Consider the following 55905-nt stretch of genomic DNA (forward strand, 5'->3'; position numbering starts at 1 on the left):
GAGCGTGGCGCCGCCGACAGCGATGCCGAAGGTGGCTTCCGCCAGATCGGCCTGAGCGACTACCTGACCCAGGTCGACGCCCGTCGTTCGCCGGTGGATTCGCGTCCGCAGGTGGCGGTGGTGGTGGCCGAGGGCGAGATCGCCGGCGGCGACCTGCCGGCCGGCCGCATCGGCGGCGTGTCGACCTCGGCGCTGCTGCGCGAGGCGCGCGACGACGACGACGTGAAGGCGGTGGTGCTGCGCGTGGATTCGCCGGGTGGCGAGGTGTTCGCCTCCGAGCAGATCCGCCGCGAAGTGGAAGCGCTCAAGGCCGCCGGCAAGCCGGTGGTGGTGTCCATGGGCGACATGGCGGCCTCCGGTGGTTACTGGATCAGCATGAACGCCGACCGCATCTACGCCGACGAATCGACCATCACCGGCTCGATCGGCATCTTCGGCATGATCCCCAACTTCGCGCGCAGCCTGGACAAGATCGGCGTGCACACCGACGGCGTGGGCACCACCCGTTTCGCCGGTGCGTTCGACGTGACCCGTCCGATGGACCCGGCCGTGGGGCAGGTGATCCAGTCGGTGATCAACAAGGGCTACGCCGATTTCACCGGCAAGGTCGCCCAGGCGCGCAACAAGCCGGTCGAGGCCGTTGACGAAGTGGCGCGTGGCCGCGTGTGGAGCGGTGCGCAGGCCAAGGAGCGCGGCCTGGTCGATGCCTTCGGTGGCCTGAAGGCCGCCGTCGCCGATGCCGCCAACCGCGCCAAGCTCGGTGAAGGCGACGCGTACCGCGTGCGTTACATCGAGAAGGGCGCCACGCCGTTCGCGCAGTTCATGACCGGTTTCGCCGGCAGCCGCGCCGGTGCGTGGATGCTGGCCGATTCCGGCATCGCGCGGATGATGCTGGCCCGGCAGATGCCGGAACTGGACACCCAGCTGCGTTTCGTCGAGGACGCGGTCAAGGATCGCAACGGTGCCCCGGTGAAGTCGCTGGCCTATTGCTTCTGCGGCCTGTAAGCCCCAGCGCCGCGATGGATCGAACAACGCCGCCCGAGGGGCGGCGTTGTTCGTTTGAGGGGTCGGGTTTGCGGCGGCTTGCAGGGCGGCCCCGCGTTGCCCCCGTCCTTTCGCGCAGCGAAGGGGAGCGGCGCTTCACTGCGCGCCCCACACGCCTTACTGCGGCGAGGCATCCCCGGTGGCGGCATCCAATGCCGCATCCTGCGCCTTGGTCGCCTGCTCGGTCGCGGCCTGCGCCGCCTTGGCCTCTTCCAGCGGCTTGGCCATGGCATCGCGCATCGCCGTGGCCTGGGGATCCGGGCGGCGCTCGGTCTCCGGTGGCTGCGGCTTGCCGCAACCGGCCAGCGTCAGCAGGGACAGCAGCATCAGGCAGGAAAGAAATTTCATCGGCATGCTCCGCGGGGCTGTGGCCGCTATCCTAGCCGCATCCCCCCGCAGCGTCCTTCCGTGGCGCCGCAAGCAAGCAAGAGGAAGCGCAATGAACCCGCAGCGTTGGCGACTGGATGGACAGACCGCACTGGTGACCGGTGCCAGTGCCGGCATCGGCCTGGCGATCGCCCGTGAGCTGCTGGGTTTCGGTGCCGACGTGCTGATCGTCGGCCGTGATGCCGATGCGCTGGAAACCGCGCGTGATGAACTGGCCGATGCCTTCCCCGAACGCGGGATCCACGGGTTGTCGGCCGACGTGTCCGACGACGAGGACCGCCATGCCATCCTCGACTGGGTCGAAGACCATTGCGACGGCCTGAACCTGCTGGTCAACAACGCCGGCGGCAACATCACCCGGCCGGCCAACGACTACACCGAGGACGAATGGCGCGGCATCTTCGAGAACAACCTGTTCTCCGCCTTCGAGCTCTCGCGCACGGCCTACCCGTTGCTGACCCGGCATGCGTCCTCGGCCATCGTCAACGTCGGCAGCGTGTCGGGCATCACCCACGTGCGCAGCGGCGTGGTCTACGGCATGACCAAGGCGGCGATGCAGCAGATGACCCGCAACCTGGCCTGCGAGTGGGCCGAGGACGGCATCCGGGTGAACTCGGTGGCGCCGTGGTACATCCGCACGCGTCGTACTTCCGGCCCGCTGTCCGACCCGGACTACTACGACGAGGTGATCGCGCGCACCCCGATGCGGCGCATCGGTGAGCCGGAGGAAGTCGCCGCGGCGGTGGGCTTCCTGTGCCTGCCGGCCTCGAGCTACATCACCGGCGAGTGCATCGCCGTGGATGGCGGCTTCCTGCGTTACGGGTTCTGAGCGGCGCAATCACTGGCATCGAACCGCGCCTGCAGGCGCTCGTATTCGCGGCGGCGTGCCTCGGCCTGCGCCAGGCCGGTGAAGTTCGAGGCGGTCCTGGCCTCGTGCACACGCTGGCGCCACATCGCGCAATGCCGCGCGGGATCGACCGGTGTGCAACTGTCGCGCAGGACTTCGCAGGCTTCACCGGCGCCGGTGCGCGGGTTGCCGTCCAGGCCGGTGACCTGCATCGCCACGCAGCGCGCCGGGGGTTCCGGCGTTTCGCTCAGGTACGCCTCGCCGCCACGTGGCTTGCATTCAAACAGCGGCGGCAACGGCTCGGCCGGCACCGCAGCCGGCGCTGGAGCGGCAGGCTCTTCGGGGGCGGCGTACAAGCGCTCGACGGGGGCCGGGCCGGCCTGCACGGCCTGGGAGGCCGCAGGCATCGGTGCCGCGGCGGGCACGGGCATCGGTGGCGGCGTGCCCACCGCCTGCATCACCCGCGTGCTCTGCTGCGTGCCCTTGGGACAGGGCATGTTCTGCACCGTGAGTGCACCGCTGGCATCGGTGCAGCGGTAGAACACCACGTCTCCGGCGGCGGCCGGCAGTGCCAGGCACAGCAGCATGGCCAGGCCCCAGCGCATCACCAGCCCCCGCAGTCCTGGTTGAGGCGTGCCTCGATGCCGCGCTGCTCGCGCACCAGCCGCTGGCGCTCGCTCTGCAGCGCGCTGTTGTAGCGGCGGACCAGGTCCCAGCGGCTGTCACGCAGGCGTGCGCAGACTTCCTGTTGCGGCAGTGCATGGCAGCTGTCGCGCACCAGCACCGAGCCGCCGGGGATGATCACGCCCGGGCGGGCCGGGATGCCTCCCGGATGCGGGTGACCACCGGGCGGGCGCGGACCGTGCCCATGCGGCAGGTAGCCGTAGGTCCAGGTCGGCACCCAGCGCGGGTTTCCCTCCGCGCTGTCGCTGGTATAGCGCTCGCCTTCGGCGGTGACGCATTCGTACATCGGTTGTGGCGGCTGCACGGTCACCACCCGCACTTCGCGCTCGACCACCGGGGCGGGTGGGGGAGCGGGGCTGGCCGGGCGTGGTGGGGGATCCTTGGGCCGGACCATGTCCAGCACCTGCTGCCGGTGCGCCTGCGTGCACGGTGCATCCTGCAGCGAGACCGCGCCATTGGCGCCCACGCAGCGGTAGATGCGCACGCCATCGCTTGGTGGCGGATCGACCGCCCATGCCGGCGAGGGCAGCAGGAGCAGGGGAACCAGCAGGAGCAGGCAGGCGCGCATGCCGACATGGTGCCACGCACATGCCCCCGGCAGGAGCGCCCTTGGGAGCGAAGCCGGTGCCGTGTCCATCGCGGGATTGCCGGCCGCCCGGTGATGCGTGAAGAAGGAGGTCGCCGTTGTCGGCTTCGCGCCCGAGGGCGCTCCTGCGTGCCTCAATCGCGCAGGACGTCGCCGGTGGCGGCCACGCGGATGCGGGTCGGTTGGGCCAAGCCGCCGGTGGCACCGTCGAGCAGGCCGTCCAGGTGCTGGAGCAGGGCCGGGTCCAGCTGCTCGCGGCTGCGTGCCGGCGGTTCGCCGGCCAGGTTGGCGCTGGTCGATACCAGCGGCCCGCCCCAGGCAGTGCACAGCGCCTGCACCAGCGGGTGCGCGCTGACCCGCACCGCGATGCCGGTGTGGGCGCCGGTGATCCAGCGCGGCGCGCGCGGGCCGGCCGGGACGATCCAGGTATTGGCACCGGGCCAACTGTCCAGTACCGCCTGGCGGCGTTCGGCGGCCAAGGCATCCAGCTGCACCCAGCCTTCCAGCTGCGCCGGGTCGGCGGCGACCAGGATCATGCCCTTCTCGACCGGACGCTGTTTGAGTGACAGCAGCTTCAACACCGCCTGCGCGTTGCCGGGGTCGCAGCCCAGCCCCCACACCGCTTCGGTCGGGTAGGTGATCACGCCACCGGCCTGCAGGACCGGGACGACGTTGTGCAGATCAAGTTCAATCATGGCGATGGCATCCAACCCGGCGCGGGCTGCGTGGGCTTCAAATGCAGCAGGCCGCCCGAAGGCGGCCTGACACGGGAGCGGACGATTATCCTCCTGCCGGCGCGGCAGGGGGTAGTCGCCCTCAGAACGGCGGCGCGTCGTCGGCGGCAGCCTTCTTCACGGTCTTCTTGGCGACGGCTTTCTTGACCGCCTTCTTGGTGGCGGTCTTCTTGGTCGCAGCCTTCTTTGCCGGCGCCTTGCCGGCAGCGGCCTTCTTCGGCGCGGCTTCTTTCTTGACGGTGGTCTTCTTTGCCGCCGCCTTCTTGGTCGCGGCCTTCTTGGCACCAAAGCCCTTGCGCACCGGCTTGCCGGTCTCGGCCATCAGCTGCTGCACTTCGGCCAGGGTCAACGAGGCCGGCTCGCGGTCCTTCGGGATCTTGCCGTTGAGCTTGCCGTCGCTGATGTACGGGCCGAAGCGACCGTTCAGTACCTGGATGTCCGAGCCCTCGAACTCCTTGATGATGCGGTTGCGCGCGATCTCTTCCTTCTCCTCGATCAGGAAGACGGCACGGGCCAGGTCGATCTTGTACGGGTCGTCTTCCTTCTTCAGCGAGGCATAGGTGCTGCCGCGCTTGGCGAACGGGCCGAAGCGGCCGATGCCCACGCTCACTTCCTCGCCGTTGGCGTCGGCGCCGAGCTTGCGCGGCATGTCGAACAGCTTCAACGCCTCTTCCAGCGAGATCGAATAGATGCTCTGGCCCGGCTGCAGCGAGGCGAACTTGGGCTTTTCCTCGTCATCGACGGTACCGATCTGCACCATCGGGCCGAAGCGGCCGATACGCGCGCTGACATCCTTGCCGCTGACCGGGTCCACGCCGAGCACGCGGGCGCTGCCGGCGTCGGTGCGGTCCAGTGACTCGCTCTTGTCGCTGACCAGCTCCTTGAACGGGCCCCAGAAGCGTTCCATCAGCGGCACCCACTCCTCCTCGCCACGCGACACCGCATCCAGCTCGTCCTCGAGCTTGGCGGTGAAGTCGTAATCGACGTAGCGGGTGAAGTGGCTGGACAGGAACTTGCTGACCGCGCGGCCGACGTCGGTCGGCTTGAAGCTGCGGCCTTCCATTTCGGTGTACTTGCGGAACAGCAGGGTCTGGATGATCGAGGCGTAGGTCGACGGACGGCCGATGCCGTATTCCTCGAGCGCCTTGACCAGCGCCGCTTCGGTGTAGCGCGGCGGCGGTTGGGTGAAGTGCTGTTCGGCCAGGATGCGGTCCAGCGGCACACGGTCGCCGGGCTTCATCGCCGGCAGCTTGCGGCCTTCGTCCTCGTCCTCGGCGTTCTTGCTGTCCTTGCCTTCCTCGTACACGGCCAGGAAGCCGGGCACCACCACGGTGGTGCCACTGGCGCGGAACACATGCTCGCTGCCGGCGGCCAGGTCGACGCTGACGGTATTGAGCGTGGCCGGGATCATCTGGCAGGCGACGGCGCGCTTCCAGATCAGTTCGTAGAGCTTGCGTTCGTCGTCGGTCAGGTACTTGCCGACCTGCGCCGGGGTGCGAAGCGCCGAGGTCGGGCGCACCGCTTCGTGCGCTTCCTGGGCGTTCTTGCTCTTGGTGGTGTAGACGTTGGGCTTGTCCGGCAGCGAACTGGTGCCGTAGTCGCGGGCGATCACGTCACGGATCTCGGCCAGCGCGTCCTGCGACAGGTTCACCGAGTCGGTACGCATGTACGAGATCAGGCCGACCGTGCCCTCGTCGCCGATGGCCACGCCTTCGTACAGCTTCTGCGCAACCTGCATGGTCTTGCGGGTGGTGAAGCCGAGCTTGCGCGAGGCTTCCTGCTGCAGGGTGGAGGTGGTGAACGGCGCGGCCGGGCGGCGCTTGCGCTCCTTGCTGGCCACGTCGGTGACATGCAGCGCCCCTTGGGCGGCCTGCTGGATGCGCAGGCGCGCGGCTTCGGCGGTGTCGCCGTCGGTGACGGTGAACTGCTCGAACTTCTGCCCGTCCAGCTTGATCAGGCGGGCGTTGAAGTGCTGCGAGGGATGCGCGCACTCGGCCTCGATGCTCCAGTACTCGCGGGCGATGAAGGCTTCGATCTCCTCCTCGCGCTCGACGATCATGCGCAGCGCCGGGCTCTGCACGCGGCCGGCGGACAGCCCGCGCTGCACCTTGCGCCACAGCACCGGCGACAGGTTGAAGCCGACCAGGTAGTCCAGCGCGCGGCGTGCCTGCTGCGCATCGACCAGGTCCGCGGCGATGGCGCGCGGCTGGGTCATGGCTTCCTTGATGGCGCGCGGGGTGATCTCGGTGAACACCACGCGCTGCATCGGCTTGCCGTCGGACAGGCCACGTTCCTTGAGGATCTCGGCAATATGCCAGCTGATCGCCTCACCTTCGCGGTCCGGGTCGGTTGCCAGGAAGATGTCGTCGGCGCCCTTGGCGGCCTTGGCGATCGCCTCGACGTGCTTCTCGTTCTTCTCGATCAGGTCGTAGCGCATGGCGAACCCGTTGTCCGGGTCGACCGCGCCCTCCTTGGGGACCAGGTCACGCACATGCCCATACGAGGCCAGGACGGTGAAGTCCTTGCCGAGGTATTTGTTGATCGTCTTGGCCTTGGCCGGCGATTCGACGATGAGCAGGTGCTTGGGCATGTCAGTACTTTCTTGGGGGGAGAACGCCCCGGTTGGGGGCGCTAGGGTGGCGTAAACCGGCACGATAGTGAAGCCGGTGTGGCCGATCTGCATAAATCGACGCCCGGGTTGGCGCCCGGGCGTTCAGCTTTGTCTTTATAGTGGAATCACGCCGGGGCCGCTCTTGTCAAGCGGCCCCGGGGTCGGTCAGCTGAAGTTGGAGGCGGCGATGCCGATCACCGCGATGATCGCCACCACGCCCACCAGCAACAGCAGGCCGAAGATCGACAGGATCACGATGGTCACCGTGCCCAGGCCGCGCTGCTGCCATTCCGGATGGTCGGTGAAGGCCCATTTGTCGACCACCAGGGTGTCGCAGATCATGTCATGCAGGCCCTGCTTGCGCTCGGTGAAGGCGGCCATCACGTAGCCGATGCACAGGGTCAGGGCACTGAGGATGGTGGCGAAGTAGCGGCCGATGGCGCGGGCCAGGGTCATCCGGTCGCCATTGAGGCGCACCACCTTGATGCCCACCGCCATCTTGCCCAGCGTGGCCATGCCGGCCGAGGCATGGAAGCCGGCGTAGTAGGCGGCCGAGATCGCCATCGAAATGAGGTTGGTCAGCAACTGCACCATGATCATGCCGACGCCGGCGGCGTTGCTGTCGCCCAGCCCGGCCATGCCGATGCCCAGCACCATGCCGATCACCATCGCGATCACGCCGCCGACCATGCCCACGATCACGCTGTCGATGCAGTACGCGGCCACGCGCTTCCAGAAGCCGGCATAGACCACTTCGCCGCCCTGCACCGGTGCCGCGCCGCCGCTGACGGTGCTGCTGGGGGCCGAATAGGGCGAGTAGCCATCGGTGCTGGCCGTGGCGGCGGCGGGCAACGGCGCGGTGCCGTTCTCGATGGCGCTGTAGTCCGCGCGCAGGTCGATGCCGGGGCTGGCCTGGGCCAGCAGCTGCAGCTCGTCGGCCAGGGCCGACAGCGGTTGCCACTGCGCCATGCCCTCGCGCCAGGCCAGGGTCTCAAGGTTCAGCTCGCCCTGGTTGAACTTGCTGCGGATCACATCGGCGTCGATCGGCCCGTGCCGCTCGCGCTGGGCATCAGCGTAGTACCACTCACTCATCTCATTCCCCAAAGTTTCAGGCCGCGCCGCTCAGCTGCGGCAATCGGTCGGCAGGTAGTTGTCCGCCACGTCCGAACGACATTTCCAGGTGGCGGTCTGCGTATCGTAGTCGAGCCAGATCGCTTTGCTGTCAAGTTGCGGCGTGCCGGGGGCCTGCAGGCGGGCTTCCAGCCCGCAATGGCCGCCGTCGAAGCGGCCGATGCGGACCTCGGCGATCGTGCCGTCCTCGTAGCTTTCCGGGCTGCCAAAGCCGGCATCGCCGTTGACCGGGCAGCGTTCGTGCTCGCTGGCGAAGGCCGACACTTCCCCCTTCAGGGCGACCAGTTGCGCCTGCACCATGGAGGTCTCGCTGCGCAAGGTGTACTCGCGGTACTGGGGATAGGCGATGGCGGCCAGGATGGCAAGCACGGCCAGCAGGATCACGCCGACCACGGCAACGATGATGCCGACGATGGCGCAGCCGGACAGGCCCTGCCGGACCGCGGCCGGTGGCGGGTTGGGAACCGCGACGTGGACGTGCTGTACCGCCGGCGGGGGTGGTGCGGGAAGGTCGGGCAGGGCCGGCGGTACCGGCACAGCCGGTCCGGACACGTCCGGCAGCCCCAGTTCGGCGGCGAATGCCTGCAGGGGTTGCCAGTGCTCGGCACCTTCGCGCCAGACCAGGGTATCGGCGGCGATGCGCCCGGAGCGGAACAGCTCGACGATGTTTTCCGCTGGCAGTGGTCCGCGCCGTTCGCGGTTGCCCTCGGCGTAGAACCACTGGCTCACGCGGGTCTCCTCATGCGTCCCTGCATGCCGTTGGGCTCAGTGCAGGGGTTCGGGTTCGTCGACGAACATCTGGGTTTCCATCCAGGCATAGGCCGCTTCGGCGCCCGGCTGGTTGAACAGCACCATCAGCACGACCCACTTGAGGTCGTCCAGGTCCAGCTCGTCCTGGTCCAGCGCCATCGCGCGGTCCAGCACCAGCTCGCGCTGGTCGGCGTCCAGGATGCCGTGCTGCTCGAGGAACAGCAGGAAGCCGCGGCCTTCCACGTCCAGCTTGTCCAGTTCCGGGCCGTGGAAAACGCGCACCGGCCCCTTCACCCGGGCCTGGGCCACGGCCGGGCGCTGTTCTGCCAAGGCATCGAGCCAGTCGAAGGCCTTGTTGATCTCGGTGGGGCTGAAACCGGCCTGGATCAGGCCGTTCTGCAGCGAATCGCGGTCTCTGATGAGATCGGCATCCTCGCTGAAATAGTGTTCAAACAGATACAGCAGGACGTCCAGGATGCTCTCTTTCATTGCCCTCGGCCTGCGCCAGTCGGCGCTGTGGAGGTGAAGGAACCCTCAGGTGCGGGTGTAGCGACCGTGTTCGGACGACACTCTCCCTTCCAGTTCCATGACCAGCAGCATGGAGGACAGGCTGGCGGCCGTCAATCCAGTGCGTTCGATCAGTAAATCCATACCGGTTGGGTCGAACCCCAGGGCATTCCACAAGCGCTGGTAGTCGGGATCCGGCAGGGCGGGTGCCGGACGTGGCGTCTCCGGCGCAGCTGAGGTGGGGGTCGACAGCCGGTTTTGCAAGGCTTGGGCCAGTTCGCCGGCCATATTGGCCACGCCTTCAAGAATGTCGTCGGCGTGTGTCACCAATGTGGCACCGTCACGGATCAGGCGGTGGCAGCCGCGCGCCATCGGGTTGTGGATGGAACCGGGCACGGCGAAGGTCTCGCGCCCGGCCTCGGCGGCCAGGCGGGCGGTGATCAGCGCGCCGGAACGCTCGGCCGCTTCGATCACCACCGTGCCCAGGGCCAGGGCCGCCAGCAGCCGGTTGCGGGCGGGGAACTGGCCGCTGCGCGGGGCGGTGCCGGGCGGGTACTCGCTGAGCACGGCCCCCTGGCGAGCCACCTGCGCCTGCAGTTCCCGGTGGTGGCGCGGGTAGGCCAGGTCCGGGCCGGTGCCGATCACGGCATAGGTTGGCCCCGGCAGGGCCAGTGCGGCGCGGTGTGCGGCCGCATCGATGCCGGCGGCCAGCCCGCTGGCGATGGTCAGGCCATGGCCGAGCAGGGCGGTGGCGAAGTCGCGGGCATTGTCCCGGCCGCCAGCGCTGGGGATGCGGCTGCCGACCACGGCGATGGCCGGTTGCCAGAGCACGCTCGGATCGCCATCGACGAAGACCGCCAGCGGCGGATGGGGGCTGTCACGCAGCAGCGGCGGGTAGTCGGGACAGGTCCAGCCGATCAGGTGGTGGCCGGGGGACGCCAGCCATGCCCGCGCGCGGTCGTGCCGGGCGGGATCGGGGTGGCGGAGGGCATGGCATTGCTCGGGCGTGCAGCCGGCCTCGCGCCAGGTCGATGCATCGGCGGACAACACCGCGGCGGCATCGCCGCAGCGGGCGAGCAGCGTGCGCAAGGGGGCACTCGGGCCGCCGGCCAGCAGCAGCGCGAGCAGTGCATCGATGTCGACCGGCGTGGCCGGCGCGGGGCGGGGAGAGGTCATCTCCCCAGCCTGCCGCCAAAACAGCGACGGCGCCCTCGGGCGCCGTCGTTGCATCACATCAGGATTGGGCGCAGCGCTTACTGCGCGTCCGGATGCTTGAGCTCGTAACCCACCTTCGCCGGCTTGGTGCCTTCCATGATCAGCGCGTAGCTGACCTTGTCGAAGGTGCGGAACACCATGGCGTGGGCGGCGTACTCGTCCGGCAGCGACACGCGGTTGCCGCCGGCCTTGAGTGCGTCATCCTTGCGCGAGGTCGGCATGCCGGTCACGCGATCATTGACGTGGCTGCCGCTGCGCCAGATCGAGAACACGGTGCCGTTGTCGATGCCGTCACGGGCGCCGCCGGAAATGGCGATGACGTCACGCGGGCCACCGGAGGTGAAGGTGTCGGTGACGGCCAGCACGCGCAGGTGGCCCGGAGCCGGCTGGGTGGCCGGCGCGTGCGGGATGAACTGCAGGTCGTACGGGTTGGCCTGCACCGGGACCAGGCGGTCACCGGCGCGGACTTCGCGACCGCTGTCTTCCAGGCGCAGGATCGAGGCCTGGGTGGCATCTGCGCCGACCTGGGTCAGCGTGCCCACGTTGACCTTGGCCAGCTCATAGCCCAGGAACTCATCCCGGTCACTGGTGGGAATGAACTCCTTCCAGAGGTTGCCCATGCCGGCGGTGGTGTCGCCCCGCAGGTTGAGGTCGCTGCTGGGCTTGGGCTGCCCGTACTGCACGGTCGGGCGGACCACCATGTAGCGCTGTCCGGACTGGGCGCCCTGCAGGCCCAGCACATAGGCCTGCTGGCCGGTGGTGGCGCGCAGGCGGTTGTCTTCCAGGCCGACCACGTACGGCAGCTCCTTGAAGCTGTCGACGACGTTCAGGTTCTTCAGGAACGGTTCCACGTCCGCCAGCGGCACGGCGTTGATCGGCGCTTCCTGGCGCGGCCCCGGCTGTGCGGTGACGCGGTCCAGGTAGGCCAGGCTCAACACGTCGCCCGGGTAGATCAGGTGGGGATTCTTGACCTGGGGATTGGCCTGCCAGATTTCCGGCCAAAGCCACGGCTTCTTCAGGAAACGCGCGGAGATGTCCCACAGCGTGTCGCCCTTCTTCACCACATAGGTGTCGGGATGGGAACCATTCAGTTCCACGCCCACGGCATAGGTTGTAACGGTCAGCAACGCGACGGCGGCGACCGTACGGATGTGTTTCAGCATGATTGAGATGCCTGATTCCCCAACAGGTTGGCGCACTATATTGCAGAAACGGGAGCAGCGGGCAAGCGCAAGCGGTAGAATTGGGACATCTTGCCGGATTGCGCGGCATTCCTTTTTCGGTGACCCCCCATGGCCCTCCTGCCCATTCTCGAATTTCCTGATCCGCGGCTGCGGACCAAGGCGGCTCTGATCGAGGCCGCCGAGGTGACCACGCCGGTCTTCCAGCAGCTGCTCGACGACATGTTCCAGACCATGTACGAAGCCCCCGGCATCGGGCTGGCGGCCAGCCAGGTGGACGTGCACAAGCGCTTCATGGTCATCGACGTGAGCGAGGAGCGGAACGCGCCGATGGTGTTCATCAACCCGCAGATCGTCAGCGCCAGCGACGGTGGCCGGGTCTACCAGGAAGGCTGCCTGTCGGTGCCGGGCATCTACGCCGACGTGACCCGCGCCGACGAGATCGTCGTGCGCTTCCTCGACCGCGAGGGCAAGCCGCAGGAGCTGGCCGCCGATGGCCTGCTGGCCACCTGCATCCAGCACGAGATGGACCACCTGGACGGCAAGCTGTTCATCGACTACCTCTCGCCGCTCAAGCGCGAGATGGTGCGCAAGAAGCTGGCCAAGCAGCGCAAGCACGTTGCCTGAGTTGAACGGCGGTCCGGCATGCCCGGGTCGCCCCCAGCGGGTGCCGTGACCGGCCCCCGCATCGCACGGCGCCGCCCTTCGGCGCCGTCGTCCTTTCCGGGAGTTGCCACGCCATGAGAATCGTTTTTGCCGGTACGCCGGAGTTCGCCGTCGCCTCGCTGGGGGCCGCCGCGCGCCACCATGAAGTGGTCGCGGTCTACACCCAGCCCGATCGCCCGGCCGGGCGTGGCCGCGGGTTGATGCCGTCGCCGGTCAAGCTCGACGCCATTGCCCGCGGCATCCCGGTGTTCCAGCCGGAAACGCTGAAGACCCCCGAGGCCCAGGCGCAGCTGCGCGCGCTGCAGCCGGACCTGATGATCGTGGTGGCCTACGGGCTGATCCTGCCCAAGGCCGTGCTGGCCATCCCGACCCATGGCTGCTGGAACGTGCACGCCTCGCTGCTGCCGCGCTGGCGCGGTGCCGCGCCGATCCAGCGTGCGATCGAGGCCGGGGATGCCGAAACCGGGGTCTGCCTGATGCAGATGGAGGCCGGCCTGGATACCGGCCCGGTGCTGCTGCACCAGGCCACCGCGATCAGCGACAGCGATACCGGCGGCCAGTTGCATGACCGCCTGGCGCAGTTGGGTGCGCAGGTACTGTCCGATGGGCTGGGCCTGCTGCGCGCCGGCATCAAGCCGATCCCGCGCCCGCAGCCGGACGCCGGCGTCACCTACGCGCACAAGCTGGACAAGGCGCAGGCGCGGCTGGACTGGAGCCAGGACGCCGCCGCGCTGGCGCGTCGCGTGCGGGCGTTCAATCCGTGGCCGGTCGCCGAGGCGAGCCTGGCCGGGGAGCGCGTGCGCATCCATGGAGCGGTGGCGCTCGAGGACAACCGTGGCAAGGCCCCGGGCACGGTGATCGCGGCCAGCCGCGAAGGCATCGACATCGCCTGTGGCCAGGGTGCATTGCGCCTGCGCGTGGTCCAGCGTGAGGGCGGCAAGGCGATCACCGCCGCCGACTACCTCAACGCCCGTCGTGACCTGCTGGTCGAGGGGTGAGGCGATGACGGCTGTGTCTTCCGCGCCGGCCAGCAAGGGCGCCGCGCGCCAGCCCGGCGTGCAGACCCGCGTGCAGGCGGCCAGGGTGTTGGCCGCGGTGCTGGTCCGGGGTCGTTCGCTCAAGGCCGAGTTGTCCACGGCGTTGCCGAAGCTGGACGACAGCCGCGACCGTGCCCTGCTGGAGGCGATCTGCTTTGCCGCATTGCGCCGCCGTTTCGCTTACGAGCGTGCACTCGGGCAATGGCTGCAGAAGCCGCTGGGCCCGCGTGAAGCGGACCTGCGTGGGTTGCTGGTGGCCGGCTTCGCGCAGCTCGATGCGCTGCAGCTGCCCGCCCACGCTGCGTTGTCGGCGACGGTGGATGCCGCGCGCGCCCTGGGCCGCGAGCGCCAGGCCGGGTTGGTCAACGCGGTGTTGCGCCGCGCGCAGCGCGAGGGCTTCGGCACCGCGCGCGCCGAGGATGCGTGGCCGCAATGGCTGTTGCAGCAGGTCCGCGCGGATTGGCCGGCACATGTCGAGCAGATCCTCACCCATAGCCTGCAGCCGGCACCGTTGTGGCTGCGGGTGAACCGCCAGCAGTACAGCCGCGACGCCTATCTGGCGTTGCTGCAGGACGCCGGCATCGACGCACTGGCCGAGCCGGCCGCCGCCGATGCGATCCGTCTGCCGGTGGCCGTGCCGGTGGCCAGCCTGCCGGGCTTCGCGCAGGGCGCGGTGTCGGTGCAGGACCTGTCCGCGCAGCAGGTGGCCGATGGCCTGTCGCCTGCCGTGGGGGCACGCGTGGTCGATGCCTGCGCCGCACCGGGTGGCAAGTCGGCGCACCTGCTCGAACGCGACCCGTCGCTGCAACTGCTGGCGCTGGACGTGGATGCACGGCGTCTGCAGCGCATCCGCGAGACCTTCAACCGCACCGGCGTGGGCGCGGCGGCACAGGTCCAGGCGGTGGATGCGGCCGATGTCCCGGCCTGGTGGGATGGCACGCCGTTCGATGCTGTGCTGCTGGATGCCCCGTGCTCGGCCACCGGCATCATCCGTCGCCAACCCGACGTGCTGCTGCATCGTCGCGCCGAGGACATCACCGCGCTGGTTGCGTTGCAGGCACGCCTGCTCGATGCGCTGTGGAAGGTGCTGCGCCCCGGTGGCGTGCTGCTGTACGCGACCTGTTCGATCCTGCGCCGCGAGAACAGCCAGCAGGTCGCCGCGTTCCTGGCGCGCACGCCGGATGCACGCCTGGAAGCACTGCCCGACACGTTCGGCCATGACGATGGCGGTGGCCGCCAGCGCCTGCCGGGGGAGCAGGGGGGCGATGGTTTCTTCCAGGCCCGGATCGTGAAGCTGGCCGTCATCTAGGCTGGCTATCATCCGGCGCCATGAGGGACGATCTGGCGCGCAGGGAATTCTGGTTGCTGGCGATCACCGCCGTGCTGGTGCTCGCCGCCGGCCTCGGCCTGCGGGATCCGTGGCCCTCGGACGAGCCGCGTTTCGCGCTGGTCGCACGGCAGATGGTGGAGAGCGGCCAGTGGCTGTTCCCCCATCGCGGCATCGAGTTGTATGGCGACAAGCCGCCGATGCTGATGTGGTTGCAGGGCGGCTTCTACCTGCTGCTGCGCGACTGGCGCGTGGCCTTCCTGCTGCCTTCGTTGCTGGCGGCGCTGGGCACGCTGGCCTGCGTCCATGACCTGGGCCGGCGCCTGTGGACCCGGCGGGTCGGCCTGTATGCGGCCTGGTTGCTGCTGTTCACGCTGCAGTTCACCTTCCAGGCACGCAAGGCGCAGATCGATGCGCTGCTGCTGTTGTTCATCACCCTGGCCAACTACGGCCTGCTGCGGCACCTGCTGCGCGGGCCGGACTGGCGGTGGTGGACGATCGGCTGGTTCGCCGCCGGACTGGGCGTGATCACCAAGGGCGTGGGCATGCTGGCGCTGGCGATGCTGGTGCCGGCGGTGCTTTGCGTGGCGATGGGCTGGCGTCGGCCGATGCTGCATGTGGCCAATCCGCGCTTTTGGCTGGGGCCGCTGGCCTTCGTCCTGGCCCTGTCGTTGTGGTTGGGGCCGCTGCTGGCCGCGGTGATGGGCAGTGCTGACCCCGGGCGGCATGCCTACCTGCACGAAATCCTGTTCCGCCAGACCGCAGGTCGCTACACCGCGTCCTGGGACCACCACAATCCACCGTGGTACCACCTCGGGGTGATGCTGACGCTGTGGATGCCGGCCATGCTGGCCTTGCCCTGGGCGCTGCCGGCCTGGTGGCGCCGGCTGCGGCGACATGACCCGCGTTACCTGTTGCTGCTGGGCTGGTGGTTGCTGGTGGTGGTGTTCTTCTCCATTCCCAGCGGCAAGCGTGACGTTTACATCCTGCCGGCGTTGCCGGTGTTCTGCCTGGCATTGGCGCCGCTGTTGCCCGGCTTGTTACGCAAGGCCGGCGTGCGTGCGCTGGTGCTGCTGTTCACCGCGACGTTGACGCTGGTGCTGCTGGTGGCCGGTGCCGGCGTGTTGCTGGGCGAGGGCAGCGAGCGCGTGCAGGGTTTGCTGGAGCGCCGTGAGTTGTCGGTGGCGGCGGCGCGGATGATCGGCATCGCGGTGCTGGTGATGGGCTTCTGGGGAGCCGCGGCACTGTGGCGCTGGGGCCGACGCTGGCCGGCGCAGGTGCTGGCTTCGCTGCTCGCGCTGGTGTGGGTGCTGCAGGGAGTGGTGGTCAACCCGCTGATCACCGACTCCAGCTCCGGACGAGGGCTGATGCGTGAGGTCGGGCGGCGCCTCGGGCCCGATGTCGAGCTGGGGCTGGTTGCCTGGAAGGAACAGAACCTGCTGATGGCCGACCGGCCGGTGGTCAATTTCGGTTTCCTGCGGCCGTGGCCGGAGCAGCTGCGGGCCGGCGTGGCCTGGCAGCAGTCCGCGCCGTCGCACCGCTGGCTGCTGGTGCAGGACGAGGCCGCACTGGCCTGCATCGACCGCGGTCGCAGCCAGCACGTTGGCAGCCTGAGTGGCCGGGGGTGGTGGCTGGTGCCGGCCACGGCGGTGCGTGGGCCGTGCCGGAGCGAGGCCGAGCGCGCGGCGCCTCAGCCGGCGGAGAGCAGTTCCCGGTAGATTGCTTCGGTGGCAGTGACGAAGCGTTCCAGCCCGAACTCGGCGGCGGCATGTGCCCGTGCCGCGGCACCCATGCGCAGCAGGTGCGAGCGGTCTTCCAGCATCGTGCGCAGGGTGGCGGCCATGGCCGCGTGACCATGGACGGGGACCACCCAGCCGTCTTCGCCGGGATGGATGTTCTCCGCCAGGCCGGCATAGTCGGTGACCATCACCGGCTTGCCCATGGCCATCATCTCGCGGCAGGCGAAGGAGATGGTTTCCACGTCGTGGGAAAGCACGAAGCCGGCATCGAAGGTGGCGATCACCGGCCGCACGTCGGCGAGCAGGCCGGGGAAATGGAACTGCGCCTGCAGCCCGGCGGCGTCGATGACCGCTTGCTGGGCGGCGGAAGGGGGATGCCCGGCCAGGACCACATGGATGCGTTCGCGTTCTGCCGCCGGCAGCAACTGCAGCGCGGCGACCAGGTCGGTCCAGCCCTTGTAGCCGGCGGTGCCGGCGTTGCTGCCGACCAGCAGCGCATCGTCGGCGATTCCCAGCGCGCGTCGCTGCGCGGCGGCTGCATCCTGTGGCCAGGGCTGGAAGTGGACGGTGTCCACGCCGTTGTAGACGGTCTGCGGATGGCACACGCGGTACGGCGTGGATTCCAGTTGCCGGCGCACGTATTCGCATACCGCGATGACCTTGTCGGTATGCCAGCGTGCGCGCCAGACGTGCTGCGGTCCGCGCATGGGCTTGGTGTTGTGCTTGGTCAGCACCACGCGCGGGCGCGGGCTGATGCCGCGCAGGGCGGCCAGGGTGATGCGGTGGTCGGCCGAGCCGTTGACGTGGACGACGTCGAAGCGGTGCCGGCGCAGGTAACCGCGCAGCTGCCGCACCGCGTGCAGCCGCTGGCGGATGCGGCGCAGGCCATTGGGGAACGGCTGCGCCAGCACCTGCACGCCGGGCAGGGCACTGGCCTGGGCCAGCAGCGTGCTGCCGCCCGGTGCGGCCACATGCACCTCGTGCCGGGCGGCAAGCGCGCCGGCCAATTCGCGGGTATAGGTGGTGTGGCCACCGCCGCTGCCGCTGTGGAAGTTGGTGAAGAGCAATTTCATGGGGGGTGGGGGTGGAAGGGCGGTCAGCCGATCCGGGGGGCCGGCGGTGCAGCAGAGTGGGTGTCGATGCCCTGCGTGCAGCGGGTGAGCTTCTGCGTACGCGTGGCATGGAACAGGCGGTTGTTCGGCAACGTCATGTCATCCACGTCCGGGGGCGCCCGTGAGTTATGCCACAAATGGACGGCCAGCGCCGCCCACTTCAGGCCACGTCGGCGCAGCCCGGTGTTCTCCAGGCGGGCCGCCAGCTCGCGGTCCTCGGCGCCATAGCCTTCCATGCGTTCGTCAAAACCGTTGACCTGCAGCAGGTCTGCGCGCCAGAAACTCATGTTGCAGCTCATGACCCGGCCGCCGTTGCGGGCACGCGCTTTCCAGCGCGCCAGCAACGGCTGGCGGAAGGCGTACAGGCGACGGGTGCCATCGAACTCGTGGAAGTCGGCGTCCATCCACGGCGCGAACGTCGGCCGGCCCCCCGCCAGCAATCGTTCGGTTTCAGCAGCACTGGCCTTCAGGCGTCCGCCCTGCAGGAAGAAGCCGGGTTCGGCGAAGGCCGCGTGGTCGGCGATGAAATCACGGTGCAGCAGCATGTCGCCGTCGAGCAGGACCACGTAGTCGCCCTGGCTGGCGGCGATGCCCAGGTTGCGGCAGCGTGCCGCACGAAAGCCCTGGTCCTGCTGCCAGATGTGCCGCAGTGGCACCGGCAGCCGTTCCTGCCAACGCCGCACGACGTCGGCCGTGGCCGCGCCGGAACCGTCATCGGCGATGAGCACCTCGTCCGGCATCCGGCGCTGGCCGGCGACGCTTTCCAGCACGCGGTCCAGCGCTGCGGGCCAGTTGTAGGTGAGGATCACCAGCGAGATTTTCATGCAGGCCCGGACGGTTTGGACCCGGACGATGGTAACGACAGGCTCAGTGCCAGGGGTAGCCAGAGAATCAGCCAACCGGGTCGCGGGCTGTCGATCAGGTGGGGCAGGTCGAATTGCACCGTGACCGTGGCGAACAGCCACAGACCCAGCACGACCCGGCCGGTGGCAACGTCACGCCGTTGCCAGGCACGCCAGCCCAGGCCCAGCCAGACCGCCGACCACAGCAGCACGCCGGGGATGCCCAGTTCGACGGCCAACTGGGTGAACAGGTTGTGGGTGTGGACCTGGTACTGCCCGTTGCCACCGATCACCGGCAGCGTGAAGTCGGCGCCCAGGCCGAGGCCGAGCCACGGATGCTGCTGGAACAGTTCCATGGCATGGGCGAACAGCTGTGGCCGCAGTGACAGGCCGCGTTCGGCCAGTTCCGGGTAGGCCGGGATGGCGATGCCCAACCCCACGGCGATCAGCAGCAGCAGCCGCTGCGGCGCACGGTCCCGGTGCCGGACGACCAGCAGCACGAACAGGCTGAAGGCCAGCGCGAGCATCGCGCCGCGTGAGAAGGTGAGGATCAGCGCGGTCGCCATGACGCCCATGGCCAGCCATTTCAGCAGGCGGCGATTGCGCGTCTCCCAGCGCCATGGCCACAGCCACAGGATGCCGGCGGCCATCGCGGCGCCGAACAGGTTGGCGTTGGCCATCACCCCGAACCCGACCAGGCGGTTGTCGACCGTGGGCTTGATCGCGAAGTGCACCATCGCCGCGACCGCGGACACCGCCAGGATACCGGCGCCGAAGGCCAGCAGGGCGCGCTGGCGTACCACGTCGCGGCCGACCGCCAGGGTGCAGCCGAACAGGAACAGGCACACCGTCAGCAGGCGCAGGAATTCATCGTGCGGACGCTTCGCATTGCTCCACGACAGGCTCAGCAGGGCCCAGGCGAACAGCAACAGCAGCACGGGCATCAACGGACGCCGCACGAAATCCAGGAAGCGGCTCGGGCGGGCGATGGCGATGATCAAGGCCGGCAGGTACAGCGTCAGGGCGGCCAGGTACTGGAACGGCTTGCCCGGATTGAACGACGGCCCGGCCGGCAGGAAGCTCATGCCGGCGATCACCACCAGCAACCCCACGAACAGCAGGTTGCGCCAGCGCGGTGCAGTTGGCTCCCCGGGGGAGGACAGGTCGACGGTGGAGAGTGGCGGTTTCAGGTCGGGCGTCATGTGCAAACGGTGGTGGGCAGGGCGTGCGCCGCAATCCCCGGTCCGCAAGGGATTCGATGCCGCAGGGCCGTCACCTCGGGGCGCTGGGGCGGGCGGAGGGGACGCAAAGGGTAAGGGAAGCCAAGCGGGTCTTTGATGAACGCCCCGAACGAACGTTCAGCCTCATTCCCGCAGTCCGGTTCAGCCCTTGCCGCGCTTGCGGCTGCGGACGATGCTCAGGATCCGCTCCAGGCGTTTCCACCAGGGCAACCGGGCCCGCCAGCACAGGTCGATGTAGCGCCGTGCCTCGGCCCAGTCGGGGTCTGGCTTGGTGCGGTACTCCAGCTTGGCCAGCTCCAGGCAGGAGTCGTCCAGGCCGGCGGCGCGGGCGTAGTGGTGGATCAGGCCGCGCGACTGCAGCAGGCCGTGGAAGACGGTGTTGCGGTCCTGCTTGGCCCACCAGCCGTTGTCACCATGGATGCGATAGCCGACTTGCCCGGTGGGCAGGAAGTACTTGCGGGCGCCGAACAGGCTGGCGCCGAACACCAGGCAGTTGTCGGCCGACAGCCGCCACGTGGCACTGACCTGGGGAGGCAGGTCCATGCACTGGCGGGCATAACGGGTGCGCAGTGACAGCGCCGAGGTCGGCGCGCCGTACCAGTAGGTGAGCGCGTAGGTGCTGATCGCGGTGTAGCCCAGGTCCAGCGCGCGCCCGGCGAAGCCGATGCGGCCGTTCTCGTTGCCGAACAGCGCGATGTCGGAGAACACGAAGCCGACGTCCTTGCGCTGGTCGTAGACCGCGCCGATCTGCTCCAGGTAGGTGGGCTCCCAGCGATCGTCGGCGTCGAGGAAGCAGATCACGTCCGCGTCGGCGGCGGCCACGCCGCGCTGGAACGCCGCCAGCTGCCCACCGTTCTGGCCGAACAGCAGGGTGATCGCCGGATGCGCGCCGTAGCGCTCCTGCAGCAGCGCCTGCGAGCCATCGCTGGAACCATCGTCCACGACCAGGATCTGTGCGGCCGGACGGGTCTGGGCGAGCACGCCTTCGATGGCCTCGACCACGAAGCGCGCATAGTTGTAGTTGGTGATGACGACCGCCAAGCGGGTCATGCCCGGTCCTCGGCCAGCAGGGTGCGGAAGTAGGCGATGGTTTCCTTCAGGCCGTCTTCCAGCGCGACCTTGGGCTCCCAGCCCAGCTTCTCGCGGGCCAGCGTGATGTCCGGCTGGCGCTGGCGCGGGTCGTCCGAAGGCAGCGGCTGGAACACCAGCTGCGAGCGGCCGCCGACCAGCTGCAGCACCTTCTCGGCCAGTTCGAGCATGGTGAACTCGCCGGGGTTGCCGATGTTGATCGGGCCGGTGAAGCCGGCCTCGGTGTCCATCATCCGGGTCATGGCCTCGAGCAGGTCATCGACGTAGCAGAAGCTGCGCGTCTGCTGGCCATCGCCGTAGATGGTGATGTCCTGGCCGCGCAGCGCCTGCACGATGAAGTTGCTGACCACGCGCCCGTCATTGGGGTGCATGCGCGGGCCGTAGGTGTTGAAGATGCGCACCACCTTGATGTCCAGCGCGTGCTGGCGGTGGTAGTCGAAGAACAGCGTCTCGGCGCAGCGCTTGCCCTCGTCGTAGCAGCTGCGGATGCCGATCGGGTTGACCCGGCCCCAGTAGCCTTCCTGCTGCGGGTGCACTTCCGGGTCGCCGTAGACCTCGCTGGTGGAGGCCTGCAGGATGCGCGCGTTCACGCGTTTGGCCAGGCCGAGCATGTTGATCGCCCCGTGCACGCTGGTCTTGGTGGTCTGCACCGGGTCGTGCTGGTAATGCACCGGCGAGGCCGGGCAGGCCAGGTTGAAGATGCGGTCCACCTCCACGTACAGCGGGAAGGTGACGTCATGGCGCATCAGTTCGAAGGACGGGTGGCCGATCAGGTGCGCGATGTTGCGCTTGCTGCCGGTGAAATAGTTGTCCACGCACAGGACGTCGTGGCCGTCCCGGATCAGTCGGTCGCACAGGTGCGAGCCCAGGAAGCCGGCGCCGCCGGTGACCAGAATTCTTTGCATGGAACGATCCCAGAGAGGAAAAAGACAGGCCCCGCCACGGGAGCAGGGCCGGCGCATCATTTTGTCACGGTTGCATCCGGTCGAGCCGCCGTACGCGGCAGGAAACGCGGCCGTTCATCCCTGGGAAAACGTTTCCGGCGCGCGTGACAGGAAGCGGTTCAACGGCTGGCGGGGGGCGTCTGCACCGGTTGGCCGTTCTGCAGCAGCCACAGCATGATGGTCTTCTGGCGGACGTAGTTGGCGCTGACGAAGGCCTCGATCAGCCCCGGCCAGCCGTCCAGGAAACCCCGCTTGAACACGAAGCTGCGGAAGAAGCGCCAGGCGGGGGAAATGATCAGCTTGCCCAGGCTGGCACGCTTGCCGCGGCTGAATTCGTGTTCGGCCATCATCCGCGCGTACTTCTGCTTCTTGTCCAGCAACTGCAGGAAGCTGCGGTAGGGGTGGTGCAGCAGGTCGCCCTTGAGCAGGGTGACGGGGCCGTCGACCGAGACCGCCTCGTGGATCTCGCGGTCGCCGCGCCAGCCGCCGTGGCGGCGGTCGAACAGGCGCAGCACGCGGTCCGGGTAAGCGGTGCCGTGGCGCAGGAAACGGCCGAAGTACTCCGAGCAGCGCGCGAAGCGGTAACCGGGGCCACGCGGGAACCCTGCATCGCGTTCGGCCTCGATGGCCGCGCGCAGGGCCGGGTCGACGCGTTCGTCGGCATCCAGGCACAGCACCCAGTCATGCCGGGCCTGGTTGACGCAGAAGTCCTTCTGGCTGCGGAAGCCGTCGAAGGCGCGCTGCAGCACCCGTGCCCCGGCCGCTTCGGCCACCGCCACGGTGGCGTCGGTGGAGAACGAATCCACCACCACGATCTCGTCGCAGAACGCCAGCGAGGCCAGGCAATCGCCGATCCGGTCCGCCTCGTTGAAGGCGATGACGCAGGCCGACACGCGGGGGCGGCTGCTCGGGGAGCTGGACGAGGGCTGGGGCATGCAGGGGTACGCGGTGGGAGCCGGGGCCAAAGCCTAGCAGCGACGCTGCCGGCTGGCGATGCGATAATCCGCGCCAGATCCCGGAGATTCAGGAGTTTCCACGTGCCACGCCACTATCTGCTGTACGGCTCGGAGCGCTACGCGCTGGCCATCCTCCGGCCGGTCCAGGCGGCGATCCGGGCACGCGGGGATGAGGCAGCGTGGTTCTTCGATGGTCCCGGGGCCGAGGACCTGGCCGAGGACGAAACCCTGCTGACGGTGGCGCAGGTACGCGCCTGGAACCCGTACGCGGTGATCACCTCGTCCAATGCCGTGCCGCACTTCTTCCCCGGCGTGAAGGTCGAGACCTTCCACGGGTTCGACGCCGGCAAGCCGCGCCACATCTACATCCGTGGCTTCTTCGACCTGTACTGCACCACCGGCCCGCGCGACACCGCCGCGTTCTCGGCGCTGGCCAAGGAGCAGGGGCACTTCTCGGTGGTGGAGACCGGTTTCCCGAAGATCGACCCGTTCATGAGCCAGCTGCGCGACGCGCCCGACCCGGTGCGCGCGCCGCCGGTGATCCTGTACCACTCCACGTTCTCGCCCTCATGGAGTGCGGCGGGCATCCTGCACGATGAGATCAAGCGTCTCTCGCAGACCGGTGAGTGGCGCTGGATCGTCACCTTCCACCCGAAGATGGACCCGGAAGTGGTGGCCAAGTACCGCGCGCTGGAAGGCCCATACCTGCGCTTCGCCGACGACGACAACATCCTGGACCTGTTCCCGCAGGTGGACATGATGTGCTCGGACACCTCCTCGGCGCTCAACGAGTTCCTGCTGACCTACAAGCCGGTGGTCACGTTCAAGAACCGCCGCCCAGGCCCGCAGCTGATCGACATCGACGACCCGGCGCAGTTCGAAGGGGCGATCCGTACCGCGCTGTCGCGCCCGCCGGCGCTGATGGCCGCGGTGCGCGACTTCGCCGACCAGTTGCACCCGTACCGGGATGGCAAGTCCAGTGACCGCATCCTGGATGCGATCGATGCGTTCGTCGCCAAGGGCGCGCGCAACCGCAAGCCCAAGCCGATGAACCTGTGGCGCAAGTTCAAGCTGCGCAAGCGCATCGGGTACTGGGGACCGGCGCGGACCTGACGGCCCGCCATGCCCTTCTCCCGGCTGGGGGAGGGGCGTCGTTCACTCTCACCAGCGCAGCCGGCGCCGCGCCATCTCCTGGCCAAGCTGCGCCATCAGCTCCTGCGCGCGCTGTTCCTCCAGGAAACGCAGCTGCAGCGGTGGTGCGCCGAACGCGCCGGCGGTGTCCAGGGTCAGCGTCGCGGTGCCGAAACGGCGGTCCAGCGGCGAGCGGTCCAGCCGCAGCGCCTGCAGCTTGTCCAGCTCGGCCACCCGCCACCAGCGGTTCCACCAGCCGCCGCGCACGGTCACGCGCTGGGCATCGATGCTGTAGCCCATGCGTGTGACCTGGCGACGGGCCTTGAACGCCGACCATGGCAGCCACAGCAACGGCAACAATCCCCACGGCCCGGTTTCGTGGGTCAACACGGCGGCCAGCGCGCCGCTTGCCAGCAGCGCCGGCAGGCACAGGCGCCACCAGCCGCGGGTGGAGACGGCCTGCCATTGCAGCGGCGGCCATTGCAGCTGCGGGAGCAGGTGCTGCAGCAGGCCATCGCAGGTGGCCGGCGTGGCCAGCGGCGCCAGTTCCTTCAGGGCACGGCCGTCCTTGTCCTCGTTGCCGCCACCGCTGGCGATGTCCACGCGCAGCTGGCGGCGCCCGAACAGGCGATGCAGCGCGCCTTCGCGCAGCGTCCAGGCCTGGATGCGCCGGCGCGCCACGCTGCTGCGCACGCGGGTGAGCAGGCCGCGTTCGACGGTGAGGCGGCGGTCGGCTTCGGTCAGGCGGAAGCCGTGGTACTGCATGAAGGCCAGGCTGATCGACAGCAGCCACATCAATAGCAGCAGGGCCAGCAGCCCGGCCACGGCGCTGATCGCCATCGCGGTGCTGCTGAAATGCAGCTGGCTGGCATAGCCCAGGGCCTGGCGCCCCTGCTGCTCGATGAAGTCAGCCGCCATCTCACGCGGGAGCATCTGGTACAGGGCGCCCACCGCCGCGGCGACCACGACCAGCGCCTTGTTCGACACCAGCCCCAGCCGCACCAGTTCCATGGGTGGCAGGGCCAGCAACAGGTCGGCTTCCGGCACCGGCGCATCGGTGGCGACAGGTGCGTGGCCGCGCTGGCGGATCAGGCGTTCCAGTTCCAGTGCCTGGTCGAGCCTGAGCACGCGCATCTCGGCTTCGGGCTTGTCGCCGGCGGCCGATTCCAGCCGCAGTTCGGCCACGCCGAACAGGCGGTGCAGCAGGTTCTGGTGCACGGCGACGTTGTGGATGCGGGCGAACGGGATCTCGCGGCGGGTGCGTTCGAACACGCCGCTGCGGATGACCAGCGTGTCGGCGCCGATGCGGTAGCGGTAGGTCAGGTACTGCAGCACCGAGCTGGCCACCAGCGCGGCGATCACCACCAGCGGGATCAGCTGGAACCACCACGCTTCATCGCCACGCCGGCCACCGAAGATCAGTACCGCGACCAGCGGCAGCAGCATCTGCTGGATCTGGCGCAGCAGCACGAACAACCACGACCAGGGGTGCAGCCGGCGTTCGGCGTTGTCGGCGGAAGGCAGGTTCACAGGGCGTCGTCGTGGTCGAGCTGGCGCGCCAGGCGGTCACGCAGGCGTTCGGCATCGGCCATGGCGAGCCCGACGATGGCGACGGTGTTCATGCGCGTGCCGGCGGTGTGCACGGTCAGCGTCGCCAACCCCGCCATGCGCTGCAGGGGGCCGCGGCCCAGGTCCAGGTGCTGCACGCGCGAGATGGGCACATGGCTTTCGCTCTGCCACAGGTGGCCGCGGCGTACGCCCAATGCCTGCTCATCCAGCCGCCAGAACGTCAGCCGGTGCCGCCGCCAGCCGAACCAGGCGCCCCACGCCAGCCCGACCAGCAGGCCGGCGCAACCGGCGAGCAGCCAGTGCGCGTAATGGAAGGCCAGCGGCACGATGCCGGCGGCCAGCGTCAGTGGGATGGCCATGCCGATGGCGCTGCCGATAGCGGCAAACACCGCGCCACGCCGGGGCAATGGCTGCCACTGTGCTTCGGGGGCGGGAAGGGGGGCTTCGGGGAGCGCAGGCGGTTCGGTCATGCGCTGACTGTAGCGGGTTGGATGGAGGCTGAGGCAAGTGTCCCGGCCCGGGCAGGAGCGACCCCTCCCCAGCCCTCCCCTCCGCCCTCGGCGCAAGGGAGGGGGCAAAGGCCAAGGCAACAGCCAAGGCAACAACGCAAACTGCATGATCGGCCCCCTCCCATGCGCAGCAGGGGAGGGCTGGGGAGGGGTTGGCTTTGTGCGAACTTCCCCGCAGCCTCAGTCGCGCATCACTGCGCGGCCATGATCAGCGCATCGACATCCAGGTGGTGGCCGGCACGGGCGGCCTTGGTGCGCAGGTACTGCTCGTTCTCGGCGGTGATCTCGCCGGTCACCGGCACGCAACCGCTGACTTCGATGCCGGCGTTGCGCAGGTGCTGCACCTTGGTGGGGTTGTTGGTCAGCAGTTGGATGCGCTGCACGCCCAATGCGCGCAGCATCGCCACCGCGCTGCCATAGCGGCGCTCGTCGGCACCGAAGCCGAGCTGGGCGTCGGCGTCGATGGTGTCCAGCCCTTCGTGCTGGTAGCCATAGGCGCGCATCTTGGCGGCGATGCCGGTGCCACGGCCTTCCTGGTCCAGGTACAGCAGGATGCCGCCGCCCAGCTCCTTGAGCGTGCGCAGGCCGCGCCGCAGCTGGTCGCCGCAGTCGCACTTGAGCGAACCGAACAGGTCGCCGGTCAGGCACGAGGAATGCACGCGCACCGGCACCGCGCCCTGCAGGTCCGGCGTGCCGACGATCACCGCGACCTGGTCGCGCTGCGCCACGCCGCCACGGAACACCGCGAACTCGCTCATGCCCACGTCGCGCAACGGCACCGGCGAGCGGGTGACCAGTTCGTAGTCCTGGCCGGCCTGGCGGGCGCCGTCACGCAGGGCTTCCACGCTCAGGTGCAGGCAGGGGTCGAACGCGCTTGGCCCCGGCGCCAGTTCCACCGAGATCATGGCCGGCAGCAGCAGGCCGAGCCGGGCCACTTCCACCGCCGCCGCGTCCAGGTCATTGCCCAGTGGTTGCGCGCCTTCGGCCGTGGGGGCATCGCGCAGGTAGGCCAGTGCCGGCAGCTCGGCAAAATCGCGGCCGGCCAGCGGCAGGCGGATGCCATCGCTGGCGGTGATGCCCAGCGTCTGCGCGCGCGGAGCGGTCAGGAACAGGTAGTGCTGCTGGTCGCTGGCCTGGCCGAAGGCGGCCAGGCTGCGCGGGGAGCTGCTGTCCAGGGCGAGGGTGGCCAGCCGACGTTGCCCGTCGACGATCACCACCGGCCGGCCGGCACGCAGCTCGGCGGCGGCGCGCTCGCAGTGGATGGCGGCGGTTTCGCCGAACGGGCCGGCGCTGGGGGAGGGGGACTGGACGCTCATCGGGACCTTATGGGGACCGCCGCTCGCTGATTCAATCGACGGGACAGGTGACGCAGTGTTGCAGGGCCGGTTTCAGTGCGGGTGCCTGGCGGTGGCGTAGGGGTCAGTTTCGCCGCTGCCCGGTGGCCGCAGCGTGTAGCGCTTGTAGGTCCACTGGTACTGCGACGGATCGCGCCGGGCGATGCGCTCGATGCCTGCGCTCAGGGTGGCCACCGCGGTGGGCAGGTCCGCATCGGCGATGGCCGGCTCGGCCGGCTCCACGTGCAGGGCAAACTCCAGGTCCGGGCCGATGCGCTCGCACCAGGCGTACAGCAGGGTGGCGCCGGTGCGCTCGGCCAGGCGGTTGACCAGGGTCATGGTCAGCGCCTGCACGCCGAAGAACGGCACGAACTCGCCATCGCCATTCTTGGGCTGCTGGTCGGGCAGGATGCCGGTGGCACCGCCGTCCTTGAGCACCTTGAACAGCTGCCGCACCGCCGGCCCCTCGGCACGCACCTGGCGCACGTTGTCACCGCCGCGGCACAGCTGCAGGAACTCATCGCCGACCGGGTTTTCCGGCGGGGCGTAGACGATGGCGATCGGGCCACGTTCGGCCAGCCACTGGTTCAGCAGCTCCCAGTTGCCGTAGTGCGGGGCGATCACGATCACGCCCTTGCCCGAGGCCAGCGCGGCGTCGTACAGGGCCTGGCCGTTGCGCTGCTTCAGGTGCCGGGCCAGGTTGTCGGCCGGGTCGTGGGTCCACAGGTACAGCGTTTCCAGCGCCTGGCGGGCGGTGGTGCGCAGGATCTGGCGGTGCAGCCGGCGACGCTGGTCGGCCCCCAGTTCGGGATAGGCCAACTCCAGGTTGCGACGGGTGACCCGGCTTTCACGGGCGTCGATCCCGCCCCACAGCCAGGCCACGGTGTCGGCCAGCGTCCGCTGCCAGGACCAGGGCAGGTGGGTCAGGACGGTGGCGAGGCGGTGGTAGAGCTTGGCGGTGGCTTGCGGTTTCATCCGTGCAAGTCTAGCGGCTGAGGCCCGGTGCTATGGTGGGCAATTGCCCCATTGGACCGACCATGCTCTCCCTGATCCAGCGCGTTACCCAGGCCTCGGTCACCGTCGATGACGCCGTGGTGGGGCAGATCGGCCCCGGTCTGCTGGCCTTGGTGGGGGTGGAGCCGGGGGACGACGAGGCGGCGCTCTCGCGGATGGCCGACCGCCTGCTCGGTTACCGGGTGTTCGCCGACGATGCCGGCAAGATGAACCGCTCCTTGCGGGACATTGGCGGTGGCTTGTTGCTGGTCAGCCAGTTCACCCTGGCCGCGGACACCCGTTCAGGCATGCGCCCGAGCTTCACCAGCGCCGCACCGCCGGCCGAGGCTGAACGGCTTTTCAATCGATTGGTGGCGATCTGCCGAGAAAAGCACGCCGCAGGGGTGGAAACCGGGCGCTTCGGTGCCCATATGGTTGTCAGCCTGGTGAATGACGGTCCCGTCACTTTCCTGCTCAGACCCTGACGCCCCGGAACCACCGCCGGCAAGCGTTACGCTGCGCTGGTATAATGCTAGGTTCCCTATATTCCAACCCGCCGGTGGCGCGAGCACTACATGGCCAACGAACGTCCTGCCCAGCAAAACGACATCAAGCTTCTGATCAGCAAGGGCCTGGAACAGGGCTACCTGACCTACGCCGAAGTCAATGATCACCTGCCCGACGACATGGTCGACCCGGAGCAGATTGAAGACATCATCGGCCTGATCACCGGCATGGGCATTGATGTCCATGAGGTTGCGCCCGATGCCGACACGCTGATGCTCAGCGATGGCAACACCGGCAACCGCGAAGTCGATGATACCGCCGCCGAAGAAGCCGCGGCCGCGCTGACCGCGCTGGACACCGAAGGTGGTCGCACCACCGACCCGGTGCGCATGTACATGCGCGAGATGGGTACGGTCGAGCTGCTGACCCGCGAAGGCGAAATCGCCATCGCCAAGCGCATCGAGGAAGGCCTGGGCCAGGTGCAGGCTGCACTGGGCACCTTCCCGCTGGCCGTGGAATCGGTGCTGGCCGACTACGAAGCGCACAAGGAAGGCAAGAAGCGCCTGGCCGAAGTGATCGTCGGCTTCAACGACCTGGTCGAGGAAGAACCGGCCCCGGCCGCCGCCGCCGACGGCGACAGCAGCGACGACGCCGATTCGGAAGCCGACGAGGACGATGACGACGTCAGCAGCGACGAGGATACCGGCCCGACCGGCCCGGATCCGGTCGAAGTCGCCCGTCGCATGGACCTGCTGGCCGCGGACCTGGCCAAGTTCAAGAAGGCGCATGCCAAGGGCGATACCAAGGCCCAGACCAAGCTGCGCGACGAGCTGGCCGCTACCTTCATCACCTTGAAGCTGCCGCTGCCGCTGACCGACGTGCTGACCAAGCTGCTGCGCGACACCATGGGCCAGGTCAAGGCCCAGGAGCGCCGCGTGCTGCACCTGGCCACGATCACCGCGCGCATGCCGCGCAAGGACTTCATCCGTTCCTGGGAAGGCAACCAGACCAACCTGGAATGGGTCGAGGACGCGATCAAGCGCAAGCAGAAGTGGTCCTCGGCGCTGCGTGACGTCAAGGATCAGATCGTGGCCGAGCAGCAGGCCACCATCGACCTGGAAAAGAGCGCCCAGCTGTCGCTGGACGAGCTCAAGGAAATCAGCCGCGTGATGGCCTATGGCGAAGCCAAGGCGCGCAAGGCCAAGAAGGAGATGGTCGAGGCCAACCTGCGCCTGGTGATCTCCATCGCCAAGAAGTACACCAACCGTGGCCTGCAGTTCCTGGACCTGATCCAGGAAGGCAACATCGGCCTGATGAAGGCCGTGGACAAGTTCGAGTACCGCCGCGGTTACAAGTTCTCGACCTACGCCACCTGGTGGATCCGCCAGGCGATCACCCGCTCGATCGCCGACCAGGCGCGCACCATCCGTATCCCGGTGCACATGATCGAGACGATCAACAAGCTCAACCGCATTTCCCGCCAGATGCTCCAGCAGTACGGCCGCGAGGCCACGCCGGAGGAGCTGGCCAAGGAAATGGACATGCCGGAAGACAAGATCCGCAAGGTGATGAAGATCGCCAAGGAGCCGATCTCGATGGAAACCCCGATCGGCGACGACGAGGATTCGCATCTGGGCGACTTCATCGAGGACACCAACGTGGAGTCCCCGATCGAGAACACCACCAACATCAACCTGTCCGAAACCGTGCGTGACGTGCTGGCCGGCCTCACCCCGAGGGAAGCCAAGGTGCTGCGCATGCGCTTCGGCATCGACATGAACACCGACCACACGCTGGAAGAAGTGGGCAAGCAGTTCGACGTCACCCGCGAGCGTATCCGCCAGATCGAAGCCAAGGCGCTGCGCAAGCTGCGTCACCCGAGCCGCTCCGAGCAGCTGCGCAGCTTCCTCGACATCGATTGATCGATAGCGACGGCAGCAACGGAAAACCCCGCCCAGGCGGGGTTTTTTGTTGCCCGCGACAGCCGCCATCGGTAGGGATGCCGTCCAGGCCTGCCCTTCATGGGAAGCGCAATCGCGGGCGGGCAGACAGTCCCGGCAACCGCCGCATGAAGCACACAGCGATCACATGCCGTACCCGATGACCAGCGGGCACACGTAAGCGCCCCGGCATACCCGATGCCCGCCGGAAATCCGCCATGTGCACCCGCCTCGCCAGCAATGATGCGCCTTTGCGGGTGTCACGCCAGGCAAGGACAGGTTGCCCGGCAACATTCCAGCCCCTGCTGCGGCAACGCACCGTTTCGTCGTATCGAGAATGCGCGGTGTGCCCGCAATGCGCAGGTGGCAGGCGCCTTCCCGGCGTCGTTGCATTCGGAGAGAAATCGCCTGAATCACCGGAAAAAGCCAGGGGGAATGCGTAGGGAAGCGGCGCTGCGTGCTGTTCCGGAACAACCGTGGTTGCAACACACAGTGTTGCCTCATCCCGTCGAAGCCGGCACATGAGTGCTTGGAATATTCAAACAATCAGGCAGCGGGGGAGGTACGGGGTCGGCGGGTTTAGCGTCGGTGGCAAGCGACGCCATCGGGCGTCGTGCCACCTGTCCCCCGAGGTCCTCATGAACGTCCATGCTCCCGCTCCGCTTCGTCTCACCGCAGGCATCGTGGCGTTGCTTGCCCCGGCATTCGCATCGGCGACCAATGGCTATTTCACCCATGGCAACAGCGTCAAATCCAACGGCATTGCCGGTATCGGCATCGCCCTTCCGCAGGATGGCCTGGCGGCGGCTGCCAATCCCGCCGGCACCGCGTTGGTCGGCAATCGACTGGATGTGGGCGCGACCTGGTTCGTACCCCGGCGCAGTGCGGACATCGTGAGCAATGCCATCGCGCCGGATATGCACTACGACGGCAACGGGCGCAGGAATTTCGTGTTGCCCGAGGTGGGCTACACGCACGCAGTGGGCGAGCGCTCTGCATGGGGCATCGCCCTGTACGGCAACGGCGGCATGAACACCGATTACGGCCAGAACCCCTATGCGCGCTTTGGCGGTACCGGCAGGGCCGGTGTGAACCTGGAGCAGCTCTTCCTGACGCCCTCGTTTGCGTTGAAGCTCAACCCGCACCACGCCATCGGCATCGGCGTGAACCTGCTGTACCAGCGCTTCGAAGCCAAGGGCATCGGCTTCTTCGACGGCTTCTCGCAGACACCGGGCAAGGTCAGCAACCGCGGTACCGACACGTCGACCGGTGCCGGCGTGCGCGTGGGGTGGAACGGACAGTTCGGCGACAGCGTCACCGTGGGCGCGACGTGGTCCTCGAAGATCAGCGCCAGTGCCTTCGACCGCTACAAGGGCCTGTTCGCCGACCATGGCAGCTTCGACGTCCCGGAGAACTACGGCATCGGCATTGCCGTGCGCGCCAGTGGCCGCGCCACCCTCGCCGCCGAAGTGCAGCGCATCAACTACAGCGACGTGCGCGCCGTGGGGCAGCCGCTGGCACCGCTGTTGCAGGGCGAGCCGCTGGGCGCACCAAACGGGCCGGGATTCGGCTGGAAGGACGTCACCGTCTACAAGTTGGGCGTGCAGTACGTGCTCACCCCGCAGCTCACCGTGCGTGGCGGCTTCAGCCATGCCGGGCAGCCGGTGCCCGAGGCGCAGACCTTCTTCAACATCCTTGCGCCGGCGGTGGTCGAGAACCACGTGACGCTGGGGGCGACCTGGACCACGCGCGACGGCAACGAGTTCAGTGCCTACCTTGCACGCGCGCTGTCGCGGCAGGTGCACGGCCGTGGCGCGATACCGGCCAGCTTCGGCGGCGGCGAAGCCGACCTGAAGCTGGCCGAAAACCTGCTGGGCGTTGCCTACGCCTGGAAGTTCTGAGGGCCTGGAGGAAATGACGATGGTGCAGTTCACGCCGGTATCGGCCGTGGTGGGAGGCAGCCTGATCGGTACCGCCGCAGTGTTGCTGCTATGGCTGAACGGCCGCATCGCGGGGGTCAGCGGGATCCTCGGCCATGCCCTGAGTGGCCCCGAGCGTAGTTGGCGGTTGCTGTTCCTGCTGGGCCTGGTACTGGGTGGTGGCGTCCATCTGATGTTCGGGGGCAACGTGCCGCAGGCGCGCGAGGGCATGCCTGCCGGGTTGCTGCTGTTGGCTGGGTTGCTGGTGGGCTACGGCACCACGCTGGGCAATGGCTGCACCAGTGGCCACGGCGTGAGCGGCCTTGCACGGCTGTCGCCGCGTTCGCTGGTGGCGACGCTGATCTTCCTGTGGTTCGCCATCGTCAGTACCTGGGTGCTGCGTTACGGCGTGGGAGTGGCGGCATGAGCAGGGCATCCTGGGCCGGGGCATCCGCATTGGCGTCGGGCACGCTCTTTGGCCTGGGCTTGGCCATCGCGGGCATGACCGATCCACGCAAGGTGCTGGCCTTCCTGGACGTGGTCTGCGGCTGGGACCCCAGCCTGCTGCTGGTGCTGGGCACGGCGGTTCTGGTCACTCTCCCGGGCTATCGCTGGGCAAGGCGTCAAAAGGCGCCGCTGCTGGCCGACCGCTTTCATCTGCCGGCGGCCAGTGCCATCGACACACCGCTGGTGCTGGGCGCGGCGCTGTTCGGCATCGGCTGGGGCATTGCCGGCTACTGCCCGGGGCCGGCCATCGTCGGGCTGGCCTTCGGCAATCCCGAACTGCGGCTGTTCCTGCCCGCCATGCTGCTGGGCATCGCGCTGGCGCGCTGGCAGAGGGCGTTGCAGCAGCGACGGCTGGTGGCGCAAGAGCAGGGCTGAGTGGCTTGCTGGCAAGCATGCCGGACCTGCATGTAGGGCCGCATCCTGCGGGAATGCCACCGCGCTGCAGCTACCGGGACATCGCCGCGCCTGTCGCGTAGGCGCATGTCAGTCGAGTATGCAAAAATGCGCAGCCATGCATCACGAGGCAATGCCTCGCTCGCAGCGGTCCTTTCCCGGTGCAACGGCCGTGGGGAGCGGCGCAAGGCGATACTTCCCGTCATCGCGGGACAGGGTGATGCCTGCCACGGGCCTATAGCTCAACGGTTAGAGCAGAGGACTCATAATCCCCTCCAGCAGGCTTTCCACCACTTGCCAGAGAATAGAAAACCCCCTTATTTCAAGGGGTTTTGTGTATCTGTAGGGAACTTTGAGTTTCCGCCATTGCCCGTGTAATGCCGGGTTTTTCCCGCATGGTTACACAGGAATTACACCGGGGGTTACGTGACTAGATTCCGTAGTCGATCTGAATCGCAGGCGGGTTCTGTCGGGATGCAGCGGTCTTTAGGTCCTGAAAGCGCTGCGCACCTAGCATTGTTAGCCTCAGCAAATTCGGTTTTGGATGGTTCACGTACAGCTCCGCGTACTCCATCGAAAGGAGGAAGTCTGCGTCCGGATGATTTCGCATTGCGTTGCCACCATTCACCTCCTGCAAGCGGTCATGCAGCCAAACCTCATCAGGCCAAAGCCTCATATCAAGCTCTCGTTTCGAAAGGGAGGCCATCATGAAGCGCGGACGCTCAACCGGCAATAAGCTCCAATGCGATCAGGTCAAAGGCGCTGCATCTCGGTTCGGTCTTTCGTCAACTTAGCCAGTAGCAAGGTACCGCCGATTGGCGTATCGCTGGCCGTCGCCTTGACGTGGGCGATCTGGCGCCTGGCTATCCCGCAGAGCCATTGCTCGTCGGTGCTGCCGCCCTGATCCGGCAAGCCTTCGGGCAGGGCAGGGGCGATGTGTCCGCCCATTGATTCAATGCGGAAGCCGTCACCGTCGCGGACCATCCGTAGCCCCTGCGGCGCTCCAGCGCGCGCAGACCAGCCGACAACGCATATCTCTTGCTGCAGTAGATGCTGCGTTGGCAGGCCTGCAGCGCGATAGTGCTTCAGGTATCTCGGGAACAAGTCCTCCGCAATTCCCTTCAGTGAGTCGGCGATGGAGTCGTAGTTCACCCTGGAAGCAATGTTAAGAATTTGAGCGTAGATGCTTCGGGCAAAGATGAGTTCACCACGAGAGCACAGGACGACATTTTCCAGCGGAAGAAGTAAGAGCTTGCTCGTCTCGAACGACTCGCCATCCATCATGCTACGGGCGCAGCTGTCCACCAGGATGAGGGCACGATCCGGACGAATTAGGATGTTCAGAAGGCTCATGCGGGGCTCCGTGACTGGATGGGTAGTCAATTTCTGTGCTCGGGTCAATGTAACCGCCATGGGCGGAGCCGATGTTGAATCCCCACATCGCGCCCATCGGGTTACCGCCCGAGACAGCGAAGCCGATCACACCGCCTACCACGCCGCCGATTGTTGAGCCGGACATTTTTCACCCTCGTTCGTGCGGATTGCGCGCTTCGGAAGTGGCACTGGTGCCACCGGCTCGCGCTTGCTCAGGTTTCACGCCATGGAGCCAGTAGCCGCTCAAAAGCTCCACGTCATACGTGCCGTCAGCATGGTTGTATCTCGCCCGTCGCTTGCCACCGGCCTCCAGTTTGCGGAGCGTATCCCGCTGGTTCGTGGATTGCGTTTCAGGGTCGCTACCAAATAGGGTCGGCGATTCATCGCGGCGAGCTAGGGCTGCCAGGCTGTAGTTCTGCTGTTGTAGATACACGCTGTCACCGCCGGCCAGTGGCGGCAGGCCGAAGCGACGCCTAGCTTCGTTGGGCGCTTCAATGGCACCTGCGGTTAGCTTTGCGTGCACGTCCGCCAACTTGCCAAGGTCCATCCGTAGGAGCGGTTCCAGGTTCAATTCCACGCCAACGTCATCGCCAAGTCCGAGTCCAACATCCAGGCAATCTTCCATTGCTTCAATGCGTGCCTGCAGTGCGTCGGCGTAGTACATCTGATTCAAGTCATCGACCTTCATTCCAGCGGGGATTGTGCCGATCCCAACCTTGAACGGCGGTATGCCAAAAGCATGAGATATCTGCTCATCGGAGTATCGCAGCTGCTCGACCATCTGAGAGTCGATGGCTTTGAATGCGAATGATGTGAATTTCATGTCCGCGCCGATAACGGCAACCTTGCCGGCATTCTTGCCCTGGAAGTTGGTGTCCCAATACTCTTTGACTGCTTCCGCGTCGGATTCCTTCATTCCCGAAGGGGCGGTTAGGATGCCGCCCGGGTTGGCCCCGTTGGCAAAGTAGTCAGCCGAACTGCGCTGGATCTGTACGTTCTTCTTGGCCGCGAGGCCGGACGCGACGAGGGGTGAAACGCCGATAAGCTGGTGGAAGATCGGCATTTCCCGGTCGTGGATGATTTCGCTGGCCGGCACCACCAATTGTTCAGCGGGATAGTTAGTTGGAAGCAGGTTTTCGGACGTGCCGTAGTTCAGTTGGTAGAACACATCCCCCGTATCGGCAACCATGGGCTGCACCCGGAATGGATCGAGCACCCACAGCCTTGTAACGGTCCGGTTGGCATCGCGCCCTTTCAGTACATAGGTATTGCCGCGCTGGAGCTTGGATAGAATCCAGGCTTCTCGGAACTGAGCTGGCGTCTGGTAGCTGTTCGGACGGCGTAGCAGAGGGCTCACTGTTTGATGGCGTTCATCGACCCAAAGACCGTTGCTGTCCCGGCGGCGCACGGAAAACGGTAGCTTCCCGATATCACTTGCAATGCGCGACATGCATGCATAGACGGTGCTGTATGTCTCCAGGTCACGACTCGATACCTCACCCTGGTTGCGTTGCCAAGCACCTGTGAAGGGCTCTTGGATGCGCCGCCAGCCGCCACCCTGCTCGGATGCAGGAACCGCCGTCGCGGCACCCCGAGTAGTTGTCTTTGCGAACAGCGCGCGAGCACGTTCAACGATACCCATCAATCACCTCCTGCATAAAGGCAGCAACCATCGCAGCTGCCTCATGCTCAACTGAAACTCGGGCTGAAAGTACCTGACGCACGTCGTCTTCGATTCTTCGGCGGTGCTCGGCGTTCCATGGTTCCGCTCCAAGGCTGAGCGGAACCCAGCATTCAGTTCCGGTGTTGTGGAACGTGACAGTGATGGCGATCAGGGTGTTGCCCTGAATCAGCCCGGCCGCAACCTGGTAACCGCCGCAGTCTTCCCGATAGGCGCGCGCAACCTGCTCAGCGAGCGCCTTGAGCGCCTCCTGGTAGGCTGATCCGATGGGGCCGGTCACGGAGTGGACTCCGTTCCGACAATGACCATCGGCGCAGTACTTGCCAAGTGAAAGTTGCGCTCAGCCAACAAGCCGAGGCTGTTGTTCTGGAAGAGGGAATACAGCTGCGGCTGTGCCTCCGGGTTATCGGCCATGTTGACCGTGGCGTGCTCGGCGCTGCGCACCTCCAAGCCGTGATCGAGGACAGCCAGGCGTGAGGCGGGAATGACGAACGTGGCGGTGATGTCGTCCATCGCCACCACTTCCACGCCGGGGATGAAGCTTCCGCCGCGCACGCCCATGCCGCCGCGGTTCTCCACGCGGGTTGCCAGATCCATCACGTCGTCTGCCGGTGCCGCTACCACGTAGCCATCTGATGGACCTGCCGCAGTCAGACCGGCGCGCAGGTTGGCAAGCGGGTCGGCGCTGGGGGCGACATACACCGGGTCCAGTGCAGACAGCTGTGCCAGCACCGAGGAATTGACGGCGCGCGTGATGCTCTTCCGCAACTCGGATTCGAAGATGGTCGGACCGCCCACCGCACGCAGCAGCTCCTGCGTCATCACGACGATCGCCGCGGCCTTGGCGGTCTCCACGCTGTCCGTGCCCAGCGTCAGGTTCTTGATGACCTTGGGGTCGCCTTCTTTTGTCACATCGGCGCTGTAGCCAGTACCGGTCAACACATGTTGCACGTTGCGTGGCATCACTGAGGCGTAGCGGGCGATCTGGTCGAGCAGCGAACCCTCCGCGATGCTGCCAATGTAGCTTGCTGCCAGGGCGGTGCCGTCCGGGGTCTGCCATACGGCACCACCGGTGGATTCAGCGACGGCCTTCTGCACCAATGCGCAGGTGCTTGCTGCCATGGCGACGCGAAAGTTTCCGCCGTGGAGCATCATGCCGACCGCAACCTCAAGGAAGGCCTTCACTTTGGTGGTTTGGCTCTCGCCAGCCACTGCAACGTCGATTGCGGTGCGTGCCCGCGAAAGGGCTGCGAACTGCATGGGGTCCATCTAGCGTTCTCCGGTGGTTGATGGGGTCACCGTACGTCGGTCGCCTAAAATCAATCGCTATCGAGCGATTTTCTGGAGCATCTCAATTTCGGGCGGAACCGATCCCCCACCAACATCAGGAACACTTGGGCATTGCTCTCGCAGATGGTCCAGCAGGCCCGTCGTCTGCATGTACCAAGTGGCCGCAAGCACACCTGCAAGTCGTCGCTTGTCGATGCCGGTGGCGCTGCGCCACGCCTCCACGGTGGCACCCGCAAGAACCACTGGCACAGCACCCGCCAAAGCCAACGCGGCCTGCTCCCTCGCACCAGCTTCGCGCCATGCGCGCACCTGCTGAGGATCGAATAGCGCGGCCAGCCCCCGCCCGCGACGCCCCCTGACGACTACCGGACACCCTTCCCGAACCCAGCGGCGAAGCGTGCCAGGCTGAATACCCAATGCAACGGCAGCTCGATCAAGCGGAATCCCTTGTGTGGCGGGGTTTACGGGCACAGTACACCCCCCAGAAAAACGAATTTTCTGAATTGACGGTGCGAAAAAACGCCTGGGCGTCCGGTGTCCGAGGGGGAAAGGGTCTGACTTTTTTCCCCTCCCCCCGGTGTGGTGATGAGAATCAATCGCATCCATGCGCGCCGGAATGATCGGGCGGGCTGGAATCGGATTCCATCAGGAACGCTGTGGATGTACTCCAAGTGCCAGTGGCAGGTTCGGGCAGTGCCAGAAAGTGCCAGTGGCAGACATGGGCAGTGGGAGGTGGCCTTTGCGCCGTCAGTGCGGTGATGCTCAGAAGCGGTAGAGCAGAGCAACAGCCCAAGCGTCCGCTGCGCTCCCGCTTGGTAGATATATATAAAGGGGCACCCTGAGGGGGCCAAAAAACGGCCGAAATCGCTGTTTTTGGCACCCTGAGGGGTGCAAAAGACTTTTTTCATGCTGCTTTTGGCCCCTTGAGGGTGCCACCGTGGCCCCCTGAGGGGACTACTGATTCCGTTTTGCTTTGGCACCCTGAGGGGGCCACAGAATGCGTTTTTCTCCAATCGTTCCGTGGCGGCCCGGGAAGAAGCTCCAAGCCCTTGCCGGTGCAGCTATCGATTCCGTACCAGGTGAGCGCGTAGAGGTTGCACAGCTTTCTATTGCCGTGCCGGGTTTGCACGATGAAGCCAGCCATCTCCAGTTGCGCCAGAAGCTCACCGAGCTTGCTGGTGGTGCACACCCCTGCCTCCTTGACCATGGCCTTCGTCGCGCTCAGGTCGCCGTTGTTGCGGCCGTTGTACTGGCTTGCCAGGAACAGCAGCATTTTCATTGCCGCGCCGCTCAGGGCGAAGAATGCAGGCGACTGGATCATCGGATGCGGGAGCCGGACGAACGTGTCGCTAGAGCGCCGCCCCTTGTGCCTGGGGCGGTTCCGCTCTGGAATGTGCTTGCGGTACTCATCTGCCATCGTCAGTACTCCAAGGCGTCACGCAGCCGACGCCCCGTCAACGATCTGCGCTACAGCGGCCTGCCAGCTCTGCCCAGCGCGCGCCGCGCGGGTGAGTACCCATTCCCTTACCTTGGCCTCGGTCGCTCCCCTGCGGTGCTGTAGGGCGCAGGAGCCGCACAGCACGTAGGGCAGGGAGCACCACCCGAACTCACGCTCCGCACGGTGGAAGGTGCCGAACACCGGCTGTAGGGCGTTCCCGCAGCAATCACAGGCAATGGGGGCCAGTCGAACAGCGCGCGCACTCATCGCGAATGCTCCTGCTCTTTCAGGGGTGCCCGCTCGATGGCGGCTACCAGCTTCTGAAGCAGTGCTTCAGTACGCGCCTGGCGTTCGCTCATCGGGTTGCATTGCACTGGCGGCAGCGCGCGGGCCATGCGGTCGCTGGGGAACGGGATGATCTGTGCGCTCATTACACCCTCCTTACGCAGCAGACGGTTTTGACCTCACCCAGGACCACCAGGTCATCGAACTCAACGAAGAAGCCCAAGTCCCGGTTGCTGGCGGTGAACACGTAGAAGGATGGGCGGCCATCCTTCCCGGGCCGCACCTGCACGTACCGCACAAGCTGCCTGCCATTGAGCTGGATCACATAGACGCCATCCCACCGGCAGCGGACCACGCGGAGATCCACCTGCAGCACGTCACCAATCTCGAACCTCGGCGCGTTGAGGTTGTCGCGGACGAGGACGTAGGCCTGGCCTTCGGGCGGCGGCATGAGGACCGGTGACGGGTAGCTCTCGATATGTGGCCGTCCGGAGTAGGAGTTCCCTGACACGGCAGGGCTGGATTGCCCGATTGCGCCCGGGCTGGCTTGGTGTACGATGTGGTCCATGGTCAGAGCGTTCCTTAGAGGGGTTCGGTCTTGGCTTCCACGGCTCGGGCGGGTGCAACCGCTCGGGCCGTTCTCTTTTCAGCCGGCCAGTGCACGGCTATCGGTTGTCTCGATGACAGCCGCCTCGATGTAGGCGTCAAGATCAGCCAGGCGGTAGAACACTCGTCCGCCGATCTTCAGATAGCGGGGGCCGCGGCCTTCGGTACGCATCCGCGCTAGGGTCTGTTCGGCCATTCCCAAATAAATGGCAGCTTCGTGCCCGCGGACGCGGCCGCCGGGTTTGCAGTGGTTCTGAACTTCATTTCTTTCCATCTGAACGCCTCCAAGCAGTATTGGTTACACCGTGAGCTACGGTGTAACCAAATGGTTGCACTGATTCCGGTTGCATGTCAACACACGGTGTAGCTATGCTTGGCTATGTCTAGAGATATCAACCCGTATGGCCTCCGCATGCCTGCCGACCTCAAGGCGATGCTTGAGGAATCCGCGCAGAAGGCGGGGAGGTCCCTAAATGCGGAGCTCGTCGCACGTCTGGAAAGATCGTTCGACACGAAGCTCACCTATCAATTGCTCGACCGAAGGGCCGAAGAGATGAGCAATTGCGTTCTTGAATGGGTGCGAGTGGGCGACGAACTGAGGGAGTTGAAAGGGAAGCGGGTGGATGGTTGCCGCGATGATCAACTTGAAGGGAAGATCCTTCAAAAAGAGCGGGAGTCGAAGTTGCTCAAGCGGCAACATGACCGCATGGCTGAAGAATTCGACGCCCTCTTGAATGACGTCAAGGAAAGCTTGCCGAGGCTTGAGGGCTAGATTTGACCGCCTTCTCCAAACTTACACGCACCGGCATGCGCGGGCTGAAGCCTGGGCAGACCATCAGTGAGCGCGGAATCGAGTACACCCGGCTGACCAACGGCGATGGCCGGTGGTCAGTGAATGTCATGGTCAACCGACAGCGGCATCACCAGGTTGTCGGGTTGGAGTCGGAGGGCTACACGCGGACGCAGGCAGAAGCCCTTGTGGCTTCGCTGAAGGCCGACAAGCGCGCAGCAGCGCATGGGGTGGCTGGCAGCAAGCAAAGGGCCGTCCTGTCGCTCGCACGAGCCGCCGACGACTACCTGCAGTACCTTGCCAAGCACGATGGCCGTGATTTGGAGACGAAGGAGATGCGCTTTCGGGAGCACCTGAAGCCGCATCTCGGCCAGATCCAGGTATCACGCCTTTCGGATGATGACTGGTTGGCCTACGTGGCGAAGCGGAAGGGCGAGGGTGCGGCACCGTCCACGATCAACCGGGAGCGGTCCGCACTGCTCCACATGCTCAACACGATGCGCCGGCGGAAGATGCTGGCCGCGGTGCCATTGCTGGCGCGCCAGGCCGAGCCAGAGGGGAAGCTGGTCTACCTCACGCCGGCAGAGTCGCAACGCCTGCTCAAGGCGGCAGCGAACGATCAATCGGACCTGGCCCACCCCTTCATCATGATCACGCTCTACACCGGCCTGCGACACGAGGCGGCGCTCAGCCTGCGCGCGAGTGATGTGGATGCGGAGCGGCGGGTTCTGTGGATTCGCCACGATAAGGCCGGCAGGCGGGAACAACCGATGCCGCAGATCCTTTCCGATTACTTGGTGGACTACGCCGCCGGCATGGATGGGGAGGACTACTTGTTCCCGTCGAAGCGGGCGAAGTCGGGCAGGGCGTACCAGATGAACACCGTCTTCGCTCGCTGTGTGGAGCGTGCAGGCATCACCAAGCATTGCACTCCGCACACCATGCGCCACACCGCGGCGACCAATGCAGCGCACGCAGGCCTCGATGCGGCGACCATCCAGATGATGGGTGGATGGAAGACAAGGGCCATGGCGGAACGCTACACTCACGCCGCTTCAATGCACGATGCGATGGACGCCCTTCAGGGCAGGCTCACCAGCAGCAGGTTTACACGGAAATTACACCGGCCCTCCAAGAAATCGGCTTGAAACCCTTGCAGGGCCTATAGCTCAACGGTTAGAGCAGAGGACTCATAATCCTTTGGTTCCAGGTTCGAATCCTGGTGGGCCCACCATGGCGACTTCAACGTCGCCTGCCGCGAGCTGCGCTGATTGCATGGGCTGGGCTTTGGTGCGTTGATGCTTCCGCTGTGCAGTCCAGTACGAAATGCTGAGGCTGCATCCTCCCCGATCTCGTCAGAGTTCTGAAACCGACGAAGTGGGCCGGCTGCGTTGCCGGGAGATCCGGGGCACGCCTGGTGCTGGCAGTGCGGTGGTATTGCCGTGAATCGAAGTCCCGGACCTGGGGCCCCGGTTTCCGGCCATTCACATGACGCGCAGGTCTTGCTGGCCGCGGGAACAGGAAAGTTGGAGCTGTGTCGAAGGGCACGGCCCATCCTGCCGCTTGAGTCAGTGATGTCCCACGGAAGCCCGGGTGCGGGGCGATGCTCGCCGACGTCAATCGTGCTGTGACATCGCATAACCAATGTTGCGCAGCGTTTTAACAGGCAGGTGTTCACCTGCCAGATCGAACACCTTCTTGCGCAGCCGGTGCATGACGACTTCAAGGCGGTGGGGATCAAAGCCCTTCATGTCGGCAGTGAGGGATTCGATCAGGACTTCGCGTCGCACGGGTTTCCCCTGCGATGACCAGAGGTGCCGGACGATGATTCGTTCGGCGGAGTTGAGCCAGATCCTGACCCCCTTGGGGGAAAGCATGTGCCATGAAATGTGGTCCAGATGCCACTCCATCTCAGGATTCCGAGCACCGGCGTGTTCTTCGTCAACAACGTTGATGTGCGAGTCGAGCCGGCCGTGTCGAATGATGGAACTGTGCAGCGTCGCGATCAGGCTTGTGGCATCGATGCTCTTGGGCAGATAGGCATCGGCGCCATTCTCCAGTCCCAGGAGCAGCTCATCCAGAGAGTAGTGATCGGCCATCATGATGATCGGGTACTTCGCCACGCCCTTGAGGTGCTTGAGTGCACTGAAGCCACTTTCATCCGGGAGACTGACATCCATGAGTACCAGGGAAGGTTCGTTCACGAGCAACTCGCGATACATCTCGCGGATGTTGGTCGCGCGCAGGACCTTGAAGCCAGCGTCGTTGAGGCGGGGAGCCAGGACTTCTTCGCGGAACGCAATGTCGTCTTCGACGATCAGAACTTCCTTGACCTGTGTGCGGTTGGACATGTGATCGACTCAGTCAGTGGGTTCGCGCGAAATGAACCAGAGGCCGCGAGCACGGAGGCAAGTCTTGGCGCCTTTCGAGCTTACAACATGAAATTCTTCCCAATATCTCATTAAGTGTCAGCGTTTGGTTGCAGGCTGCCGTGGAATCCACGCACTGCCCATGAACGGCGACGAGATGAAGGCTCATGCAGCATTTCTGTCGCGACGCGCACTGCGACAACCTGTTTCATCGCCGAAAGTACATAAGGATGATGCCGTCATGGGGTTTGAATCATTGCCTGAGGCTCGGTGCCTGGAAGGTAGGCACGCACTCGCACACGCGTTGTCTTTCTGACTGGTTCGTTGCGCCTGACACCGTATGCGGGGATGGCCTGCACGATCTGTAAGACCTGCAGGGCATGACTGGGATGGATGCGTATCCGATCACCAGGTGTCGTGCTGTGCCAGCACCCAAGGAGGGGTGAGAGAAGGCTGCGCTGGGGATGTCATCGGCGCGGGTACATGCGTGGTGCAACAGAGGCACTCATGTCGGGGAAGAAGCAGAAGGGGGCGCTTGCGCGCCCCCTTCCTTTTGCAGCGGTGGATCAGAAGTCGTACGTCACGCCAAGGCGCACACTACGCGGGGCCTGCCAGGACAGAACCTGGCGATAAGTGCCCGGGCTGTAGTCCGGATCCAGGCGGGTAGCCTTCTGTTCGTTGAACACGTTCAGCACGTCGACGGAGAAGGCCAGCTTGCCGTCGGCGAAGGAGGGACGGTACTCGGCATTGAGGTTGAGGTTCTTGATCCAGGGCGTTTCGCCGGCGTCGCCCATCTTGGCCGGCTTGCCACCACACCAGTGGTAGTAGTTGCCCGCGTAGGCCGGATAGGTTTCATCCGGACCATAGGCACCCTGGCAGGAGTTGGGCGTGCCGCTCATGATCTGCAGCGTGCTGCTGACGCTCCATTCCGGGTTGATCTGCCACATGCCCATTGCCTTGAGCTGGTGGGTCCGATCGTTCGGAAGGCGACCACTGCCGTACTCCATCAGGTACGGGTAATCCCAGTCCTGCGTGGCCGAGATGTCGCCCTGGCCGATGTCGGACTTCACCTGGCCTTCCGTGTTGCCGCGGCTGTGGGCAAAGGTGTAGGTCACGCGCCCCCACAGCTTGCCGTCGAACGGGTGCTCGATGTAGGCATCCAACGCCATGTAGGTACGCTTCACGGCCGGATAGCCGAGGTCTGCGTTGGTGAGGGTCAGCTCGCTGTAGCCGCCCTTGCCATCGGGCAGGTTGAACACCGCGGTATCGCCGGGGTTGAAGAAGTAGCAGCCGCGCAGGCCAGTGGTATCGATGCCTTGGGCAGCAGCCACTTCCTCGAACTTCTCGATGTAGCAGGTGTCGTCGATGGCGTTGTTCAGCTTGCGGTACGTCAGCTTGGCACCGTAGTTCCAGCTCTCGTTGAAGACCTTGTCGAAGCCAACGATGAACTCATCCTGGGACTGCGCCTTGAGGTTCTTCGCGGTGACCGTCTTCGGATCCGGGGATTGGCCGTACTCGCGGTTGGCCGAGTAGGGCACGCCGGGGCCGTTGATGGTGTCGATCGGGGTCAGGCCGGTCGGGTTGCCGTTCGCATCGATGCCCGTGTAGGTGTAGTACTCGTTGGTATAGATCGAGCCCGCGGCACCACGTGCCGCCAGCGAGGTCGGCAGCGCGAGGTAGTAGCGTCCGGCATTGCCGTACACCTTGAACGTACCATCGCCATTGACGTCCCAGGCGAAGCCCAGTCGCGGCGCCCACTGCGGCTTGGTCTGCTTGATGTAGGCCTGGCCTTCCGGGTTGTAGTTGATGAACTGGTCATTGCGCAGACCCAGCTTCACCAGCCAGCGGTCGTTGACCTGCCAGTTGTCCTCGATGTATTGGGCACGCTGCGTGACCTTGACCGAGGCGAGGGTTTCCTGGATGTACTTGGAAACGAAGTAGCCGCCTTCACCGCCCGGATACTTGCCCGGCGCGTCGACTTCACCTTCGCTGATGTCGGTCATCGGATTGGCCTTGCGGCCGTACAGCCAATAGAACCCGGCATCCGGTGCCATGATGGTGCTGTCATTGCGGTCTTCGGTCCGCTGGTTGTCAATACCGGCAGTGATGGCGTGATCGCCAAGATGGTAGGTGACGTCCAGGCGATAGTTCGCGCCGAAGGTCTGGTGCTTGGGGTCGGAGAGCTGCGCCAGCTTGTTGGCATTGGTGATCGGAACGCCGCCGTTCAAGGCCGGATTCTGGTTCGCGCTGCCACCGACCGGGATCAGGTTGGAGTACTTGTTGTCCGGATTGGACTTCAGGTCCGTCGTCTGCTCGCCATACTGGGCACTGACGGTCAGGTTGTCAGTCAGGTAGCCGGTGTACTTGCCGATCCACATCAATGCCTTGGTGTCGGTTGCAGTCGCGTTGCCGAGGTAGTCACCGCGGCGGAAGGTGCCGTAGTCGTACTGGTAGTTGTTGGCGGAGAACTTGTGCTCCGTTGACGCTGCGGTGAGCTCCATCACGTGGTCGTTGGTGATGTTCCAGTCGACCTTGGCGTACCACTTCGGGTCCTTGAACGTGCGCTCGGAGATCTGGGAGGACGAGGACTTCGTGCCTACCAGCGAATCCTCGGAGCGGGCGCCTTCCACCGACGCGAAGACATACAGTTTGTCCTGGATGATCGGGCCACCGACATAGGCACTCTGCACCGTCGACCAGCCCACGTTGTCCTCGCGGTACTGGTACAGGTCCTTGCTGCCCACGTCGCCCGGAAGTGCGTCGGAGTAGTACGTGTTGCGCGGCGCGCCCTTGCCCCACTCGGGGGTCCACTGCAGCTGGCCGCCGAATTTCCATTCATTCGTACCGCGCTTACCGATCTGGCTGATCACGCCGCCCGTGGTGCGGCCGTAGGCAGCGCCGTAGCCACCGGTCAGCACTTCCTGCTGCTCGATCGAGCCGTAGGGCAGTTCGATGCCACCGAAGCCCTTCAGCGGGTCGGTAACGTTCATGCCGTTGATGTAGTAAGCGTTCTCCGAGATGGAGGCACCGCCGAACGATGACAGGCGCTGGCCGTTCGAGGCGTTCACGAAGTCGCTGGAACCCTGGATGACGCCCGGAGCCAACTGCGCGATGGCGTCGGCGCTGCGCGCGATGGGCAGCTTGGCCAACTGCTCGGCAGTGATGACCATGCGTGAGTCGACCTGCGTCACGTCGATGGGCTGCATGCGCGAACCCACCACTTCGATGGCGGCCAGCGTCGTGGCGTCGAACGAAGCGTCCGTGGTGGAGGACACTGCAACGGTGATGTTGCGGGTGCCGACGGTGGCGCCGTCCTTGACCTGTTTCACGGTGTAGCTGCCCACCGGCAGGCTGCCAACGTTGTAGCGACCGTTGGCATCGACCACCACGGTACGCGAGAGGCCCGTGGTGCTTTCGATAACGATCGTGCTTCCAGCATCCGCCGAACCGCTGATGGCGCCGGAGGTGGACTGCGCGTTTGCACCGAAGCTCATCACCGCGCCCATCAGGGCAACGGCAAGAGCGGAACGGGTCAGTACTTTAACTGTCTTCATTAGGGTTCTCTCTCCTACTCAAGAATGCGCTTCGCCCGGAAATGACCGAGAAACGGCTGAATCGTTACAGATGTACCTAAGTTGAACGAAGCTACCGGACTGTAATGGAAGATTCAGTTTTGGTCATCGAAATGCGGCATGAAATAAACTACAAATATGAATAGGCAAAAATGAAATATTGAAGAGATTTTTTGAAATTGAGAGAGGCGCGGACACGTCGCCGGATACGATCATTTCCGTTGCTCGTCTGCCGGAAATTTAAGGTGAAGGGCGCAGTTGACGGCAGGATGTGCGCTGACTTTCGCATTCAGGCTCTTTCCTGGCAGTCGGCCCCGAGGCGGGAAACGCAGAGAGAGAAAGCCTGACGCGCAGGCGCAGATCGTTGGATTCCGGGCAGGTGTGTGAAGCTCAAGCCAGTGAGCCAGCTTGATCACGGGCACGACGAGCAACGAAGCTGCTGCGGGGGAAGGCACTGCCTCGTTCGGGGCTGTTGGAAGAAGAATGCTTGCGGTTCAGGCGCGGCCATTCGCACGGGTTGCAGCAAAGGGAAGATATGCAGCGGGAAACGAACGGCTGGTCGGTGATGGTGCTGGAGGATGAGGAGGAGCTGCGCGGGAAGATCCTCCTTCCAGGACTGGAGCGGGAAGGGTTCGAGGTCGAGGGCGTGGGCAGTGCGCTGGCCTTGTACCGGGCACTGAGCCTGCGCTCCTACGATGTGTTCGTCGTGGATGTCGGTCTTCCCGATGAGAGTGGCTTCGCGGTGGTGCAGCACCTGCGCCGGCTGGGCAATGCCGCCATCATCATGCTGACCGGGCGAGGTGGTGCCGATGACCACGTCCACGGGTTGGAGCAGGGCGCTGACGCCTATCTTTCCAAGCCGGTCGGCGTGGACGTGCTTGCCGCGACGATACGCAGTGTCATGCGGCGCGGCACCTCCGCCGTGGCAATGTCGGCGCCGGATGCAGCGGGATGGCGCTTGACCGCACAGGGCTGGCGCATCGCCACGCCCGCCGGCGACGATGTGGCCCTGTCCCGGGCCGAGCGGCTGTTCCTGGCGTTGCTGGCGGAGGCGGGGGGCAGGGTGGTGTCGCGGGAAGCGGTCATCGGGCACCTGAGCCAGGATGAAGACGATTTCGACCTGCACCGGCTGGAGATGCTGATCCATCGCCTGCGCCGCAAGGTGCTCGCCGGCACCGGCTGCGAGCTGCCGCTGACCACGGTGCGCGGCATCGGTTACCTGTTGCTGCTGTAACCCCGGGGCAGCCGATATGATGGCCCCGGGGGAGCAGGGGCTGGCCGCTTGGGCAGCCGACAGATCGGTATTCCGGGGAGAGCAGGCAGGTGGAAGACAAGATCGTGGCGGTGCCTGGGAGCGTATTGGCCCGGGGCCTGCAGCGGTGGCGGTCGATGCTGCATTGGGTGCGGGACGTGCCGGTCGCCGATCCGGTGGACCGGCGCAATGCGCCGATGCTCCAGTTGGTTTCCTTCCTGCTGGCGGTGCTCCCGACGGCCGCCTGGTGCTACCGGGCGTTGCTGGTGGATATCCCGTGGCGGCCGGGCGAAGTCACCGGCATGGTGTTCGGCCTGTCGGTCAGCGCCATCTCCGCGCTGAGCCTGGTGCTGGTGCGCAAGGGGAAGTTCAGGGCAGCCTCCCATGCGTTGCTGGCGGTGTTCGCCGCGACCGTGATTCCCGCCTACCTGGTTGCCGGCTTCGGCGGGCAGCGGTTCGAGCAGCCGGTGCTGGCCATCTGGATGGCGATCGCGGCACTGGCCGTGGGGCGCATGGCGTTGTGGTTGATGTTCCTCTGCATCGCCGCGGCCTTCGGGCTGGGAATCGCCGTGGACATCGACAAGCAGGGCCAGGCGGTCGAGCTTCTCGGCGATGCCGCCTTCAGCACCGCCATCTTCCTGATGATTGCCGTGGTGCTGGACCGCAGCTCGGTCGCGCTGCGCGAGAGCCTGCGCGAGGCACGGGCACGCGGTGATGCGCTGGACGTGGCCAACCGGCGCTTGACCGAGGAAATGGCCGAGCGTGAGCGCACGTTCGCGCAGTTGGTCCAGGCGCAGAAGATGGAAGCCGTGGGCCGGCTCGCCAGCGGCGTCGCGCATGACTTCGGCAACGTCCTGGCGGTGGCGGGCGGGTACGTGCGCAGCGGGCTGCGTGCCGGCGATGCGGCGCACATGCGGGAATCACTGGTGGGCGTTGATTCGGCGGTGAACCGGGCCAACCTGCTCACGCGGCGGTTGCTGTCGCTTGCCCGCGCCGAAGACGGCGTGGAGGAGTGGTTCGACCCGGGCGAGGCGTTGAAGGCGCTGGTGCCGATGATCCGGCAGTTGATGGGCGCGGACGTGAAGGTTGATGTCGTCCTTGGCGCGGACCTGCCGGCGCTGTTCTTCGACCGGATGCAGTTCGACCTGATGGTGCTGAACGTGGCCGCGAACGCGGACCATGCCATGCCTGGTGGCGGTCGCTTCCTGCTGCGGGCACGCCGGGATGGCGACCGCCTGGTGCTGGACCTTGCCGACACCGGGGCGGGCATGGCGGGCGACGTGCTGGCACATGCCTTCGAGCCGTTCTTCACCACCAAGCCGCGTGGACAGGGAAGCGGACTGGGTCTGTCGGTCGTGCGCGACCTGGTCCAGCGGGCCGGGGGCAGCGTGAACGCGGAAAGCCAGGCGGGTGTGGGAACGACGATTTCCCTGTGCTTCGCCGACGCGCTGGCGGAGCTGGCCGAGGCGGAAGCGGAAAGCGGGCGCTGACGCGGCCGCCGGCCTAGGAAATGTAGGCGATGAGTCGCTTGCCCACGGCCGCGACCATGCTCGAGAGCAGGTCCACGTCCACCGGTTGTTCCAGGTCCAGTGCGCGCGCGAGAGAAGGAGGCGGCATGCGCAGCGACCTGGCCAGCGCCTCGTGGCTCATCCGGTTCTTCACCAGCTCGTTGTGTACCAGCACCTTGAGTGATTCGCTGGCCGAGAGATGGATGTTGACGCCATTGCTGGGCTTGCTCCGCGGCAAGGGGACGGGAGCGCCGGCCTGGAACTTCCTGCGTATCTCCGTCCTCAGCGCCACGCCGAGGCTCCGTTCCAGATGGCTCGCATTGGCTGAGCAGATCTCGGGCCAGTCCGTCAGGTGCATCACGGGATGGGTCGAGCTTCCCTCGGATCTCACGGAATATACGAACATATGCGTATGTCTGAGGTGGCAACCGGCGTGGTTGCGCAAGCCTCGCAAGGCAGGATGATTGTGATCTGGTGCCTAAATCTATTGATCGGAATTGCGCTTTGCACGCACGCACTTTCACCTGCCCGGTGAGTAATGGTGAGTGGGCGGGGATTTCGGGATGGACTGACCGGATGATGCATGAAGCCGCTTATGTGCGCGCTGCATGCCGCACGCGTCGGTGCCGTCGTCGCGGTGCGATGCGGTGCGGCGGGACGTCAGTCCGCCGTGTCCGGATCGATCTCCAGCACCGCACCGAGCCGTTCGGCCAGCGCCTGGAGGGCATCGATGACCCGTTCGGTGGCGCTGTCACTGGCGACCTCGACCCGGATCAGGTGATTGCCCGGGCCCTGGTTGTCGCTCAGGCCGGCGGAGCTGCTGTCCTGGTCGGTGACGTCGGGAAGCAGGTCGGCGGCGTCCTCGGCCCATGCCACGTCGTCCATGCCCTTGAGCATGTCCAGCATGGCCTGGGCAACGCCTTCATCGGCAGTGAGTCGTAGCTGCAGTGCACGCATGCGGGAACTCCCGTCTACTCGCCGTCCGCGGTGAAGCCGACCTTGCGATGAGAGCCATCGCAGAACGGCTTGTTGGCGGAATGGCCGCAGCGACACAGCCAGGTTTCGGTGACGCGGTCGAGGGTGCGGCCGGTGCCGCTGACCACTTCCAGGTTGCCGACGACATGCAGCGGACCGTCGCGGGTTGGCATGACCTGCAGCAGGCCGTCGCGCTGGGCCAGGGCTTCGGACTTCCGTTCCGCCGGCTCGCCGGTGGCGGTGAAGCCGCAGTCGACGTGGCGGTGGTCGCAGAAGGGCTTGTTCTCCGACGCACCGCAGCGGCATAGCGTGGCGCGCATGCCCTCATCCTGGCCGGCGATGCGCAGCGGTGCATTGAAGGCCAACGGGCCGTTCTCGCGCACGTGCACCAGGTTGACCACGGGCGCCGGTTCGGCATGGCTGCCGTCATTGAATTCGTAGCGGATGGCACCGGAAGGGCAGTTGCGGGCGATCAGTTCCACTTCCTCGGCGCTGACCGCGTCGGGGTGGATCCATTCCCCCGCCACGTTGGGCACGAAGACATCGGGGTGGCTGAGCACGCAGTTGCGGGAGTGGATGCACCGGCTGCCGTCGAAATGGAGGGTGACGGTGGTGCCGCGAACGGTTTCGGTTGCCATGGGCTGCCTCCGCTTCGGAGCGCCCAGTGTCGCGCGCCGGATGTGAAACACCCGTGGGTAGGCGCGTCCCCGCTCGCGGAACGGACGCGGCTTGCATGCGCGACGATGCGCGCCACTGCATGTGCGCATTCAGGCAGCCCGGCATCGCGGCCGGGGCTGTTCCCGCGGGTCAGCGGCGGATCGCGAACACGCCGTCCAGCGCCAGTTCGGCCTTGAAGCCAGCTTTCTGCAGGCGCGTGGCCACTTCGCGCGGAACGTCACGGCCACTGGTGAGCTTGTTCGGTGCGCCGGTGTAGTGGAACAGCCGCCCGCCGGTGCGCAGCACGCGCGCGAGCTGGTCGTAGAACACCTGCGAGTACAGCTCGCCGGCGATGCCGAAGCGTGGTGGGTCGTGCAGGATGGCATCGAACGAGGCGTCGCCAAGCGTGGCGATCTGCTGCGAGACATCGCGGTGCACCAGTTGCAGGCGCCCACCGGCCAGGGGACTGTCCGGGTCGGGCGACCATGGGTTCAGGGTGCGCAGCCACAGCACTTCCGGGCTCTTCTCGAACGAGTGGATGGCGGCCACGCCGTCGTCCAGGCAGCAGGCGGCGAAGTAACCCATGCCGCCACAGGTATCGAGCATGCGCTTGCCGCGCGGTTCGACCAGCGCCACCTTGCGGCGCGCATCGTCCATCGGCGAGAGCTGGGCGCTGACCAGCATCTTGATGCCGTCGATCTCGAAGGTGGGCACGCCCCAGTCGGTGGGCACCAGCTTGTACAGGCCGCTGCCGAAACGCGAAGCCGGGCTGAATTCCTCGCCGTCCCAGTAGTAGAGCGTGCGGTCCTTGAGCTTGGCCGGCCAGGGGAAGGCCTGGCCGCGCCATTGCCAGCCGTCCGGAGCGAGGCCCACCGGGTCCTGGCTGTGGCCCAGGTCGAACGAGGCGATCGCTTCGCTGGCACCTTTCTTCAGTGCGGTCTGCAGCTGGTCGAGCAGCGGGCGGGTGAGCAGGGGGCCGGTGTAGTGGGGCATTGGGGTGAGGCGTGGTGCGAGGGAGGGAATGCTACCGCAGGGGGCAATGGGGGGGCTCGGGTTGGCGTGAACGGCACCCCTCCCCAGCCCTCCCCTTCGCTGCGCGAAAGGGAGGGGTGATTTCGGATGTGCACGGTCTGCCGGGAACTCACCGCGACCCACGATGGTTGATGGCAGCAGGCATAATTCGCGGCCTGTTCCCCCCGGATCCCGCCGCCTCTGCCATGCAGGGCGGCCTGCTCGCATGTCCTTCCTGAATACCGAACTGGCGCAATGGCGCGCCCATCCCCTGCGTGAAATGCTGGCCGGTGCCGTGGCCACCTTCGCGCTGATCCCCGAGGTCATCGCCTTCTCGTTCGTGGCGGGCGTGGACCCGCAGGTCGGCCTGTTCGCCTCGTTCGTGCTGAGCATCGTGATCGCGGTGTTCGGCGGGCGGCCGGCGATGATCACTGCCGCAGCCGGCTCGGTGGCGCTGGTGGCCGCACCGCTGGTGAGCGCGCATGGCCTGCCTTACCTGCTCGCCGCCGGCCTGCTGGCCGGTGTGATGCAGGTGCTGTTCGGGGTGTTGCGGCTGGGCGTGCTGATGCGCTTTGTCAGCAGTTCGGTGCGTACCGGCTTCGTCAATGCACTGGCGATCCTGATCTTCTCCGCGCAGCTGCCGCAGTTGCAGGGCGCCACCACCGCGACCTGGGCGATGCTGGCGCTGGGCCTGCTGGTGATCTACGGGCTGCCGCGACTACCGTTGCCCGGTGTGCGCGCGATTCCCTCGCCGCTGATCTGCATCGTGGTGCTCAGTGGGCTGTCGGCGTGGTTGAAGCTGGACCTGCCGACGGTGGCGGACCTTGGCCGGTTGCCCGAATCGCTGCCGCACTGGATGGGACTGCCGCAGTTGCCGCTGGACCTGCAGACGCTGCGGATCATCGCCATGCCGGCGCTGGCGATCGCCATGGTCGGACTGTTGGAATCAATGATGACCGCGCGTGTGGTCGATGAGCTGACCGATACGCCCAGTTCCAAGAACCGCGAATGCACTGGCCTGGGTATCGCCAACATTGCCACCAGCCTGTTCGGCGGCATCGCCGGCTGCGGCATGATCGGGCAGACCGTGGGCAACGTGAAGTACGGCGGGCGTGGCCGGCTGTCCACGCTGTTTGCCGGCGTGTTCCTGCTGGTGCTGATGGTGCTGCTCAAGCCATGGGTGGCGCAGGTGCCGGTGATCGCGCTGGTGGCGATCATGGTGATGGTCAGCGTGTCGACGTTCGATTGGGGCAGCCTCGGCGCGCTGGTGCGGCATCCGCGGCTTTCCGGCGTGGTGATGCTGGCGACCGTGGCAGTGACGCTGGGCACGCACAACCTGGCCGCCGGCGTCGGCGTGGGCGTGCTGCTCAGTGGCGTGTTCTTCGCGCTGAAGGTGGCGCGCCTGCTGCGGGTGGACAGGCAGGACGATGCCGATGGCAGCCTGCGTTACGCGGTGAGCGGGCAGGTGTTCTTCGCCTCGGCCGACGCGTTCATCGATGCATTCGACCCGCATGCCGCGCAGGGGCGTACGGTGGTGATCGACCTGTCGCGCGCGCAGCTGTGGGACATCACCGCCGTGGCGGCATTGGAGAAAGTGGTGAGCCGCTATCGCCACCACGGCGTGAAACCACGCGTGCACGGCCTGGACCGCCAGGGACGGATGTTGTTGCGGCGGGTGCTGCGCGAAGGAGCAGTGGCGCTGGAGGATGCACCGGCAGGGCGCTGAGCGACGAGCATCGCAGGAGCGGCCAAGGCCGCTCCTGCGGGCGTGGGCTTACATCACGTCCCACGCATAGCCGCCGCGCTCCAGCACCGAGGCGGCCAGGGATTCGATGATCTCGTCCTCGTTGCGTTCCAGACCACGGATGTTGCGGGCCATGCGACGGCGCGCCTGGCGGGCGAACAGGCGGGCGATCCGGACCGCATCATCCGCCGCCGGGTGCTTGGCCTGGATCAGGCTTTCCACCCGCGAGAGCACGCACAGGCCGACGAACAGGTCGATGGCGACATCGGCCACGCGCTTCTGCGCATGCTGTTGGTCGGCGATCTGCTTGCCGTGCTTGCGCAGCAGGCGGTCGGAGGCCTTGGACAGCTCCACCGCGTACTTTTCGCACAGGCGTGCCAACGGGCGCAGCGCATCGTCCAGCGGTGCGCGGATGCGCCCGGTGCCGTAGCCGGTGGCCTCGCGCACGCGCCGCCCGGCGTAATCGCCGAGCACGCCGAAGCCCTTGATCGGGTCATTGAAGATGCCGCCCACCGCGCTCTGCAACTCGGCCAGCGTCGCGCCCACGCCCTTCAGGCCATTGAGTGCCACGTACAGGCGCAGGATCTCGTTGGTGCCTTCGAAGATGGACAGGATGCGCGTGTCGCGGGTCATCTGTTCGTACGGCAGCTCGCGCATGAAGCCGTTGCCGGCGGCGATCTGCAGTGCCTCGTAGCAGCAGCGCTGCACGGCTTCGCTGGCGAATACCTTGCTCATCGCCGCTTCCACCGAGTAGTCGGTGCGGCCGCTGTCGATCAGGTGCGCCACCATCCACACCGTGCTTTCGGCGGCGAAGCAGTCGGCGGTCATCTGCGCGATCTTCTCGCGCACCAGCCCGAACTCGGCGATGGGCTGGCCGAACTGCCTGCGTTCGCTGGCCTGCGCACAGGCCATGCGGATCAGCGCCCGCATGCCGCCCACCGCGCCACCGCCCAGGCCGGTGCGGCCGCTGTTGAGGATGTTCATCGCCACCTTGAAGCCCTTGCCGACCGGGCCCAGCACGTTGGCGGCCGGTACGCGCACCTCGTTGAAGGCGACGGTGGTGGTGGATGAGGCACGGATGCCCATCTTGTCCTCGTGCGGGCCATGGCTGACGCCCTCCCACCCGGCCTCGACGATGAACGCGGTGACCTTGCCTTCGGGCGTGTCGGTACGCGCGAACACCGTGTAGAAATCGGCGATGCCGCCGTTGGTGATCCAGATCTTCTCGCCGTTGAGCGTCCAGGTGCCGTCGTCGTTGCGGGTAGCCTTGGTGCGGATGGCGGCGGCGTCGGAGCCTGCGCCGGATTCGGTCAGGCAGAACGCGGCGATCATCTCGCCGCTGGCCAGCTTCGGCAGGTAGCGCTGCTTCTGTTCATCGTTGCCGAACAGCAGCAGGCCCTTCATGCCGATCGAGCTGTGCGCACCGACGGTGAGCGACACCGAGCTGTCATGGCTGCTGGTCTGGCCCAGCACGCGTGCATAGGCGCCATTGGACAGCTCCATGCCGCCGTATTCCTCGGGAATGATCAGCCCGAACAGGCCCATGTCGCGCAGGGCCTGGATGAACGCTGGCGGTTGTTCGGCATCACGGTCGTACTGCCGCAGTTCGGCGGTCTTCTCCCCCAGGAACTGGTCGATGGCATCGGTCATCGCGCCGAGCATCTCGCGGTCACGTTCGCGGATCTGCGGATAGGGGAACAGCGTGTCCTCGGCGATATGGCCGAAGAACCGCTGCTTGGCGATGCTTTCATCCAGGTTCGGCGATGCTGCGGTAGTCACGGAACAACTCCTTGGAAGGACAGGCAACGAACGATGGCTGGCTGAATGAACGCTCAGCCCATTGCCATAGGTTCACACATTCGCCCGGCACAATCATGGAACTCGCCGTGCCACGCCCGGTCTGTGCTTGCCACGGCCCCGC

52 protein-coding genes and 1 tRNA gene (1 of these 53 only partly in view) are annotated in these 55905 nt (G+C 66.3%); 18 read left to right on the top strand and 35 right to left on the bottom strand.

The window, feature by feature from the left end:
• Positions 1–1005 carry the 3' portion of a signal peptide peptidase SppA gene (gene sppA, locus ACIPR8_RS00460; protein ID WP_192287839.1) on the top strand. Its footprint begins 906 nt before the window's first position, so 1005 of the gene's 1911 nt are visible here — the last part of the coding sequence; its start codon lies off the left edge, out of view; its stop codon occupies positions 1003–1005.
• Between the two features lie 156 nt (positions 1006–1161).
• On the opposite strand, the gene ACIPR8_RS00465 is transcribed toward sppA, so the two are convergent.
• Positions 1162–1392, bottom strand: a complete 231-nt coding sequence (locus tag ACIPR8_RS00465; RefSeq protein WP_323439011.1) for a hypothetical protein — start codon at positions 1390–1392, stop codon at positions 1162–1164.
• Between the two features lie 91 nt (positions 1393–1483).
• On the opposite strand from ACIPR8_RS00465, the gene ACIPR8_RS00470 reads away from it, so the two are divergent.
• Positions 1484–2260: an SDR family oxidoreductase gene (locus ACIPR8_RS00470; protein WP_132865871.1), complete on the top strand. Its 777-nt coding sequence runs from the start codon at positions 1484–1486 to the stop codon at positions 2258–2260.
• Here the strand turns inward: ACIPR8_RS00470 and ACIPR8_RS00475 are convergent.
• The 9 genes from ACIPR8_RS00475 to ACIPR8_RS00515 all read right to left on the bottom strand — a co-directional run bounded on the left by ACIPR8_RS00475 (position 2248) and on the right by ACIPR8_RS00515 (position 11659).
• Positions 2248–2883, bottom strand: a complete 636-nt coding sequence (locus ACIPR8_RS00475) for a DUF4124 domain-containing protein (RefSeq protein ID WP_446539822.1) — start codon at positions 2881–2883, stop codon at positions 2248–2250. The two genes, ACIPR8_RS00470 and ACIPR8_RS00475, sit on opposite strands and share 13 nt — an antisense overlap.
• Complete coding sequence (locus ACIPR8_RS00480; RefSeq protein WP_192287835.1) at positions 2883–3530, bottom strand: DUF4124 domain-containing protein; 648 nt, start codon at positions 3528–3530, stop codon at positions 2883–2885. Before ACIPR8_RS00480 ends, ACIPR8_RS00475 begins: the two co-directional genes overlap by 1 nt.
• Before the next feature lie 152 nt (positions 3531–3682).
• On the bottom strand, positions 3683–4243 hold the full coding sequence (locus tag ACIPR8_RS00485; RefSeq protein WP_132865868.1) for a Sua5/YciO/YrdC/YwlC family protein: 561 nt from the start codon (positions 4241–4243) through the stop codon (positions 3683–3685).
• A gap of 121 nt (positions 4244–4364) precedes the next feature.
• Entirely contained in the window at positions 4365–6872 is a 2508-nt protein-coding gene (locus ACIPR8_RS00490) for a DNA topoisomerase I (protein WP_446539823.1), read from the bottom strand.
• A 186-nt stretch (positions 6873–7058) separates the two neighbouring features.
• Positions 7059–7985, bottom strand: coding sequence for an RDD family protein (locus tag ACIPR8_RS00495; RefSeq protein ID WP_446539824.1), 927 nt, complete (start codon positions 7983–7985; stop codon positions 7059–7061).
• A gap of 30 nt (positions 7986–8015) precedes the next feature.
• Positions 8016–8753 carry a GYF domain-containing protein gene (locus ACIPR8_RS00500; protein ID WP_446539825.1) on the bottom strand — a complete coding sequence of 246 codons (738 nt, stop codon included), beginning with the start codon at positions 8751–8753 and terminating at the stop codon, positions 8016–8018.
• A gap of 36 nt (positions 8754–8789) precedes the next feature.
• Complete coding sequence (locus ACIPR8_RS00505; protein WP_132865864.1) at positions 8790–9263, bottom strand: DUF494 family protein; 474 nt, start codon at positions 9261–9263, stop codon at positions 8790–8792.
• Positions 9264–9308: 45 nt separating this feature from the next.
• Positions 9309–10457, bottom strand: coding sequence for a DNA-processing protein DprA (gene dprA / locus ACIPR8_RS00510; RefSeq protein ID WP_192287831.1), 1149 nt, complete (start codon positions 10455–10457; stop codon positions 9309–9311).
• A gap of 77 nt (positions 10458–10534) precedes the next feature.
• Positions 10535–11659 (bottom strand): LysM peptidoglycan-binding domain-containing protein, encoded by a 1125-nt coding sequence (locus ACIPR8_RS00515; protein ID WP_446539826.1) that lies wholly within the window; start codon positions 11657–11659, stop codon positions 10535–10537.
• A 129-nt stretch (positions 11660–11788) separates the two neighbouring features.
• Here ACIPR8_RS00515 and def point away from each other — a divergent pair, with 129 nt between their 5' ends.
• The 4 genes from def to ACIPR8_RS00535 all read left to right on the top strand — a co-directional run bounded on the left by def (position 11789) and on the right by ACIPR8_RS00535 (position 16425).
• The gene (gene def, locus ACIPR8_RS00520; protein WP_132865861.1) at positions 11789–12304 is read left to right on the top strand and encodes a peptide deformylase; all 516 of its coding nucleotides are present in this window, start codon (positions 11789–11791) and stop codon (positions 12302–12304) included.
• Between the two features lie 113 nt (positions 12305–12417).
• Positions 12418–13341 (top strand): methionyl-tRNA formyltransferase, encoded by a 924-nt coding sequence (fmt, locus tag ACIPR8_RS00525; protein WP_446539827.1) that lies wholly within the window; start codon positions 12418–12420, stop codon positions 13339–13341.
• A gap of 4 nt (positions 13342–13345) precedes the next feature.
• Positions 13346–14689 (top strand): 16S rRNA (cytosine(967)-C(5))-methyltransferase RsmB, encoded by a 1344-nt coding sequence (gene rsmB / locus ACIPR8_RS00530; protein WP_446539828.1) that lies wholly within the window; start codon positions 13346–13348, stop codon positions 14687–14689.
• A gap of 20 nt (positions 14690–14709) precedes the next feature.
• Entirely contained in the window at positions 14710–16425 is a 1716-nt protein-coding gene (locus tag ACIPR8_RS00535) for an ArnT family glycosyltransferase (RefSeq protein ID WP_446539829.1), read from the top strand.
• Here ACIPR8_RS00535 and ACIPR8_RS00540 read toward each other — a convergent pair.
• The 6 genes from ACIPR8_RS00540 to ACIPR8_RS00565 form a co-directional block, all read right to left on the bottom strand.
• Entirely contained in the window at positions 16398–17519 is a 1122-nt protein-coding gene (locus ACIPR8_RS00540) for a glycosyltransferase family 4 protein (RefSeq protein WP_446539830.1), read from the bottom strand. The two genes, ACIPR8_RS00535 and ACIPR8_RS00540, sit on opposite strands and share 28 nt — an antisense overlap.
• 23 nt (positions 17520–17542) lie before the next feature.
• The gene (locus ACIPR8_RS00545) at positions 17543–18382 is read right to left on the bottom strand and encodes a glycosyltransferase family 2 protein (RefSeq protein ID WP_446539831.1); all 840 of its coding nucleotides are present in this window, start codon (positions 18380–18382) and stop codon (positions 17543–17545) included.
• Entirely contained in the window at positions 18379–19602 is a 1224-nt protein-coding gene (locus ACIPR8_RS00550) for an O-antigen ligase family protein (RefSeq protein ID WP_446539832.1), read from the bottom strand. Before ACIPR8_RS00550 ends, ACIPR8_RS00545 begins: the two co-directional genes overlap by 4 nt.
• A 180-nt stretch (positions 19603–19782) precedes the next feature.
• Positions 19783–20691 (bottom strand): glycosyltransferase family 2 protein, encoded by a 909-nt coding sequence (locus ACIPR8_RS00555; protein ID WP_446539833.1) that lies wholly within the window; start codon positions 20689–20691, stop codon positions 19783–19785.
• Positions 20688–21635, bottom strand: coding sequence for a UDP-glucuronic acid decarboxylase family protein (locus ACIPR8_RS00560; protein WP_132865853.1), 948 nt, complete (start codon positions 21633–21635; stop codon positions 20688–20690). The genes ACIPR8_RS00555 and ACIPR8_RS00560 overlap by 4 nt, the downstream gene beginning before the upstream one ends.
• Positions 21636–21793: 158 nt before the next feature.
• The gene (locus ACIPR8_RS00565) at positions 21794–22609 is read right to left on the bottom strand and encodes a glycosyltransferase family 2 protein (RefSeq protein ID WP_446539834.1); all 816 of its coding nucleotides are present in this window, start codon (positions 22607–22609) and stop codon (positions 21794–21796) included.
• 102 nt (positions 22610–22711) lie between these two features.
• Here ACIPR8_RS00565 and ACIPR8_RS00570 point away from each other — a divergent pair, with 102 nt between their 5' ends.
• Entirely contained in the window at positions 22712–23743 is a 1032-nt protein-coding gene (locus tag ACIPR8_RS00570) for a CDP-glycerol glycerophosphotransferase family protein (protein ID WP_446539835.1), read from the top strand.
• A gap of 48 nt (positions 23744–23791) precedes the next feature.
• Here the strand turns inward: ACIPR8_RS00570 and ACIPR8_RS00575 are convergent, their stop codons facing one another.
• From ACIPR8_RS00575 to ACIPR8_RS00590, 4 genes are all read right to left on the bottom strand, one after another.
• Complete coding sequence (locus ACIPR8_RS00575) at positions 23792–25291, bottom strand: PH domain-containing protein (protein WP_446539836.1); 1500 nt, start codon at positions 25289–25291, stop codon at positions 23792–23794.
• Entirely contained in the window at positions 25288–25800 is a 513-nt protein-coding gene (locus ACIPR8_RS00580) for a PH domain-containing protein (protein ID WP_446539837.1), read from the bottom strand. Before ACIPR8_RS00580 ends, ACIPR8_RS00575 begins: the two co-directional genes overlap by 4 nt.
• 230 nt (positions 25801–26030) lie before the next feature.
• Positions 26031–27155: a GTP cyclohydrolase II RibA gene (ribA, locus tag ACIPR8_RS00585; RefSeq protein ID WP_446539838.1), complete on the bottom strand. Its 1125-nt coding sequence runs from the start codon at positions 27153–27155 to the stop codon at positions 26031–26033.
• Positions 27156–27227: 72 nt separating this feature from the next.
• Positions 27228–28148 carry a lauroyl acyltransferase gene (locus ACIPR8_RS00590; RefSeq protein ID WP_192287819.1) on the bottom strand — a complete coding sequence of 307 codons (921 nt, stop codon included), beginning with the start codon at positions 28146–28148 and terminating at the stop codon, positions 27228–27230.
• Positions 28149–28210: 62 nt separating this feature from the next.
• Here ACIPR8_RS00590 and dtd point away from each other — a divergent pair, with 62 nt between their 5' ends.
• The 5 genes from dtd (at position 28211) to ACIPR8_RS00615 (ending at position 33414) form a co-directional block, all read left to right on the top strand.
• Positions 28211–28651: a D-aminoacyl-tRNA deacylase gene (dtd, locus tag ACIPR8_RS00595; protein WP_132865847.1), complete on the top strand. Its 441-nt coding sequence runs from the start codon at positions 28211–28213 to the stop codon at positions 28649–28651.
• Between the two features lie 90 nt (positions 28652–28741).
• Positions 28742–30595, top strand: a complete 1854-nt coding sequence (rpoD, locus tag ACIPR8_RS00600; RefSeq protein ID WP_192287818.1) for an RNA polymerase sigma factor RpoD — start codon at positions 28742–28744, stop codon at positions 30593–30595.
• Positions 30596–31251: 656 nt separating this feature from the next.
• A complete protein-coding gene (locus ACIPR8_RS00605) occupies positions 31252–32514 on the top strand; it encodes an OmpP1/FadL family transporter (protein ID WP_446539839.1) in 1263 nt (420 codons plus the stop codon).
• Between the two features lie 19 nt (positions 32515–32533).
• Entirely contained in the window at positions 32534–32959 is a 426-nt protein-coding gene (locus ACIPR8_RS00610; protein ID WP_446539840.1) for a YeeE/YedE family protein, read from the top strand.
• Positions 32956–33414: a DUF6691 family protein gene (locus ACIPR8_RS00615; protein WP_446539841.1), complete on the top strand. Its 459-nt coding sequence runs from the start codon at positions 32956–32958 to the stop codon at positions 33412–33414. The genes ACIPR8_RS00610 and ACIPR8_RS00615 overlap by 4 nt, the downstream gene beginning before the upstream one ends.
• A gap of 771 nt (positions 33415–34185) precedes the next feature.
• Here the strand turns inward: ACIPR8_RS00615 and ACIPR8_RS00620 are convergent.
• The 8 genes from ACIPR8_RS00620 to ACIPR8_RS00655 form a co-directional block, all read right to left on the bottom strand.
• Positions 34186–34785 (bottom strand): hypothetical protein, encoded by a 600-nt coding sequence (locus ACIPR8_RS00620; RefSeq protein WP_446539842.1) that lies wholly within the window; start codon positions 34783–34785, stop codon positions 34186–34188.
• Positions 34786–34954: 169 nt separating this feature from the next.
• Positions 34955–36448, bottom strand: coding sequence for a phage portal protein (locus tag ACIPR8_RS00625; protein ID WP_446539843.1), 1494 nt, complete (start codon positions 36446–36448; stop codon positions 34955–34957).
• Positions 36435–36767, bottom strand: a complete 333-nt coding sequence (locus ACIPR8_RS00630; protein ID WP_446539844.1) for a hypothetical protein — start codon at positions 36765–36767, stop codon at positions 36435–36437. The genes ACIPR8_RS00625 and ACIPR8_RS00630 overlap by 14 nt, the downstream gene beginning before the upstream one ends.
• Positions 36764–37756 carry a hypothetical protein gene (locus ACIPR8_RS00635; protein WP_446539845.1) on the bottom strand — a complete coding sequence of 331 codons (993 nt, stop codon included), beginning with the start codon at positions 37754–37756 and terminating at the stop codon, positions 36764–36766. Before ACIPR8_RS00635 ends, ACIPR8_RS00630 begins: the two co-directional genes overlap by 4 nt.
• A 925-nt stretch (positions 37757–38681) precedes the next feature.
• Complete coding sequence (locus ACIPR8_RS00640; protein ID WP_446539846.1) at positions 38682–39194, bottom strand: hypothetical protein; 513 nt, start codon at positions 39192–39194, stop codon at positions 38682–38684.
• Between the two features lie 284 nt (positions 39195–39478).
• Positions 39479–39646, bottom strand: a complete 168-nt coding sequence (locus ACIPR8_RS00645; protein ID WP_446539847.1) for a hypothetical protein — start codon at positions 39644–39646, stop codon at positions 39479–39481.
• Entirely contained in the window at positions 39646–40068 is a 423-nt protein-coding gene (locus ACIPR8_RS00650; protein WP_446539848.1) for a hypothetical protein, read from the bottom strand. Before ACIPR8_RS00650 ends, ACIPR8_RS00645 begins: the two co-directional genes overlap by 1 nt.
• 78 nt (positions 40069–40146) lie before the next feature.
• On the bottom strand, positions 40147–40380 hold the full coding sequence (locus ACIPR8_RS00655) for a helix-turn-helix transcriptional regulator (protein ID WP_446539849.1): 234 nt from the start codon (positions 40378–40380) through the stop codon (positions 40147–40149).
• A gap of 105 nt (positions 40381–40485) precedes the next feature.
• Between ACIPR8_RS00655 and ACIPR8_RS00660 the strand changes: the two genes are divergently transcribed.
• From ACIPR8_RS00660 to ACIPR8_RS00670, 3 genes are all read left to right on the top strand, one after another.
• A complete protein-coding gene (locus ACIPR8_RS00660; RefSeq protein ID WP_446539850.1) occupies positions 40486–40878 on the top strand; it encodes an Arc family DNA-binding protein in 393 nt (130 codons plus the stop codon).
• A 2-nt stretch (positions 40879–40880) separates the two neighbouring features.
• Positions 40881–42044 carry a tyrosine-type recombinase/integrase gene (locus tag ACIPR8_RS00665; RefSeq protein WP_446539851.1) on the top strand — a complete coding sequence of 388 codons (1164 nt, stop codon included), beginning with the start codon at positions 40881–40883 and terminating at the stop codon, positions 42042–42044.
• Between the two features lie 10 nt (positions 42045–42054).
• Positions 42055–42130, top strand: a tRNA-Ile gene (locus ACIPR8_RS00670).
• 382 nt (positions 42131–42512) lie between these two features.
• On the opposite strand, the gene ACIPR8_RS00675 is transcribed toward ACIPR8_RS00670, so the two are convergent.
• Together ACIPR8_RS00675 and ACIPR8_RS00680 are read right to left on the bottom strand one after the other, a co-directional pair.
• Positions 42513–43247 (bottom strand): response regulator transcription factor, encoded by a 735-nt coding sequence (locus tag ACIPR8_RS00675; RefSeq protein WP_192287814.1) that lies wholly within the window; start codon positions 43245–43247, stop codon positions 42513–42515.
• 584 nt (positions 43248–43831) lie between these two features.
• On the bottom strand, positions 43832–46819 hold the full coding sequence (locus ACIPR8_RS00680; protein WP_192287813.1) for a TonB-dependent receptor: 2988 nt from the start codon (positions 46817–46819) through the stop codon (positions 43832–43834).
• 553 nt (positions 46820–47372) lie between these two features.
• On the opposite strand from ACIPR8_RS00680, the gene ACIPR8_RS00685 reads away from it, so the two are divergent.
• Together ACIPR8_RS00685 and ACIPR8_RS00690 are read left to right on the top strand one after the other, a co-directional pair.
• On the top strand, positions 47373–48071 hold the full coding sequence (locus ACIPR8_RS00685; RefSeq protein ID WP_446539852.1) for a response regulator transcription factor: 699 nt from the start codon (positions 47373–47375) through the stop codon (positions 48069–48071).
• A gap of 89 nt (positions 48072–48160) precedes the next feature.
• Positions 48161–49579 (top strand): sensor histidine kinase, encoded by a 1419-nt coding sequence (locus tag ACIPR8_RS00690; RefSeq protein WP_446539853.1) that lies wholly within the window; start codon positions 48161–48163, stop codon positions 49577–49579.
• A gap of 13 nt (positions 49580–49592) precedes the next feature.
• Here ACIPR8_RS00690 and ACIPR8_RS00695 read toward each other — a convergent pair whose 3' ends face one another.
• From ACIPR8_RS00695 to ACIPR8_RS00710, 4 genes are all read right to left on the bottom strand, one after another.
• The gene (locus ACIPR8_RS00695; protein WP_192287810.1) at positions 49593–49889 is read right to left on the bottom strand and encodes a hypothetical protein; all 297 of its coding nucleotides are present in this window, start codon (positions 49887–49889) and stop codon (positions 49593–49595) included.
• A 368-nt stretch (positions 49890–50257) separates the two neighbouring features.
• Positions 50258–50554, bottom strand: a complete 297-nt coding sequence (locus ACIPR8_RS00700) for a hypothetical protein (protein WP_446539854.1) — start codon at positions 50552–50554, stop codon at positions 50258–50260.
• Positions 50555–50568: 14 nt separating this feature from the next.
• Positions 50569–51210: a CDGSH iron-sulfur domain-containing protein gene (locus ACIPR8_RS00705; protein WP_446539855.1), complete on the bottom strand. Its 642-nt coding sequence runs from the start codon at positions 51208–51210 to the stop codon at positions 50569–50571.
• Positions 51211–51379: 169 nt separating this feature from the next.
• The gene (locus ACIPR8_RS00710) at positions 51380–52222 is read right to left on the bottom strand and encodes a class I SAM-dependent methyltransferase (protein ID WP_446539856.1); all 843 of its coding nucleotides are present in this window, start codon (positions 52220–52222) and stop codon (positions 51380–51382) included.
• Between the two features lie 244 nt (positions 52223–52466).
• Between ACIPR8_RS00710 and ACIPR8_RS00715 the strand changes: the two genes are divergently transcribed.
• Positions 52467–53966 (top strand): SulP family inorganic anion transporter, encoded by a 1500-nt coding sequence (locus ACIPR8_RS00715; RefSeq protein ID WP_446539857.1) that lies wholly within the window; start codon positions 52467–52469, stop codon positions 53964–53966.
• A 48-nt stretch (positions 53967–54014) separates the two neighbouring features.
• Here the strand turns inward: ACIPR8_RS00715 and ACIPR8_RS00720 are convergent, their stop codons facing one another.
• On the bottom strand, positions 54015–55763 hold the full coding sequence (locus tag ACIPR8_RS00720) for an acyl-CoA dehydrogenase family protein (protein WP_446539858.1): 1749 nt from the start codon (positions 55761–55763) through the stop codon (positions 54015–54017).
• Between the last annotated feature and the right edge of the window lie 142 nt (positions 55764–55905).

The sequence above is a fragment of the Stenotrophomonas sp. LARHCG68 genome, from assembly GCF_052871705.1.

Excerpts from the sequence above, each read along its gene's own strand:
- ACIPR8_RS00465 (WP_323439011.1), bottom strand. The coding sequence starts at position 1,392 with ATGAAATTTCTTTCCTGCCTGATGCTGCTGTCCCTGCTGACGCTGGCC.
- ACIPR8_RS00470 (WP_132865871.1), top strand. The coding sequence starts at position 1,484 with ATGAACCCGCAGCGTTGGCGACTGGATGGACAGACCGCACTGGTGACC.
- ACIPR8_RS00475 (WP_446539822.1), bottom strand. The coding sequence starts at position 2,883 with ATGCGCTGGGGCCTGGCCATGCTGCTGTGCCTGGCACTGCCGGCCGCC.
- ACIPR8_RS00480 (WP_192287835.1), bottom strand. The coding sequence starts at position 3,530 with ATGCGCGCCTGCCTGCTCCTGCTGGTTCCCCTGCTCCTGCTGCCCTCG.
- ACIPR8_RS00485 (WP_132865868.1), bottom strand. The coding sequence starts at position 4,243 with ATGATTGAACTTGATCTGCACAACGTCGTCCCGGTCCTGCAGGCCGGT.
- ACIPR8_RS00490 (WP_446539823.1), bottom strand. The coding sequence starts at position 6,872 with ATGCCCAAGCACCTGCTCATCGTCGAATCGCCGGCCAAGGCCAAGACG.
- ACIPR8_RS00495 (WP_446539824.1), bottom strand. The coding sequence starts at position 7,985 with ATGAGTGAGTGGTACTACGCTGATGCCCAGCGCGAGCGGCACGGGCCG.
- ACIPR8_RS00505 (WP_132865864.1), bottom strand. The coding sequence starts at position 9,263 with ATGAAAGAGAGCATCCTGGACGTCCTGCTGTATCTGTTTGAACACTAT.
- dprA (WP_192287831.1), bottom strand. The coding sequence starts at position 10,457 with ATGACCTCTCCCCGCCCCGCGCCGGCCACGCCGGTCGACATCGATGCA.
- ACIPR8_RS00515 (WP_446539826.1), bottom strand. The coding sequence starts at position 11,659 with ATGCTGAAACACATCCGTACGGTCGCCGCCGTCGCGTTGCTGACCGTT.
- def (WP_132865861.1), top strand. The coding sequence starts at position 11,789 with ATGGCCCTCCTGCCCATTCTCGAATTTCCTGATCCGCGGCTGCGGACC.
- fmt (WP_446539827.1), top strand. The coding sequence starts at position 12,418 with ATGAGAATCGTTTTTGCCGGTACGCCGGAGTTCGCCGTCGCCTCGCTG.
- rsmB (WP_446539828.1), top strand. The coding sequence starts at position 13,346 with ATGACGGCTGTGTCTTCCGCGCCGGCCAGCAAGGGCGCCGCGCGCCAG.
- ACIPR8_RS00535 (WP_446539829.1), top strand. The coding sequence starts at position 14,710 with ATGAGGGACGATCTGGCGCGCAGGGAATTCTGGTTGCTGGCGATCACC.
- ACIPR8_RS00540 (WP_446539830.1), bottom strand. The coding sequence starts at position 17,519 with ATGAAATTGCTCTTCACCAACTTCCACAGCGGCAGCGGCGGTGGCCAC.
- ACIPR8_RS00545 (WP_446539831.1), bottom strand. The coding sequence starts at position 18,382 with ATGAAAATCTCGCTGGTGATCCTCACCTACAACTGGCCCGCAGCGCTG.
- ACIPR8_RS00550 (WP_446539832.1), bottom strand. The coding sequence starts at position 19,602 with ATGACGCCCGACCTGAAACCGCCACTCTCCACCGTCGACCTGTCCTCC.
- ACIPR8_RS00555 (WP_446539833.1), bottom strand. The coding sequence starts at position 20,691 with ATGACCCGCTTGGCGGTCGTCATCACCAACTACAACTATGCGCGCTTC.
- ACIPR8_RS00560 (WP_132865853.1), bottom strand. The coding sequence starts at position 21,635 with ATGCAAAGAATTCTGGTCACCGGCGGCGCCGGCTTCCTGGGCTCGCAC.
- ACIPR8_RS00565 (WP_446539834.1), bottom strand. The coding sequence starts at position 22,609 with ATGCCCCAGCCCTCGTCCAGCTCCCCGAGCAGCCGCCCCCGCGTGTCG.
- ACIPR8_RS00580 (WP_446539837.1), bottom strand. The coding sequence starts at position 25,800 with ATGACCGAACCGCCTGCGCTCCCCGAAGCCCCCCTTCCCGCCCCCGAA.
- ribA (WP_446539838.1), bottom strand. The coding sequence starts at position 27,155 with ATGAGCGTCCAGTCCCCCTCCCCCAGCGCCGGCCCGTTCGGCGAAACC.
- ACIPR8_RS00590 (WP_192287819.1), bottom strand. The coding sequence starts at position 28,148 with ATGAAACCGCAAGCCACCGCCAAGCTCTACCACCGCCTCGCCACCGTC.
- dtd (WP_132865847.1), top strand. The coding sequence starts at position 28,211 with ATGCTCTCCCTGATCCAGCGCGTTACCCAGGCCTCGGTCACCGTCGAT.
- rpoD (WP_192287818.1), top strand. The coding sequence starts at position 28,742 with ATGGCCAACGAACGTCCTGCCCAGCAAAACGACATCAAGCTTCTGATC.
- ACIPR8_RS00605 (WP_446539839.1), top strand. The coding sequence starts at position 31,252 with ATGAACGTCCATGCTCCCGCTCCGCTTCGTCTCACCGCAGGCATCGTG.
- ACIPR8_RS00610 (WP_446539840.1), top strand. The coding sequence starts at position 32,534 with ATGGTGCAGTTCACGCCGGTATCGGCCGTGGTGGGAGGCAGCCTGATC.
- ACIPR8_RS00615 (WP_446539841.1), top strand. The coding sequence starts at position 32,956 with ATGAGCAGGGCATCCTGGGCCGGGGCATCCGCATTGGCGTCGGGCACG.
- ACIPR8_RS00620 (WP_446539842.1), bottom strand. The coding sequence starts at position 34,785 with ATGAGCCTTCTGAACATCCTAATTCGTCCGGATCGTGCCCTCATCCTG.
- ACIPR8_RS00625 (WP_446539843.1), bottom strand. The coding sequence starts at position 36,448 with ATGGGTATCGTTGAACGTGCTCGCGCGCTGTTCGCAAAGACAACTACT.
- ACIPR8_RS00635 (WP_446539845.1), bottom strand. The coding sequence starts at position 37,756 with ATGGACCCCATGCAGTTCGCAGCCCTTTCGCGGGCACGCACCGCAATC.
- ACIPR8_RS00640 (WP_446539846.1), bottom strand. The coding sequence starts at position 39,194 with ATGGCAGATGAGTACCGCAAGCACATTCCAGAGCGGAACCGCCCCAGG.
- ACIPR8_RS00645 (WP_446539847.1), bottom strand. The coding sequence starts at position 39,646 with ATGAGCGCACAGATCATCCCGTTCCCCAGCGACCGCATGGCCCGCGCG.
- ACIPR8_RS00650 (WP_446539848.1), bottom strand. The coding sequence starts at position 40,068 with ATGGACCACATCGTACACCAAGCCAGCCCGGGCGCAATCGGGCAATCC.
- ACIPR8_RS00655 (WP_446539849.1), bottom strand. The coding sequence starts at position 40,380 with ATGGAAAGAAATGAAGTTCAGAACCACTGCAAACCCGGCGGCCGCGTC.
- ACIPR8_RS00660 (WP_446539850.1), top strand. The coding sequence starts at position 40,486 with ATGTCTAGAGATATCAACCCGTATGGCCTCCGCATGCCTGCCGACCTC.
- ACIPR8_RS00675 (WP_192287814.1), bottom strand. The coding sequence starts at position 43,247 with ATGTCCAACCGCACACAGGTCAAGGAAGTTCTGATCGTCGAAGACGAC.
- ACIPR8_RS00680 (WP_192287813.1), bottom strand. The coding sequence starts at position 46,819 with ATGAAGACAGTTAAAGTACTGACCCGTTCCGCTCTTGCCGTTGCCCTG.
- ACIPR8_RS00685 (WP_446539852.1), top strand. The coding sequence starts at position 47,373 with ATGCAGCGGGAAACGAACGGCTGGTCGGTGATGGTGCTGGAGGATGAG.
- ACIPR8_RS00700 (WP_446539854.1), bottom strand. The coding sequence starts at position 50,554 with ATGCGTGCACTGCAGCTACGACTCACTGCCGATGAAGGCGTTGCCCAG.
- ACIPR8_RS00705 (WP_446539855.1), bottom strand. The coding sequence starts at position 51,210 with ATGGCAACCGAAACCGTTCGCGGCACCACCGTCACCCTCCATTTCGAC.
- ACIPR8_RS00710 (WP_446539856.1), bottom strand. The coding sequence starts at position 52,222 with ATGCCCCACTACACCGGCCCCCTGCTCACCCGCCCGCTGCTCGACCAG.
- ACIPR8_RS00715 (WP_446539857.1), top strand. The coding sequence starts at position 52,467 with ATGTCCTTCCTGAATACCGAACTGGCGCAATGGCGCGCCCATCCCCTG.